This is a genomic window from Roseibium litorale, from assembly GCF_014842915.1.
Taxonomy (GTDB): domain Bacteria; phylum Pseudomonadota; class Alphaproteobacteria; order Rhizobiales; family Stappiaceae; genus Roseibium; species Roseibium litorale.
In genome coordinates this window covers 1-56,317 of sequence record NZ_JACYXI010000007.1, presented here as the reverse complement: position 1 = coordinate 56,317, position 56,317 = coordinate 1, and the positions used below count along the sequence as shown (strand labels likewise).

Here is a 56,317-nt window from a genome sequence, read left to right as displayed (position 1 = left end):
ACGACGACAGGGTTCTTGCCGCCAAGCTCGAAGTGGACGCGCTTCAACGTGTCCGCACCCTGCTTCATGATCATGGAGCCGGTCTTGCTTTCGCCGACAAAGGCGATGGCCTTGATGTCGGGATGCTCGGTCAAGGCCTTGCCGGCTTCTTCGCCAAAGCCGTTGACGAGGTTCCAGACGCCTGCGGGCAATCCGGCGTCATGGGCGATCTCTGCTAGGATCCGAGCCGTCAGCGGACTGAACTCTGCCGGCTTGTGGACGATGGTGCAGCCCGCGGCAAGCGCTGGCGCGATCTTCCAGGTCGACAGCATGAAAGGCGTGTTCCAGGGCGTGATGATTCCGACCGGGCCAATTGGCACGCGGGTGGTCACGTTCATGTGCTGCGGCGACGGCAGGGACTGGCCATCCCGAGCGGAGGGAGCCTTGTCTGCGAAGAAACGGAAGTTCTCCGCTCCCCGCAGTGCCGCCTTGGACATGAAGCGGTAGGCCTGCCCGGTGTCCCAGCATTCGCACAGGGCGATCTCTTCCGCCCGCTCCTCGATCAGGTCGGCGATCTTGTGCAGGATCGCCTTGCGCTTGGCGCCGCTCATGGCGGCCCATTCCGGGAAGGCTGCCTTGGCAGCCTTTGTAGCGGCATCGATATCGTCTGCTCCGCTGCGGCTGACCGTGGCAATCAGGCTTTCATCGACCGGCGAGCGGGTCTCAAAATGAGCGCCGGACCGGGCTGCACAGGTTTCGCCGTTGATCAGGTTCTGAAGTCCTTCCGACCGGTAACGGCCGAGATGGGCTTCAAGCTTGGCAAGTTGGGTCGTGAGGTCCGTCACTGGGCGTCTCCCGGCAGGTAACTGCGGATGGAGCTGGCCTTGGGGCTGAACTCCAGTTTGATGTCGCGCATTTCCATGGAGAGCATGAAGGAGGAGGTTTCCATCACCTCTGCGCAATAGGCTTCCATGGCTGCGAAAATGGTCTGGGTGGCCGCTTTTTTTGCCTCCTCCGTCCGGCCTGCCCGCAGGCGGACCGAGAGATCCAGAAAGGCATGATCCGGGTTGCCGTCGGCCATCACCACATGGGTGCAGGCCGTTGCCCGGATGCGGATGCCTGCCAGCGGGAACAGGCCTGTCTCCACGGCGGCATCGCGGATGGTGCGGCACAGTCCTGCGATATCCAGCCGACTTTCCAGGTTCGGCGAATAGTTGATATGAAAGTGGGGCATGGCGTCTCCTCCTGACGCTTATATTAGTTGCTTTATCAAGTAATTTAGTTGTTGTGTCAACAGTCCTCTCCAGCGCGGCTCTTGAGTTTCCGGCGCTTTCGCCTCATAGGGAAAGGATGACAAACCAATGCAAACCTGCGGCTGACAGGGCTTCTGAACCCGTTCTGCGCAAGACATCCAGATCCTTGCCCATTGCCTTGCTGCGGGCGCGCGAGACGGTCATGGGCCCAATCCGTGTGATGCTGGCGGCCAGCAAGCTCAACGAGCAAAAGTGGCGCGTGCTGCGGGTGCTGGAAGAGCACGGCCCTATGGAGCAGACCGGTATTGCCGATGCTGCCTGTCTGCTGCTGTCCAGCCTGACGCGCATTCTCTACGCCATGGAAGCAGAAGGCATGATTTCGCGGGTGACGGATCAGGCAGACCGGCGCAAGTCCATTGTTTCCATCACCGAGGCAGGCCGGGAGCTGATCCGCGCCCATGCGGGCGAAAGCAATGCGATCATGACCCGTCTGGAGACGGAGTTCGGCCGCGAGAAGCTGGACACGCTTCTCGATCTTCTGGAAGACCTGCGTCAGATCAAGCTCTGACATGTGGATCTGCAGTGGACGCAATTTGATGGGTGAAAATCCGCCGGAGCCGATTTAGTCTGGTCAGAGCGCCTGCGTCGTGGAAGCCGTTTTGAACGCTCCCGGCAGGTCAGTCCAGTCCTAGAGGTTTTCCATGTCTCATCTGCCCAATTCTCTCGAAGCGCGGGATATTGCCTATCAGCTCCATGCCTATACGGATGCCCGCCGCCATGAGGAAAACGGTCCGCTCGTGATCGAAAAAGGCGAAGGCATTTACGTCGAGGACAACACCGGCAAACGCTATATTGAGGCGATGGCTGGCCTGTGGAGCGTTGCGGTCGGTTTTGGGGAAAAGCGGCTGGTTGAAGCCGCGGCCCGGCAGATGGAGAAGCTTCCCTTCTATCACACATTCAGCCACAAGACCCATGGACCGTCCGTGGAGCTGGCGGAAAAGCTGGTGTCCATCGCACCTGTTCCCATGTCGAAGGTCTATTTCACCAACTCCGGGTCCGAGGCGAACGACACCGCGCTGAAACTGATCTGGTACCGGTCCAACGCGCTGGGCCAGCCGGAGCGCAAGAAGGTGATTTCGCGGGTGCGTGGATATCATGGCGTAACCGTTGCCACCGCCAGCTTGACCGGCCTGCCGAACAATCACCGGTCTTTTGATCTGCCGATTGCGCGCATTCTTCATACCACCAGCCCGCACTACCGGACCATGAAAAAGGATGGCGAGGACGAGGCTACATTTGCCAAGCGATGCGCGCAGGATCTGGAAGACCTCATTTTGGCTGAAGGCCCCGAAACGATTGCGGCTTTCTTCGCTGAGCCGGTCATGGGCGCGGGTGGTGTTATCGTTCCACCGGAAGGCTACTGGAAAGCAGTGCAGCCGGTGCTGAAGAAATACGGCATCCTGTTTGTTGCGGATGAAGTGATCTGCGGCTTCGGACGCACTGGCGAAATGTTCGGCACGACCACCTTCAACCTGCAGCCGGACATGATCACCCTGTCCAAGGCGATTTCCTCGTCTTATCTGCCGATCTCCGCATTGATGGTGAACGAGACCGTTTATGGGCCGGTCGCTGATGAAAGCCATAAGATCGGTGTCTGGGGGCACGGCTATACGGCTAGCGGCCACCCTGTCGCAGCGGCTGTTGCGCTTGAGAACATCAAGATCATTGAGGAGCGGAATCTGGTTGGTCATGTGAAGGCCATCAGTCCGCTGTTCCAGAAGCGCCTCAAGGATCTGGCGGCCAGTCCACTTGTGATCGAGACTCGCGGTATCGGATTGATTGGCGCCGCCGAACTGGCCCATGGCGCCTATCTGGACAAGCCGGGCGCGCTGGGTGCCCTTGCCAATGCGGAATTCCATGCCCGTGGCCTGATCTCCCGCAATATGGGGGACTCCATGGCTTTCTGTCCGCCGCTGATCATCACTGAAGCGCAGATCAACGACCTGTTCGACATGGCTGAAGCGGGTATTGAAGCGGTGTCAAAGACACTCTGAGGAGGAAGCGTCATGTGGTCTGTGGTCGGGACGATCAGCGGAACTTCGGCAGATGGGATTGATCTGGCGGAAATCCTGACAGACGGTATCTCTGTCGAGCGGTTCGGCCCTGGCACCACAGCGCCTTACCGGGCGGAGACCCGCAAGGCGGTTTTGAGCGCAATCGCCAAGGGCCCTAAAGATCGCAGTGCGTGGCCGGCTCTGGCGCGGGCGGTGACGGATGATCATGCTGCCGCGCTGGAGGCTTACCTTGCCGAACATGGTCTTTTGCCAGATGCGGTGGTGTTTCACGGCCAGACCGTCTGGCACGACCCGTCCGTTGGCGAGACGGTTCAGCTGGGCGAGCCTCAAGCCTTAGCCGACCGCCTTGGGCTACCAGTGATCGGTGACGTCCGGCTTGCGGACATGGCGGAGGGCGGGCAGGGCGCCCCGTTGGTTCCTGTCTATCATCAGGCCCTTGCGCGGGAGCTGGACCAGCCCTTGTGCTTCCTCAACATCGGCGGCGTTTCCAATCTGACCTATCTGAATGGCGACGATATCCTGGCGTTTGACATTGGACCTGGCAATGCCTTGCTGGATGACTGGATCCGCAAGCATGGCGCGGGGGAGTTTGATGAAAATGGCGCGGTTTCAGCCAAAGGAACGGTTCACCAGGATCGGATAGCTACCGCGCTTGAACATCCCTTCTTCACCGCGCCCGGCCCGAAATCCCTCGACCGGAATGCTTTTTCGATGACAGTTGCCGAAGGGCTGTCCTTGCAGGATGGGGCCGCTACAATGGTCGCGCTGACTGCGGGTACGATTGGCCTTTCGGAAAAGCTGCTGCCCAAGGTGCCGGCGCTCTGGATCGTGTGCGGGGGCGGACGGCTCAATCCTACGCTGATGGCGGCGCTGCGTTCGGTTCTGCAAGGCGATGTCCGCTCAAGCGAGGAGTTCGGTATCGACGGCAACGCCCTGGAGGCTCAGGCCATGGCTTTCCTCGGGGCAAGATTTCAGGCAGGTCTGCCGACGTCCTTTCCAAGCACGACAGGGGCATCGCGCCCAGTCTGCGGGGGCAAGCTTTATCTACCGCAGGCGCAGCGCCGGATCGCGTGACGAAGAGGCTGTTTTGTCACCGGAAATGGGATATGACCTTTGGCCATGAATGGCTCTGAAATTTACCACCGCCTGATCGGCCTTATCGAGGACCGTGTCCTGAAACCCGGCGACCGCCTGCGTGAAGCGGATCTTGCCGAGGAATTCGGGGTGTCGCGGACACCGATCCGGGAAGGCCTGAAGCGTCTGGAAGCGCAGGGGCTTGCCATTCATGAGCCGAACCGGGGGATGGTTATCCCGACGCTCGATCACGGCCAGATCAACGAAGTCTATTTCATGCGTGAGGTGCTTGAGGGGACGGCTGCCGGTCTCGCTGCCAAGCATGCGTCAAAGCCGGAGATTGAAATCCTCCAGGATCTGGTGGACGCCGACCGCAAGCGCATCACGGATGAAGACAGTCTGGTCAAATCGAACCGCGACTTTCACCGGCGCCTTTGCCTTGCGTCGCACAACCGCTACCTGGTCGATCAGATCGATCATCTGCGCTTGTCCTTGATCCTGATGGCCGGAACAACACTGGATACGCCTGAGCGTCGCGAAACGGCAGTTGAGGAACATGCAGCGATCGTGTCAGCGATTGCCGCAGGAGACAGCATCGCGGCAGATGCAGCCGCGCGCCGGCATATCTCTCATGCCCACAAGACTCGTCTGCAACAAATCTGACCTAAAAGAGGGTCAGCCTGCGAAGTTCATCATCAGAAAATAATAGACGATGTTGAGCAGGCCGCCGACGATGAGGACGGCAAAGGTTAGAAGCATGCCATAGGTGCGCATGGTCAAGGATTCTGGCTCCCGGCCCACGCCCAGAGCATGCAGAATACGGCCCGCAACCAGAGCGGCGCCAAGCGCATGGGTCGCCCAGACCAGCACGATCTGCAACTCCGTAAAGAGCATGAGCAAGAGACACAGCGGCACATATTCGGCGAAGTTACCGTGCACCCGTTGCTGGCGGAGTAACTGTTCGTTGCCCTTGTCCCCGATGCTGATCCAGAACTTGCGCCTCAGGGCGACGACCCGGATTGCAAGGTAGACGTAGATTAAGGCCAGGATACCCGCATAAAGTGGGGTTACGATAAACGGCATGCGCCCGTCAGCTCCTCAGCATTCAACGATATTGACGGCAAGACCGCCTGTTGAGGTCTCTTTGTATTGGTCGCGCATGTCAAGACCGGTCTGGCGCATGGTCTCAATGCAGCCATCCAGAGGGACGAAGTGGCTGCCATCACCGCGCAGCGCCAGAGAGGCTGCTGTGACCGCCTTGACCGCTCCGACCGCGTTGCGCTCGATACAGGGCACCTGTACCAGTCCGCCGATCGGGTCGCATGTCATGCCGAGATGATGCTCCAGCGCGATTTCTGCGGCGTTCTCGATCTGCTCATTGGTGCCGCCAAGCGCCGCGCAAAGGCCCGCTGCAGCCATGGCCGAGGCGGACCCCACTTCGCCCTGACAGCCGACCTCTGCTCCGGAAATGGAGGCGTTGGCCTTGATGATCCCGCCGATTGCGGAAGCGGTCAGGAGAAAGGTGCGGATGCCTTCGGCATTGGCGTCAGGGCAATGATCGAGATAATAACGGGCGACCGCCGGGATCACGCCAGCAGCTCCATTGGTCGGTGCTGTCACCACGCGTCCTCCAGCCGCATTTTCCTCATTCACTGCCATGGCATAGACTCCGAGCCAGTCCATGACGGTGTGCTCGAAAGGCGGCGAGGTGCGTCCTTCACGGATGAGTTTCTGATAAATCTCGCCAGCCCGCCGCTTGACTTTCAGCCCGCCGGGCAGAATGCCGGTGGAGGAAATGCCCCGGTTGATGCAACTGTCCATGGCCGCCCAGACGCGGTCAATGCGGCCTTCGACCTCCTTGGCAGATGAGGACGCTGCCTCGTTCTCCAGTTTCATGCGGGCAATGCTCTTACCTGACTCCCGGCCCATAGCCAGCATCTGCTTCGCACTGGCGAAGGGATAGGGCACGTCCTGGTTCTTCAAATCCTCTTTGAGATTGCGGGTGTTGGAGTATTCCGCTTCGCTCACCACGAACCCGCCTCCGATCGAATAATAGACGAACTGGTCGAGTTCCTCTCCGTCCTGGCCGAGAAGGCGGCAGGTCATACCGTTGGAATGGAGCGCCAGAGCGGGGCCATAATCGAAGATCAGATCCTTGTCAGGATCAAAGGCGATTTGCGGCAGGCCGTCCGGCTGGATCGAGCGCTTTTCCCGCAACTCCTCCATCATGCCAGTCACCGCATCCGGATCGAGCGTGTCGGGCCGCGCTCCCATAGCGCCCAGAAAGATGGCCTGATCCGTAGCGTGTCCCTTGCCTGTAAACGCAAGAGAACCGTGAAGGGTCACGCTCAGCCGAAGACCTTTTTGATCTGTCAAACCGGGGAAACCTGCGAGCCGTTCCAGGTAGCGCCGGATGGCAATCATGGGGCCGACCGTGTGGGAGCTGGAGGGGCCGATACCGATCTTGAAGATGTCGAAGACACTGATGAACATGAAGATCCCGGAGCGCTGTCTGTCACATGACAGGCATGATCATGCCCCGGATTTATCCTGGCGTCATCCTCCGCCTTCAGGCTACGCATCCGGCCACAGGACCTCGTAGACGGCGAGGGAAAAGCCGATGTGCTCGCGCATCAGCTCCTGCGCCCTTGCGGCATCGCGCGAGAGAGCCGCAGTCATAAGGGCGGTGTGGTGATCAATGCCCAGTGTTTGCTCAAACACCTTTGCCACGTCGCCACCTTCGGGGCCCTGCAGCCGTTCGATGATGCTTGGACTGTGCAGCATGAAAAAGTGATGGCGCCGTTGCTGATCAGCGGTCTGCTGGGCCAAATGGCTGAGCCAGGGAGCATCTGCTCCCGCCGTCAGCGCTCTGTGAAAGGCGTCGTGCCGTTCTTCCCAAATCAGGCTTTCCGGTGTCAGGGCTCCAGGCGTGTTGGGTGAGACTTGCTCCAGCAGGTGGTGGGCTGCAATCAGGGCGGCCTCCCATTCGTCTCCGCCACGGCTCATGGCCCGGGCGAGCAGAGTTGTCTCTATTGCCTCCCGTGCGACCTGAAGATCCTTGAGACCTGCCAGGGAGACCGGCGCGACACGGTATCCCTTGTTGGCCTCGAACCGCACGAGATGTTCGCTTTCCAGCCTTGGCAAAGCCTCCCGCAGCGGGGTCCAGCCAAACCCGTACTTGGCCTTCAAACCGGAGATGGCGAGAGCGGAACCGGGCGCAAGCTCGCAATCCAGGATGGCTTTGCGCAAGGTGGTGTATGCGGAGCTGGTTTGGGACATTCGGCAGGCAGGCTTTCAATAATATCTAATAGCGTAGATTATATATAATCCTTGTGAATACGAAGATCCATTGTTAGTCTCGGTTCGAAAGTTGAGGCCTCAAACAAATTTGAAAACCTCGCTCTGGTTAGCCTGCCAGTTTCTGGCAGAAAGGGAACCGATAAATCAGGAGTTCCAAACGTGGTGCACCAACTCGATTCCGGCGACGTCCTCGCGTCAAAGCGCGAGGCTTTTGATCTGCCGGAAGGTGTTATTTATCTGGACGGCAATTCGCTCGGCGTATTGCCGGCTCATGTTCCAGCGCGGATGGCTGAGGTCATCAAGGGCCAGTGGGGCAAGAGCCTCGTTCGCGGCTGGAATGATCACGACTGGATTGATCTGCCGCAGCGTGTCGGCGCACGGATTGGCCGCCTGATCGGCGCCGCGCCCGGAACGGTCGTTGCGGGGGACAGCACGTCCATCAATGTCTTCAAGGTGCTTTCGGCCGCTCTGGCCCTGCGTCCGGATCGCAAGGTCATCCTCTCGGACAACGGCAACTTCCCGACGGACCTTTACGTGGCCAGCGGTCTCGCACACATTCTGGATGCTGGCCATGAGCTTCGCATTGTCGCTCCGGAAGACGTGGAGGCTGCGATTGGCGAAGATGTTGCGGTGATGATGATCACCGAGGTCGACTACAAGACTGGCCGCCGCCATGACATGAAGGCCTTGACCGCGAAGGCACACGAGCAAGGTGTGATCGCAATCTGGGACCTAGCCCACTCCGCGGGAGCTGTTCCGGTTGATCTGGATGGCTCGGAAGCAGATTTCGCAGTTGGCTGCGGTTACAAATACCTGAACGGCGGGCCGGGTGCGCCCGCGTTTCTCTATGTGGCCGAGCGCCATCACGGTGCGTTGCGTCCGGCCCTGACCGGCTGGATGGGGCATGACGCACCCTTCGCCTTCGATCTCGACTACCGCCCGGCAACGGGCATCGACCGTATGCGCGTCGGCACACCACCGATCCTGTCGATGAGCGCATTGGATGCGGCGCTCGACGTTTTTGATGACGTCGACATGGAGACGGTTCATCGCAAGTCAGTGTCCCTGTGTGACCTTTTCATCCGTGAAGTCGAGAGCCGGTGTCCCGAGCTGGAGCTCGCAACGCCGCGCAACCCGGCTGAGCGTGGAAGCCATGTATCCTTCCGCTTTCAAGATGGTTATGCCCTGATGCAGGCGCTCATCGCAGAAGGGGTGATCGGGGATTTCCGGGCGCCGGACATCGTCCGCTTCGGTTTCACGCCGCTTTATCTCTCCCATGGAGATGTCGTGCGAGCGGCGGAAATTCTGGAGGGAATTCTTCGGAACAAGACCTGGATGCGGGATGAGTTCAAGAAAAAGCTGAAGGTGACCTGAAATGTCCGACATGGTGAAGCCATACGATCCGGCTGATGAAGGCGCGCAGATGACCTTCGATCAGCGCATGTCCTATGGCGACTATCTGTCCCTGGACAAGGTGCTGGAGGCTCAAGCGCCCCTGTCGGATGCGCATGACGAGCTGCTGTTCATTGTGCAGCACCAGACATCCGAACTCTGGATGAAGCTGGCCTTGCATGAAATGACGGCTGCCAAGGCGGCCATCGCTGCGGGAAACCTGCCTCCAGCTTTCAAGATGCTGAGCCGCACGGCGCGGATCTTCGAACAACTCAATTCCGCCTGGGATGTTCTGCGCACCATGACGCCGAGCGACTACACAACGTTCCGCGAAGCGCTGGGCCAGTCTTCCGGTTTCCAGTCCTACCAGTACCGGGCGATTGAATTCCTGGCGGGCAACAAGAATGCGGCCATGCTGCGCCCGCACGCCCACGTGCCGAAAATTCACGACTGGCTGGTCGGCCTGAAGAACCAGACCAGCATCTACGATGAGGCTATTGCGCTCTTGGCCCGGTCAGGTCTTGAGATTGATGCTGCGGTTCTTTCGCGCGATCACTCCGAGGCCTATCAGGCAAATGAAAGCGTGCGGAACGCCTGGCTGACAGTCTACCGCGATCCGCATACGCACTGGCCGCTTTATGAACTGGCCGAGAAGCTTGTAGACTTCGAGGACTATTTCCGCCGATGGCGGTTCAACCATGTCACCACGGTGGAGCGCGTCATCGGCTTCAAGCGGGGCACAGGCGGCACAAGCGGCGTAACATATCTCCGCCGCATGCTGGAGGTGGTTCTCTTCCCCGAACTCTGGGACCTGAGGGCGGATCTATGAGCAAGCTGATTGATATCACACCGCCGGTTCGAGCGGGCATGGCTGTCTTTCCCGGCGATGCGCCTTGCGAGGTGATGCAGACCTTTGCAATCGGCCCGGAATGTCCGGTGAATGTGACTGAGATTTCCTTTTCCACCCATTGCGGGGCCCATGCGGATGCGCCGCTACACTATGATGAAAAGGGTGTTTCGATCGATCAACTGGACCTCAACGACTTCATTGGTCCCGCGCGTGTGATCGACGCCAGGGGGCAGGGGGCGCTGTGCCTGCCGGAGGAGATTGCCGGACAGTTGCAGGGTGCGCCGCAGCGTGTTCTGCTGCGGCTGGAGGAAGAGCTTGATCCGATGGTCTGGCCGGAGGGCTTCCGCTCGCTGGCGCCTGAAACGGTCGAGTTGCTGGTTGCGTCGGGCGTGCGCCTGGTTGGCGTGGATGTGCCGTCAGTTGATCCGGAAACCTCGAAGGATCTGCCCTCGCATATGGCCGCAAGACGCGCGGACTTGCGGATTCTTGAGAATCTGGTACTCGCGGGCGTCGAACCCGGGGACTATGAACTCATAGCACTGCCGCTGAAGCTTGAAGGGCTCGATGCTGCTCCTGTGCGAGCTGTATTAAGACCATTTGATTCTGCTGGGGGCGGCCGGCCGGGGCAATAAAAAGAAAGGCCGGGGGACGGCCGCAAGGAGCATAAATGCTGGAACTCGACCAGCTCGTGATGGACTTCAGCGGCTTCAGGGCCGTGAATGGATGTTCCTTCAATGTCGGGCAGGGCAGTATCACGGCCTTGATAGGCCCGAACGGTGCCGGAAAGACCACGCTTTTCAATCTGATCGCTGGGGCTCTCAAGCCGACCGGCGGTACGATCCGCTTCCTCGGCGAAGATGTGACAGGTGCGTCCAGTGACGTGCTGTTCCACAAGGGGCTGGTGCGCACGTTCCAGATTCCGCACGAATTTCACCGTCTCACGGTTCTGGAAAACCTGATGATGGTGCCGCCGGGGCAGCCTGGCGAGAATCTCTTTTCCAACTGGCTGTCCTGGGGCAGCGTCAAGCGCCATGAGGCGGACGTGGAGCGCAAGGCGTGGGAAACGCTGGAGTTCCTGGAGCTGGCCCATGTTGCGGGCCAGCGGGCAGGCGAACTCTCCGGCGGGCAGAAGAAGCTGCTGGAACTCGGCCGCACCATGATGACCGATGCGAAGCTGGTGCTGCTCGATGAACCGGCTGCCGGCGTCAACCGCACCCTGTTGCGCAAGCTGGAAGAAAAGATCCTGATCCTGAACCGGGAGCGCGGATACACGTTCATCCTGATTGAGCACGACATGGAAATGATCGAGAAGCTCTGTCATCCGGTGGTCTGCATGGCCGAGGGACGTGTGCTGATCCAGGGTGATTTCCAGACCGTGCGCTCCGACGCCCGCGTGCTCGAAGCCTATCTCGGCGAAACGGCGGGAGATGCGGCATGACCCCGTTGCTTTCCATGAAGAACGTTCGCGGCGGCTATGGGGATGCGGATATCCTCCATGGCGTCTCGATTGACGTTGCCAGTGACGAGATTGTCGTGATCGTCGGCCCCAATGGGGCGGGTAAGTCCACGGCCATGAAGTCGGTCTTCGGCCTTTTGACCCTGCGTGGCGGCTCGATCCTTTTTGACGGTGACGAGATCCTCAACTGGGCGCCGAACCGGATCGTCCAGCGGGGCATCTGCTATGTGCCGCAGGTCGACAACATCTTCCGGGAGATGTCGATCCACGAGAACCTGGAGATGGGCGCCTTCCTCAAAAAGGGCGATCTGTCTGCTGCCTATGACCGGGTCTATGAGCTGTTTCCCGATCTGAAGGAGCGCCGCAAGACGATGGCAGGCAGCCTGTCCGGCGGTCAGCGCCAGATGGTGGCCATGGGCCGGGCCCTGATGCTTGATCCGAAGCTGCTGCTGCTGGACGAGCCGACCGCTGGCCTGTCGCCGAAGTACATGGAGCAGATCTTCCAGATCTGCCGTGATGTGCGGGCAACGGGCGTTGCGATCCTGCTCGTCGAGCAGCATGCGAAACAGGCACTGGCATTTGCCGACCGCGGCTATGTTCTGGCGTCGGGCCAGAACCGGCACGAAGGCACGGGCGCCGAACTTCTGGCAGACCGTGAAGTCGCCGAAATGTTCCTCGGCGGATGAGGACCAGATATGACCTTCCTTGAACTTGTGAATTTCTATCTCATTCCGGGTCTGGTGCTCGGGTCGATTTATGCTCTGGGCGCTGTGGGGATCACGCTGGTCTTTGCGATCCTGCGCTATGCGCATCTGGCACAGGGCGATCTCGCGACCCTCGGGGCCTTTGTCGCGCTGGCCGTGGTGACCGGTCTGGGTATCCCGCCACTCGCGGCTCTTCCCGTCGCGATGATTTTCACGGCGGCGGTCGCCGTCGGCATCGACAAGGTGTTCTACGAGCATCTGCGCGAGCGGCCAAAGATCGTAACGGTGATGGCCTCTCTCGGCATCGCGCTGATGGTCCGCTCGGTCGTGCAGGTCATCTGGGGCGTGGATGCGGAAAGCTATGTGCGCGGTATCGTCCGTCCGCAGACCTATTTCGGCCTGCGGGTGAAGGACCGTGAAATCTACACGGTGCTCTTCATGCTGTTCCTCGTGGGCGGCCTGATGCTGTTCCTGGCCCGGTCCAAGTGGGGCAAGGCCATGCGCGCCATGTCCGACAATCCAAATCTGGCCCTGCTCTCCGGCATCGACAACCGCAAGGTCGTGATGCTCACCTGGATCATCGCAGGCGGTCTTTGTGCGGCCTCTGGCGTGTTCCTCGGCATCAACACCGAGATCAAGTCCATGATGGGCTGGAACATGCTGCTGCCGATGTTCGCCGCCGCTATTCTGGGCGGGGTTGGCCGGGTCGAGGGCGCGGTTCTGGGTGGTCTTGTGGTCGGTGTTGCGGAAGAACTGTCGGTTCTGGTGCTGCCGAGCGAATACAAGGCGGCCATGGCCTTCGTCATCCTGTTGTTCATGCTGCTGGTGCGCCCGACGGGCCTGCTGCGCGGCAAGGTTCTTTAAGGAGGCACGGCGATGGAACTGATCGGTCTTGCCAACTACGCCCTGTTCATGGGCATCTTCATCGGCATTTATGCGCTTCTGGCGCTGGGGCTGAATATTCAATGGGGCTTTGCAGGCCTCTTCAACGCTGGGATCGCGGGTTTTTTCGCTGTTGGCGCCTATACCTCTGCCATCCTCACGTCGCCTCATGCGGACGGGCGGCTTGGAGGGTTTGAGATGCCGTTCTTCGTCGGCTGGGCTGGGGCCATGGTTGCCGCCGGGCTGATTGCCTGGCCGATTGGCAAGATCTGCCTGCGCTTCCGCTCGGATTATCTCGCGATCGCCACCATCGGCGTTGCGGAGATCATCCGGCTGGTGATCAAGTCCGAAGAGACGCTTACCAACAGCGCCCGCGGCATCACCAGCATCCCGCGTCCCTTCGGTGATCTGCCTTATGTGCAGTCCCAGGCAGCCTATCTGTCAATTGTCATCCTGTGTCTGGGTGTTTGCTATTTCCTGGTTCAGCGGCAGTTCAACGCGCCCTGGGGGCGGATGATGCGGGCGATTCGGGACAATGAACTGGCCGCCCGGGCCATGGGCAAGAACATCGAAGGGCGTCGTCTCGAAGCCTTCATGTTCGGGGCTGCATTGATGGGTCTTGGCGGAGCGCTATTTGCCCATTTCAACCGGTCGATCACGCCGGAGGCCATTGACCCGATGGTTGCGACCTTCCTCGTCTGGATCATGCTGATCCTGGGCGGGCAGGGGAACAACAAGGGCGCCATTCTCGGGGCTGCGGTTGTATGGATCATCTGGTCAATGTCCGAGATTGCAACCGACCAGCTTCCGGCCGAATATGCAATCAAGGCGAAATACATCCGCCTGTTCCTGATCGGCCTGATGCTGCAGCTGGTTCTGCGGTTCCGCCCGGAAGGCATTCTGCCGGAGCCGACGCGGGGCGAGAGCCGGCCTGCCCAGGAACCGGCACAGGAAAAAGACTGATGTTTCTTCCGGCGCAGCCAAATGCGCCGGACGGTCAACGACAAAGAGTTTCCCGGGCATCCGCCCGGCGATGAGTGGAGGTAGTTTTATGAAGTCCAAGTTCTTTGCGCTGGCAGGTGGCCTGCTTGCAGCAACGGCTCTGGCCGGTGCCCCGGCCCATGCCGACGTCAAGATCGGCCTGCTTGGCGGTGTCTCCGGCCCGATCGCGGCCATGGCTCCGGCCATGATCGATTCTGCTCAGCTTGCTTTCCAGCAGGTCAATGAGCAGGGCGGCGTTCTGGATGGTCAGAAGATCATCGGCGTCGTGGGCGACAGCGCCTGCAGCCCGCAGGGCGGCACCGATGCGGCCACCAAGGCTGTGAACATCGAAGGCGTAACCGCGATTGTCGGCCCGCATTGCTCGGGCGCCGTGCTGGCTGCTGCCGGTTCCGTGACCATTCCGGCTGGCGTCACCATCGTGACCCCGTCCGGCACCTCGCCGGAAATCACCGGCCTTGCCGACAATGACACCGTGTTCCGCACGGTTCCGTCCGACGACTTCCAGGGCCGTGCTCTGGCCCGTACCCTGAAGGCCGAAGGCTATTCGAAGGTTGCGGTTGCCTATATCAACAACGATTACGGCACGGGCCTTGCCAATGCCTTCAAGTCCGAGTTCGAAGCGCAGGGCGGCGAGATCGCAGGCTTTGCAGCCCATGAAGACGGCAAGGCTTCTTACCGGTCGAACCTCGCCGAACTGGCCGCTGGCGGCGCGGACACGCTGGTGATCTTCGACTACGGCGATGGCACCGGTCTTACCCTGCTGCGTCAGGCGCTGGAAAACGGCTTCTTCGAGAAGTTCATCGGCGGCGATGGCATGAAGTCCGATGCTCCGATCAAGGAACTCGGCGCTGAGAACCTCACCACCTTCTACGCCTCCTCTCCGGTTGGCGAGAAGTCTGATGCCCTGAACGTCTTCAACGACGCCTTCAAGGCTGCCGGCGGCGACCCGGATGCGATCTTCGTCACCACCTCCTACGACGCTGCCTTCCTGCTGGCTTTGGCCGTGGAAAAGGCCGGCGGCGACAAGGCAGGCATTCCGGCGGCTCTGCGCGCTGTCTCCAGCGGCGAAGGCGAAGCCATCCTGCCGGGCGAGTGGAAGAAGGCCAAGGAGCTGATCGCAGCTGGCAAGGCGATCGATTACAAGGGCGCCGCTGGCGATCTGAACTTCGATCAGGCAGGCGACGTTCCGGGCGCTTACTCCCTGTTCAAGGTTGGTGCGAACGGCTTTGAAGTCGTGACCGAAATGAAGTGATCAGGACCAGCGTTGTTCTGAAACGCGAAACCGGCGGCCAGAGACCGCCGGTTTTTTATTGAAATGAAGCTTATTTGCAGATCGCCCCGCGCTGTCCTGGCCTTAGGGTGTGGACCCATAAATTTGCAGGTAATGGCGCGTCAACTGGCACCGAAAGGCAAGGCGAGTGGCGAAAAGCGGGCTTTTTGCCCGGTTGAGACGCTCAACGCCGCCTTTCACAGCCAGTTGCGCGTCCGGCAAGGATTTGGCGAATTCGTCCGGCTACAGCGTTGCAAGCCTTTGAAAGCCATAAGGCTTCCTGCAGCCTTGCGCCTTGTATCCAAACAAATTCGCTCAAACCATTGCCTCCAAATTTATGAGTCCACACCCTAAGCCGGGACCTGTTTTAGGGAGCATCGCAATTTGCCGGAGAAAATGAAATCCCGGATCTTCGCTGCGCTTCGTCCGGGAAGGCGCGGCGGGTGGTTTTTTTGAACACCCAATGGTGTTCATGGTCCCCCATTTGGACGAGACCAAGCTCCACGGTTTTACTCACTTCGTCAAAATCAGCTTGCCCAGCTTGGTGATCGTCAGGCGGTAGGTCTCTTCATTGTGCTGGATCTTCAGCTCGCGTTTGCCCCTGAACAGCGATTTGGTATCAAGAACCAGGTCCTTTGACCCTTCTTCCTGAGAGGACCCCGGCCGGTTCAGGGACAGGGTCAGCTTGTCACGCCGTATGTTGGACATCTGCATTTCTCGAGCCTTCAGTCGCTAGTTTGGAATGATTTTGAACTTGAGTATGAAACTCAACATTTATTGTTGACACTGATACTCAAGTTTAAGTATGAAGGCAATGCCTGATCTGCAGCGGTTCGGAAATCGCGTCCTCCGGATCCCTGCAGCGGGCTAGCCCAGTGCTAGAATGTCCGGCAAGCCAACCGCCCTCTCCTCTCCCTCAGCGGTCAGCCAGCCAGGCCATTTCACAGGGCACGCGACGTGGTCGCGGCAAACACCACGACAGTAACAAAAAGCCCCGGTGCCGATGGCGCCGGGGCTTTTTTTGATAATCAGATCGGAAAGTCAGAACGCACTGAAGCACCGGCTGGCCTGACCCGGGCCGGTGTTTCAGTCCAATGCGTCAGCTGGCGGCAGCGACCGGAAACTTCTCGTCGATCTTCAGCAGATGGCGAAGGGACGGGCGGTCCTCGGACAGGTCGCCAATGGTCTTGGTGTCGAGCACGTCCATAAAGGCTTCCAGAGCCTCATGAAGGATGCCGTTGAAGCCGCAAGAGGTGATCAGTGGGCAGTCGGTCCGGCCCGAATCGAAACATTCGGCCAGAAGGAAGCTTTCCTCCGCAGCCCGGACAACTTCACCGACGGTGATCGTCTCAGGCGGCCGGGCAAGCATTACCCCGCCGTTCCGGCCACGAATAGTCTTGATCAGATTTGCATCGACCAGAACCTTCATGATCTTGAACAGGTGGGTTTCAGACATGTCGAAGCTGGCCGCGATATCCGCGACTTTGCTGGGACGCTCCGGGTTCGCGGCGCAGTACATCAGCGCACGAACCGCGTAATTGGTTTGTTGTGTCAGGCGCATGATCTAGATATGCGGTGTCCCGTCCCCCGCGTCAACGGGAATATGTGAGTTTTATAATCTGGTTTTCACGGAGGACGAAGCGTCAAACGGCAATTAGGTCATGATTCCGCTAGGGTAGATCCTGATAGGCGAAGTAATCAAAGTCCGCGACCCAGGCCTGTCCTGTCAGGTCCATGGCATGCATGCCGACAAAAGCGCCGGTAAAATTACCGTGTTCACCCCGCCCGGCTTCGTCCGAAAGGACCGTTGCGTCAAAAACGGGGCCGATGCGGGTCCAGCCGCCGCCATCCTCGGCATAGCTGAAACGCAGCGCCAGGCCTTCCGTTTCCACTCGCATGCGAACCGGTCCGCTTGAGGAAAGGGGAACAGGTGTATCGAGGGGGAAGGTGAGGTCGCCCGAGGGAAAGCTTCCGGGACAGGCCATCATGGTCAGGCATTTGCCGATTTTCTCGCCCCAGCTGACGGCCAGATAGAAGAACTGGAACCGGCCGTAATAGGCGATCAGCCCGGCTGTTTGCTGGAAGGTCTCCGGATCGCAATCGACGCTGGTTTCTGCCTGATAGTGATAATGGGTCTGTCGCCGGGCCACGAGCGCTTGCTCGAAATAGCTTCCAAGCGATTCCCGCCCGAAAAGCCGCAAGTGCCCCTTACGGGCGGTGTTGGAAAAGAGCCGCTTCGGTTCGGGAGAGCGCAGCCACTGAAACGCGGAAGGCAGTTTCCCGTCATCAAAGTCCTGCCGGACCGGCTCCGCCGGAAAGGGGTGGAGCGGCAAACCGGGGGCCTTGACGGTCTGCTGTGGTTCCAGCGGTGTGCCTTCAAGCCTCAGCCAGCCGTCTTCGCCCCAGACACATTTCTGGATCGCGGTTTCCCGTCCCATCTGGCAACGGTTCAGACCCGGCACCGGACGGCCCATGAGATGCACCAGATAGGTCTCCCCGGTCTGGGTCTCGACAATATCGCCATGGCCGGCCCGCTGGATAGGATTGTCCGGGAAGGTCAGGGAGGAAACCACGTGTTTGTCCGGATGCACCTCATAAGGGCCGGTCAGCCGTTTGGAGCGGGCAAGTGTGACCGCATGACGGTAGCCGGTGCCGCCTTCCGCGGTCAGCAGGTAATAGTAGCCGTTCCGTTTGTAGAGATGCGGTCCTTCCACCAGACCACGCTCCGTGCCCTTGAAGATGTTGCGCACCGGGCCCGTCAGGCGCTTTTCAACGGGGTCGTACTCCTGCAGCAAAATACCGGCAAAGGCGGTCGGCATCTTGCGCTGATCCCAGACCATGTTGACGAACCACTTGCGGCCATCATCGTCATGAAAAAGCGAAGGATCGAAGCCGGAGGAGTTCACCCGTACCGGATCGGACCAGGGGCCTTCGATGCGCGGGGCGGTCACAATATAGTTGTGCGTGTCCTTGAAGTTGCCCTCGTTGCGTTTCACATCCGTGTAGACCAGCCAGAACAAACCGTCCGCAAAGGTCAGGCAGGGGGCCCATATGCCGCAATTGTCCGGGTTGCCGCGCATGTCGAGCTGACTTGCCCGGGTGAGCGGCCGCGCGGCCAGCTGCCAGTTCACGAGATCCCGCGAATGGTGGATCTGCACTCCCGGAAACCATTCGAAGGTTGAGGTCGCGATGTAATAATCCTCACCAACCCTGCAGATCGATGGATCCGGATTGAAGCCGGGCAGGATCGGATTGCGAAGCATCTGAGGTGCGTTACTCATTTTTAGTCAGTTCCTCCCATCAGGGCGTTTGCCCTGCCGTTCTCCACAGCTTTTGCTGGATTGCCTTCCGGGAGCGCAGCTTAAGCGAGATCTGGAAGGTTGTCCTTCAGAAATATGTCGATGCCGATCCGCTCTTGGCCTTCGACGATCGGTGCGCCATCGCAAAGCGCCTTCAGAACCCGGATGGCACTGCGCACTTCATGGCCGGGATCCTGGGCAATCAGGGCATCCATCGTGCCGTTCTGAAGGGCGGTGCGGGTGTAGGGGGTCAGCTCATGACCAATGAAGGTCAGGCCAGCGCCCCTGCGGGTTTCTTCAATAGCCGCGATGAGGCCGCGGTTGCCTGCTCCGATGTTATAGAGCCCGGCCAGATCGGGGTGTTCCTTCAGCAGCTTTAGGGCAATATCGTGGTTCTTGCCGTTGTCGTCGCGGCCTTCCCGCACCTTCAATAGTTCCAGATGCGGGAACTCGTTATCGAGGACCTGAGTACAACCGGCATACCGGTCCGCGTGATCCCGCAGGCCGAGGGACCCGGCAATGAAGGCGATCTTGGCAGGCTCTTTGGGCAGAAACCGGCCGAGCAGGCGCCCGGCAACGCGGCCCGCAGCCACGTTGTCGATGCCGACGAAGTGTCGGCGGGTGGAGGCTGGGTGATCGGACACCAGCGTGACCACATGCACGCCGCGGTCTTGCAGCCGGTCGATGGCGGCCCTGACTTCCGGAAAAGACGGCGCGACCACGGCCACTCCATCGCACACCGACTTGTCCAGAACAGCAAGTGTTCCCGTGACGCGGTGGGCATCGAAGGCGTCGATGGGTTCAATGTGAACACTCACCCGTTCCCGCATCAACGTGGAGGCGAAATCGCGGGCTTCACGGCTCAGGTCTTCCATGAAGGCGTTGGGACCGTTCGGGATCAGAAAGTGCAAACGGTAGTTGCGTTTCTTCGCAAGCCCCGCAGCGAAGGCATCAGGCTCGTAGTTGAGGTCACGGACCGCGGCTTGCACCCGCTCTATAGTGACCTTGCGCACACCCGGACGGCCATTCAGGACCCGGTCCACGGTGGCAAGACTGACGCCTGCCTTATCGGCTACATCATGAATTGTAACCCGCCGCATGTTTCCTCCAGTTTTGGCGCAGTATAGCGCCAAAAGATGGGCGGTCATCATTTTGTGTGCAGGGCAGCAAATTAATGCTTACGGTCGGGTATCCAGATCAGATGGCCTGTCCCGCTGCCCAACCGGACGACCACGCCCATTGGAAGTTGAAGCCGCCGAGATGCCCCGTTACATCAACAACTTCCCCAATGAAGAAAAGGCCCGGCACCGACTTGGCTTCCATGGTCTTGGAGGAGAGTTCATCCGTGTCGACGCCGCCAAGCGCGACTTCCGCAGTGCGGTATCCTTCCGTGCCCGCAGGCAGCACCTGCCACCGGTTCACGTGGTCGGCTGCATGGCGAAGTTTCTTGTCGGACTGATCGGCAAGCCGTCCTGAGAAGTTGAACTCCTTCGAGAATTCTTCTGCGACCCGGGAAGGCAGAACCTGGGCGAGGGCGGTCTTGAGGTCCTGGCGCGGTGACTGGGTCCGGGCGTGTCTCAGGACCTCGAAGGCATCCACAGTGGGGTTGAGGTCAATGGTCAGCGGCTTGCCTTCCTGCCAATAGGACGAAATCTGCAGGATCGACGGGCCGGAAAGGCCTCTGTGGGTGAAGAGCAGGCCTTCCCGGAATTGTGTCTTGCCGAAAGTCACGAGTGCGTCGACCGACACGCCTGCGAGCCGCTGGCAAAGCGCCTTATTGGCATCCGAGAAGGTGAGAGGCACGAGACCGGCCCTTGGCGGAACGATCTTCAGGTCAAACTTGCGGGCAACCTCATAGCCGAACCCGGTTGCACCCATCTTCGGAATGGAAGGGCCACCGGTTGCGATCACGAGAGATTGGGCCGAGATGCCGCCGCTGCTGGTGGCGAGGTGAAACCGGCCGCCGGTTTTCTCTATGCTTGCAACGCTCGTCTCCAGTTGCAACTTGCCGCCTGCTGCTTCCAGCTCCCTGAGCAGCATGGAGATGATGTCCTGCGCGCTGTCGTCGCAAAAGAGCTGGCCAAGGGTCTTTTCGTGCCAGGGGATCCGGTGCCGGTCCACCATCGCAAGAAAATCATGCTGGGTGTAGCGCTTGAGCGCGGACACGCAGAACCGCGGGTTCTGGGAGAGGTAATTGGCCGGTGTCGCGTGCAGATTGGTGAAGTTGCACCGCCCGCCGCCGGAGATGCGGATCTTCCCGGCAGCCTTGCGGGCATGGTCGATGACCAGCACGCTCCGGCCGCGTTTGGCAGCTTCAATGGCGCACATGAGGCCGGCGGCCCCGGCGCCGATGATCAGGACATCAAGATTTCGCATGCTGCTGCTTATAGGGCCTGATGAAAAAGGCCGCGACAGCTTTTCTCAGCTGCGCGGCCCTGATTGGCAGGCAGATATGAGGGATCAAAAGGCAGCTTCGACGCCGCCCATTTCGACGTAGACACTCTTGATCTGGCTGTAGTGCTCGATCGCCGCGTGGCCGTTTTCGCGGCCAATGCCGGACTTCTTGGTGCCGCCGAACGGCATCTCCACCGGGGTGAGGTTGTAGGTGTTGATCCAGCAGGTGCCTGCCTGAAGCTTGGCGATGACCCGGTGGGCACGCTGAATGTCCTTGGTGAAGACACCGGCTGCGAGACCGAAAGGGGTGTCGTTCGCTCTCGGGATGACTTCCTCCTCGCTTTCGAAGGACAGGACGCACATCACCGGTCCGAAGATCTCCTCACGGGCAATGCGCATGTTGTCGGTGACATCGGCGAAGACGGTCGGTTCGATGAAAAGCCCGTCCTGGAAGTCCGGTACCGTGGCGGCTTTCCCGCCGCAGACAAGCCGCGCGCCTTCACCTTTGCCGAGGGAAATGTAGTGCAGCACCTTGTCGAACTGTTGCAGGGAAACGAGAGGTCCGATGTTGGTTTCCTCATTAAGCGGATCGCCCAGCTTCGCGTTGGCAATGCGCTCAGCCAGACGCTGCAAAAATCTCTCCCGGATGCCGCTTTGAACAAAGACGCGGGTGCCGTTGGAGCAGATCTGACCACTGGAATAGAAATTGGCGTTGATCGCGGCGGAAACCGCATTCTCCAGATCTGCGTCATCAAAGATGATCAGAGGAGACTTGCCGCCCAGTTCCATCGTGGTCTTTTTCAGGTGCTCACCGGCAAGAGCGGCAACCTTCGCACCGGTCGGCACTGACCCTGTGAGAGATACTTTTGCGATCTCAGGATGGGCAACAAGCTTTGCGCCCACGTCTCCAAAGCCCTGAATGACGTTGAAGACGCCATCCGGCAGGCCTGCTTCCGTGAAGATTTCAGCCAGCTTCAGGGCCGAAAGAGGGGTGACCTCGGACGGCTTGAAGATCATGGAGTTGCCGCAGGCAAGGGCCGGGGCAGCCTTCCAGGCCGCAATCTGGATCGGATAGTTCCAAGCTCCGATACCTGCGCAAACGCCCAGAGGTTCGCGGCGGGTGTAGGCGAAGGAGCCGCCAAGGTCGATGTGCTCGCCCGTCAGAGAAGACGCGAGAGCGCCGAAATAATCGAGGCATTCCGCACCGGAGGCGGCATCGGCCACAAGCGTTTCTTGCAGCGGCTTGCCGGTGTCTAGCGTTTCCAGAACGGACAGCTCGTGATTGCGCTCGCGCATTAGTCTCGCAGCGCGGCGCAGGACGCTTGCCCGTTCTGAGGGGGCTTTTGCGGCCCAGACTTTCTGGCCTTCCACCGCGGCAGTCACGGCTGCCTCGATGATGGCGTCGTCGGCGCTTTTCAGCGAGGCGATGGCTTCGCCGGTCGCTGGATAGATCGACGGGAAGGTTTCACCGGCTTCGCTTTCCACATAGCGGCCGCCGATGTAGTGAGAGGCGGTTGGTTGTGCACGCATGTCTGTCTCTCTTTTGTGTTCCGTTTGCGGGCTTCCGGGATTGCTCAGCGCTGGCTGGTTTCCCAGTCCGGGTTGATCCATGGCTGCGCATTGGAGCGCGGCAGCATGCCCTTGCCCAGAATGTGGTCGGCGGCCTTTTCACCGACCATAATCGAAGGGGCGTTCAGGTTGCCATTCGTGATTTGCGGGAAGATCGAACTGTCCGCAACTCTGAGGCCCTCAACCCCGATAACCCGGCATTCAGGATCTACCACCGCGGAAAGATCGTCTGCCGCTCCCATCTTGCAGGTCCCGCAAGGGTGATAGGCGCTTTCCACGTGCTCCTTGATGAAGCTGTTCAGGTCTTCGTCCGACTGAACAGCGGATCCAGGCTGGATCTCCTTGCCGCGGTAGGGCGTGAAGGCATCTTGACCAAAGATCTCGCGGGTCAGGCGGATGGCCGTGCGGAAGTCCGCCCAATCTTCTTCATGGGACATATAGTTGAAAAGGATCGACGGCTTGGATCGTGGATCCGCCGACGTCAGTTCCACCCGCCCGCGTGACTTCGACCGCATGGGGCCGACATGAGCCTGGAAGCCGTGCCCTTCCGCCGCTGCCTTGCCATCGTAACGCACTGCAAATGGCAGGAAGTGGTATTGGATGTCCGGGTACTGAACCCCGGCCTTTGACCGGATGAAGGCGCAGGATTCAAAGTGGTTGGACGCACCAAGCCCGCGTCCCTGAAGCAGCCACTGCAATCCGATCAGGCCCTTGGAAATCAGGTTCCAGTGCTTGTAGAGCGTAATGGGCTGGAGGCATGCCTGCTGAATATAAAGCTCCAAGTGATCCTGCAGGTTCTGTCCGACACCTGGCCGGTCTGCCAGCACCTCTATTCCATGGGACCTAAGATGTTCGGCAGGACCGATTCCTGACTGAAGCAGCAGCTTTGGCGAGTTAATGGATGAGGCGGCGAGAATGATTTCCCGGGCGGCCTTCACCGTCAGAACCTGACCGCCTGCCTCGTACTCAAGATCGCTTGCTCTCCGGCCTTCAAAAAGCACACGGCGGGCAAGGGCGCCCTTGATCAGCTGAAGGTTCTTACGCTTCAGGGCGGGCTTCAGATAGGCATTGGCGGCGGACCAGCGGCGGCCTTTGTAGACCGTCATCTCCATGTCGCCGAAGCCTTCCTGACGGGAGCCGTTGTAGTCGCCGGTCAGTCCATATCCGGCTTCCCGTCCGGCTGACTTGAAGGCCTCGTAAAGCGGGTTCCACTTGGTGCCGCGGGTGACATGCAAGGGGCCATTGGTGCCGCGCAAGCCAGCTTCGCCGCTGTGGCTTGTTTCCATGCGCTGGAAATAGGGCAGGACGTCCTGATAGGACCAGCCGGAAGCGCCCATGTCCTGCCAGGTGTCATAGTCAAGTGCATGACCGCGCACATAGACCATGCCGTTGATCGACGAGGAGCCGCCAATCACCTTGCCGCGTGGCGTCGCAAGCCGCCGTCCGCCCAGATAGGGTTCCGGCTCACTCTCAAAGCCCCAGTCATAGCGGGACATGTTCATCGGATAGGATAGGGCGGCGGGCATCTGAATGAAGGGGCCTGCGTCCGTGCCGCCATATTCCAGAAGAAGCACCCGGACAGCCGGGTCTTCCGACAGACGGTAGGCCAGGGTGCAACCTGCGGATCCGGCGCCCACGATGATGTAGTCGTAAATATCGGTCATTGGATCTTCCGGCTACCGGCGGTGCCATTTTCGGGGTTCTCGCCGGCATGCTGTCTGATTTGAGTTTCAACGTAGTCCTCGACCATGGCGATCGCGGTGTCGCGGTCGCTCGGGCCGTCGGACAGCGCCTGGCGGATCCAGGCGCCATCAATGATGGAGGCAGTGCCCTCTGCCACGCTCAAGGCCTGCTCGCGGCTCATAAAACTGCGCAGGTTGAACGTCAGATTGCTGCGCAGGCGTGAGGAATAAATCCTCAAGATGCGCTGGCTGCTGCGGGTGGTGCGGGCTTGAGCGTAAAAGGCCAGCCACGCGGCAATCACTGAAGGGCGGAACTGCGCCGGAGCAAAATTGCCATCGATGATGGCCGAAATCCGCTCACGTGGTGTTTCAGCCTTTGCAAGGCGCTGCCGGACTCCGTCGCTCAGATCCTTCAGCAAATGCCCCATTGTGGCGGCGAGAAGCTGATCCTTTGAGCCGAAATAGTGGTGGGCAAGCGCAGGGGAAACGCCAGCCCGCTTGGCGATCTGCGCCACGGTCACGTCACAGAAGCCCCGTTCGTGGATCGCATCCACCGTGGCTTCGATAAGGCTCTTCCGCCTGATGACTTCTATTCCAACTTTAGGCATTCCGCACTCCAACAACTTCGGGCAAGTTATTTTTGATTGACTGATCAATCAATAAAAAACTTGCAATCGTGGCTGCAAAATGTTTGCTTTGTCGGGAATTCAACGGTTGAGGCCGCCGCGAGGCGGTATGAAGCAGTCCCCGTTGCATGTTTCGGAGCGCTGGACTGTGCGGCTGTTGGTGTTGCTCTATATAAGCGCCATGCCTTGCTGGGCGTTCTGTGAAATTAGTTGAAAAGGAGGATCTTCCATGAACCTTGTTGCCAAAATGGCCACCGGTGTTGCGATGACATTCGCTCTGACTGCAGGGGCCTATGCGGCGGAACCTGAAAGCTGCCAGACCGTGCGGTTCTCTGATGTCGGCTGGACCGACATCACCGCCACCACTGCTGCAACTTCCGTTGTTCTCGAAGCTCTTGGCTACAAGACTGAAACGAAGATCCTGTCCGTGCCGGTTACTTACGCGTCGTTGAAAAATGGCGACATTGACGTCTTCCTGGGCAACTGGATGCCGACCATGGAAGGTGACATCAAAGCCTATCGTGAAGATGGCAGCGTGGAGACCGTCCGCGCCAACCTGCAGGGCGCGAAGTACACGCTGGCAGTTCCGAAATACACTTATGACAAGGGCCTCAAGACCTTTGCCGATATAGCGAAGTTCAAGGACGATCTGGACGGCAAAATCTACGGCATCGAGCCGGGCAATGACGGCAACCGTCTGATCCTCGATATGATTGAACAGGATGCCTTTGGCCTCAAGGGTTTCGACGTTGTTGAGTCCTCCGAGCAGGGCATGCTGGCTCAGGTTGCCCGCAACGAAAAGCGCCAGAAGGACATTGTCTTCCTTGGCTGGGAGCCGCATCCGATGAACGCCAATTTCGAGATGGCGTATCTGGATGGCGGTGACGACTTCTTCGGTCCGGATTATGGCGGTGCAACGGTCTACACCAATGTCCGCAAGGGCTATGCCGCCGAATGCCCGAATGTCGGCAAGCTGCTGGAAAATCTTGAGTTCACGCTGCCGATGGAAAACGAGATCATGGGCGCGATCCTCAATGACGGCGCAGATGGCAAGGCAGCTGCCCGTGAGTGGCTGAAGAAGCATCCGGACATTTACAGCGTCTGGCTCGATGGTGTCACCGCAACGGATGGCACCCCTGCTCTGGATGCCGTCAAGAAGGCACTCTGAGCCAAGTAACCCGCGCATCATTGCCGCGCCGGTTGCTTACCTCCGGCGCGGTTCTCCCGGCATCTGTTTAAGGTGCCGGACCAATACCTCTCTGGAGACCGAATTTTGGATTGGCTGATTGACCACAAGATCCCGATCGGCGCCTGGGCAAAGGCCCTGGTCGACTGGCTGACTGACAATGCCTACTGGGTGTTTGACGGCATATCTGTTGCCCTCGAAACCATGATCGATGGCATTCTGTTCCTGCTGCAGGCGCCGCATCCGCTCGTGATCGTCGCCATTGCCACCATCCTTGCTTATATCGTCCGGCGCAGCATTTCGTTTCCACTGTTCGTTGCTTTCTCCATGCTGCTGATCATCAATCAGGGCTATTGGAAGGAAACCACGGAAACGCTGGCGCTGGTGGTTGCCGCAAGTCTCGTCTGCATGATCATCGGCATTCCGGTTGGAGTTGCCGCTGCGCACCGGCCAAAGCTTTTCGCCGTGCTCCGGCCGATCCTTGATCTGATGCAGACCATTCCGACCTTTGTGTATCTCATTCCGGCTCTGATCCTGTTTGGTCTCGGTATGGTTCCAGGTCTCATCGCGACGGTCATTTTCGCCATTCCGGCCCCTATCCGTCTTACCCAGCTGGGCGTGTCCTCCACGCCGACGCATCTGCTGGAAGCCGGGCAGGCCTTTGGGGCGACCAAGTCGCAACTGCTCTGGAAGATCGAGTTGCCCTATGCGCTGCCGCAGATCATGGCGGGCCTGACCCAGACCATCATGCTGTCGCTCTCCATGGTCGTGATCGCCGCCCTTGTCGGCGCGGACGGTCTTGGCGTTCCAACCCTGCGCGCGCTGAACACGGTGAACATTGCCAAGGGTTTTGAAGTGGGCGTTGCCATCGTCCTGATTGCCATCGTTCTCGACCGGTTCTTCCGGGCCGAACCGGCAGGAGGGAACAAGTGATGACCAGACCAATCGTCAGTTTTAAGGACGTTGATATCGTTTTCGGTGAAAAGCCGGAAACAGCGCTCCCGATGATCGATAAGGGTGCGACACGCGAGGAAATTCAGGCTGAAACCGGCCAAACCCTCGGCGTCGCAGGTGCCAACTTTGACATTAACGAGGGCGAGGTGATCGTGCTCATGGGCCTGTCCGGATCGGGCAAGTCCACGCTGCTCAGAGCGGTGAACGGCCTTAACCCAGTCATCCGCGGCGCTGTTGAAGTGCGCGACGGAGACAGTGTGATCAATCCGGCGGCGTGTTCCACCGATGATCTCAGGGCCCTGCGCCGTCACCGTATTGCGATGGTTTTTCAGCAATTCGCTTTGCTTCCCTGGCGGACGGTTGCCGAGAATGTCGGTTTTGGTCTTGAGCTTGCCGGTGTCCGCGAGCGGGAGCGCCGGGCACGCGTCGAAGATCAGCTGAAACTGGTCGGGCTGGATGGCTGGGGCGAAAAGTATGTTCATGAGCTGTCAGGCGGCATGCAGCAGCGCGTTGGCCTTGCCCGCGCCTTTGCGACCGATGCGCCGATCCTGCTGATGGATGAGCCTTTCTCGGCCCTTGATCCTTTGATCCGCGACCGGCTGCAGGATGAGCTTCTGGACCTGCAGAAGAGCCTCAACCGCACCATCATCTTCGTCAGCCATGATCTGGACGAGGCCGCGAAGATCGGTTCCCGCATCGCCATCATGGAAGGTGGGCGTGTGATCCAGCTTGGAACGCCCCAGGAAATCGTCCGGCGCCCGGCCAATCCTTATGTGGCTGATTTTGTCGGACACATGAACCCGCTGAACGTGCTGCGCGCGAAAGACATTATGGCGGAGCTGAACAGTGACACCATTCCGTCGGATGCTGCGACCTGCGCTCCCGAAGCGCCGCTGCGCCAGGTGATCCGGCAAAAGCAGGAAATCGGCAACAGCATCTTCGTTGTCGGACCTTCCGGTCCTGTCGGGGTGATTACCGAAGCAGAGGTTCTTGCCTGTCTGTCTTGAGTGGACAGTGAAGGGTGACTTTGAACGCGCGGTCTGTTGTCGGCCGCGCGTTTTTTATTTTCCAGGCTTCCCGCTTGAGTTCGATTGCGCAGGTCCTAAGATTAGACAGCACAGCCACACTTGGCATTCGGACGCTGATTTCATTCAAGGACATTGCCGCAGGTGTTTGAAGATCCCTTCCGCCATCACCCCGCATTGCGCGGAAAAATCGTTCCTGCAGACCAGTCCACCTACAGAAACCGTGATTTCAGCGATTTGGACGAGCGCCTGAAAGAGAACGGGCTGCCTGTCAGCATGCGGCGGAGTGATGAGAACCGGGAGGCGTCCCGCCGCGAAACTCTTGCGGGCCGGGAAGGTCAGGACATGTGGGTTTTCGCCTACGGGTCGCTGATGTGGGAACCGGCGTTTCACTTTTCCGAAGTGCGGCGGGCGCATCTTGAGGGCTATCACCGGCGTTTCTGTCTGCGTTCCGAATTTGGGCGCGGAACGCCGGAGTGCCCAGGTCTTATGGCAGGTCTCGACAAAGGCGGAACCTGTGATGGTCTCGCCTTCCGCATACCGGCCGAGATCGCGGAGGAAGAGAGCCATTTCGTCTGGCGCAGGGAAATGCTCTTCTTCTCCTATGTTCCCGAGTTTCTGCCGGTCGGGACCGAGCAGGGAAGGGTGGAAGCCCTCTCCTTCGTGGTCAATCCCGGCAATCCGCTTCTGCTGCCGCCGATGAGCCTGGACGAGACCGCCCGCATCATTGCGCGGGCGGAGGGGCATTTGGGGCCGAACATCGACTATGTGGAGAAGCTGGCCAGCGCCTTTGAGCTCCTGAGCATAGAAGATGCCGAGCTGTTCGAGCTCCGGGACAAGGCGCGGGCTTATAAGTCCGCGCCGTCAGGACAGCCTTAAGGCTTCAGGCCGGCAAGGAAGACAGCCATGTCCCGGTCCGATTTGCCGTTGCTTGACGCGATGTCTGCCAAGCTCTGATCCGGTCCAGCTGGCGGCATTCCCGCGGCATTCAGCTTTGCCGTCAGCTCAGCGGTATCCAGTCCATAAAGGGGGGCGATCAGCGACACTGGAGCCGCCTGAACGGTGCGCAGGACCCCGACCAGAGGGTTGCCGCCACCTTCGTTCTCCGAGGGGATGAAGAACACAGCGGATGCAGCGACGGAAGCCGCCAGAGCAATCAGCATGGGCAGGCGTTTGAAGTAGCAAACGAAAGGCCGCCAGTTTTTCCAGATGTGCAGCACGAACGGGAGGATCAGCACCATGCTGAGCCATTCGTGCATGCCGTGGAAGGCAGCTGGGCCGAAGTGAAAGAAGAGGGCTATCCCGGAAATCAGGGAGACGAGAAACAGCCCTGTGGTGAAGGGAGTTGCATATTTTGAGAAGAATTTGGACATGGCTTGCGTCTCTGTTGCGTTCGATCTTCCGGGTATGCCCCGGGACACGTGCCCTGTCTTACGTAAAAGCCCATAAATTACAAAATATTACACTTTGTCTTTGCTTGGTTACGATTGCGCTGCCTCTGAGTTTGAGTTCAAGTGAAACAGGCTCCGCCTTGCCGGGCGAAGCCTGAATACATGTCATTTACTTTCAGGTTTTCCGGAGGTGCCTCAGACTTCGCCGCTCATCGCCTTGTCGAAGATGGCGAGCGCGCCGTCCTTGGTCAGCTCAACCGGATTGCCGCCTGCCGTCGGATCGACAATGGCCATTTCCGCAATCAGCTCGCGCTTGGCATCATCCACATTCAGGCCGGAGAGCGTGTGCGGCACGCCCAGATCTTCGCGCAGCTTGAGCACGGCGTCGAGCACACCCTGATAGCCGCCCTTGAAACCTAGGAACCCGGCAAGGCGCTCGAACTTCTGCTCAATGGCTGGCTTATTGAACTGCAGCACATAGGGCATGAACACGGCGTTGGTCATGCCATGGTGCGTGTCATAGAGCGCGCCGACCGGGTGGGACAGGGAGTGGATGGCGCCAAGGCCCTTCTGGAAGGCGACGGCGCCCATGGCCGCCGCGCTCATCAGATGGCCGCGGGCTTCCAGATCGGAACCGTCCGCAACGACCTTCGGCAGGTTTTCAAACACCAGCCGCATGCCTTCCAGCGCGATGCCTTCCGACATCGGGTGATAGAAGGGCGAGGAATAGGCTTCCAGGCAATGGGCCAGTGCGTCCATGCCGGTGCCAACGGTGATCATCCGGGGCATCTTGGCGGTGAGTTCCGGATCGCAGATCACCACGGCGGGCAGCATCTTCGGATGGAAGATCACCTTCTTGGTGTGGGTCGCCGAATTGGTGACCACACCGGCGCGGCCCACTTCCGAGCCGGTGCCTGCAGTGGTGGGAACGGCGACGATGGGGGCAATGCCTGCCGGATCGGCACGGGTCCACCAGTCACCGATGTCCTCGAAGTCCCAGATCGGGCGGGTCTGGCCGGACATGAAGGCAATCAGCTTGCCCGCATCAAGCCCCGAGCCACCTCCAAAGGCGATCACGCCGTCATGACCGCCGGCTTTATAGGCGGCAACACCGGCCTCGACGTTTTTGTCGATCGGGTTCGGCTTGACGTCTGAGAAAACAGCAGCGTCGAGACCCGCGGCCTTCAGACTTGCGATCGCGTCGGCCACCATCGGCAGGCCCGCCAGGCCGGGGTCCGTGACCAGGAGGGGCTTCTTCATGCCCGCAGCCTTCACGGCATCGGGCAGTTCCTTGATCCGGCCAACGCCGAAACGGACAGATGTGGGGTAGGACCAGTTGACGGAGGGAAGGGTGGTCATGGCGGTTCTCTTAATCAGCCAAGAGGGAAACGGTAAGGACTGAAACTTGTCCTGTGTCAGTTTGGGTGCTGCGGTTTGGGGTTGGCTCCCCTCTCCCCAATGGGGAGAGGGGCTGGGGGTGAGGGGAGTGGCATTCTGTTAGGGTTGCCGATTTCCCTCACCCGGACCTTTGGTCCGACCTCTCCCAGAGGGAGAGGTGGAGCGTGCCGAGAGCTTTGCTCCAAACCGCAGCGCTTTTCGTCAGTGTTCCACGCGGAAGTGGAAGGACTTCGGACGGGTCAGGTTGTGGAAGCCGATTTCGGAAAGGGCGGCGCCCTTGCCCGTGTCCTTCACGCCTGTCCAGACGAGAGCCGGATCAAGATAGTCACAGCGGTTCATGAAGACCGTGCCGGTTTCGATCTGATCCGCAATCTCAGCTGCCGCGTTGACGTCTTCGGTCCACAGCGAGGCGGTCAGGCCATAGGGGCTGTCGTTCATCAACTGAAGCGCTTCAGCGTCGTCCTTCACCTTCATGATGCCGACGACCGGACCGAAGCTTTCTTCCCGCATCACCGACATCTGATGGTCCACGTTGGTCAGAACCTGCGGCGCAAGGTAGGGCGTGCCTTCCTTGTTGGCTTCGAAGCTGGACACGTCGATATGCGCCTTCGCACCCTTGCGCAAAGCCTCATCGGTCTGCTCGCGTACCCAGGCGGCAAAGCGGGCCTGGGCCATCGGCCCAAGTGTGGTCGCTTCATCCAGCGGATTGCCCAGCTTATATTGGCGGGTCAGGTCCACGAAACCATCAACGAACCGGTCATAGAGGCTTTCGTGGACATAGACGCGCTCAATGCCGCAGCAGCACTGGCCGGAGTTGTAGAAGGCGCCATCGACCAGATTGCCAACGGCGTAATCGAGATCCGCATCCGCGCGCACATAGGCCGGATCCTTGCCGCCAAGCTCCAGGCCAACAGTCGCGAACGTGCCTGCCAGAGCCTTTTCGATGGCCCGCCCGCCCGCGACAGAACCCGTGAAATTGACGTGGTCGATCAGACCGGAGCCGAGCAGCTTCTCGGTGCCGCCGTGAGTGAGGACGACATTCTGGAACACGCCCTTCGGCAGACCAGCGGCTTCAAAAGCCTTGGCGAGGCGTTCGCCGACAAGAAGTGTCTGTGCGGCGTGCTTCAGGATGATCACATTGCCTGCCATCAGCGCCGGCATGATGGTGTTGATCGCCGTCATGAACGGATAGTTCCAGGGTGCGATCACCATGACGATGCCAAGCGGAACCCGCTTCAGATAGCGCTTGAAACCGGGCTTGTCGGTGCGCTCGATATCCGCAAGCGCTTCCGCTGCAATATTGGCGCAATAGGTCGTGCGCTCGATGGTGCCGCCCAGCTCACCGCCGTAACGGACCGGACGGCCCATCTGCCACGCCAGCTCGGTAACCACTTCATCGTTCATGCCTTTCAGCGCATCGAGCGCCTTCAGGCAATAGGCGACGCGCTCATCCAGCGGAACAGCGGCCCAGGACGCCTGGGCAGTGCGGGCCGTGGTGACCACCCGGCTTACGGCGGCCTCATCCAGAGCGGGACGTTCGGTATAGATGCTGCCGTCCACCGGGGATATGAGCTTGATCGTTTCAGACATGTTTCACCTCAAGAGGCCCTGCCTTCCGGCAAGGCCAGGCTGCTAAAAAGGGTCTGCGGCAGCGAGTGCCGTTCCGCACACCGGCAAGGGCTCCGGCTGGCTTAGGCCCGCTCGAAGCCACGTGCAATCTCATAATCGGTCACCGCGCGGTCGAACTCGTCGATTTCCCATTCGGCGGCGCGGGCATAGTGGTCAACCACCGCATCGGAGAAGGCTTCGCGCAGCATCTTTGACCCAAGCAATGTCTCACGGGCATCACGAAGGGTGCCGGGAACCTCCGGTGCCTTTCCGGCTGTATACACATCACCGGAGGCAGGGGTTTCAAGCTCCAGCTTTTCTTCAATGCCTTTGAGCCCGGCTGCGATCTGGACAGCCAAAGCCAGATAGGGGTTCAGGTCCGAGCCGCCGATGCGGCATTCCATCCGCACGCCCTTGGTGCCTTCGCCGCACAGTCGGAAGCCTGCGGTGCGGTTGTCGATGGACCAGACAGTTTTGGTCGGAGCGAATGTGCCCTTCTGGAAGCGCTTGTAGCTGTTGATATAGGGCGCCAGAAAATAGGTGTAGTCCGGCGCATATTTGATCAGGCCCGCCGTGTACTGGCGCATCAACTCCGACATGCCGTATTTGGCGGAAGGATCGAAGAAGGCATTCTCGCCCTTGGCGGTCCAGAGAGACTGATGCACATGGGCCGAGCTGCCGACCTTGTCCGAGCGCCATTTGGCCAGGAAGGTCGCGGACCGGCCCTTCTGCCAGGCGATTTCCTTCACCGCATGCTTGGCGATGGTGTGGTAGTCGGCTGTATCAAGGGCTGCCGCATAGCGGATGTTCAGCTCTTCCTGACCGGTTTCCGCTTCGCCCTTGCTGTTCTCGACAGGAATACCGGCATTGTAGAGATGATTGCGGACAGGCCGCATCACGTCTTCTTCCCGGCCGGTCTGCAGGATGTTGTAGTCCTGATTATAGGCCGAATAGGGATCCAGATCGCGGAAGCCGCTCTTGCGGATCTCGTCATAGGTGCCGCCGAAGATGAAGAACTCCAGCTCCGTCGCCATCATGGCGGTAAGGCCAAGCGCATCCAGCCGGGCAATCTGCTTCTTCAGCATGGCGCGGGGCGAATGGGGAACCGGCTCGTGGGTGTGGTGGTCCAGCACGTCGCACATCACCATGGCGGTGGCTTCCAGCCAGGGCACATAGCGCAGGGTGCTGAGGTCCGGCTTCATGACATAGTCGCCATAGCCGGCGGTCCAGCTCGTCGAGGCATAGCCCTCAACTGTGTACATCTCGAGGTCGGTTGCCAGCAGATAGTTGCAGCAATGGGTCTCTTCCCAGGCGCTGTTCAGAAAATGCTGGGCGTGAAAGCGTTTGCCCATCAGACGGCCCTGCATGTCGGTGATGCAGGCGATCACGGTATCGATCTCGCCGCCGGAGACAGCGGACTTGAGGGCGTCGAGGGTCAGGTTGCCGGCCATTTTGGTCGTGGTCCATTCAAACAGGGTTCATAGCGGTCTGTGCCGGTCCGGAGGCAGGCCCCGGACCGGCGTTTCGCTCACGCAGCTCAGCCGTAGCGGTACGGGCGGCCTGCCTTGGCCATGTCGGCGTTGTACTTCTTGAAGATCTCGACGACCTTCGCCTTGGTCGGGGATTCAGCTGCAATCTCGTCCCAGAACTTGACGGCTGCCTCTTCCACTTTGGCCCATTCCGCGTCCGGAATGCTGGTCAGTTCCAGCTTGCCGCCGCCAACGCGCAAGGAAGCTTCACCGCCCCAGTACCACCACTGGCGATGCAGGTGAGACGAGTTCATGGCGAGCTGCAGCAGGGACTTCAGGTGATCCGGCACTTCATTCCAACGCTCCATGTTGGCGAAGAAGTGGCCGATCCACGCGCCGGAGATGTTGTTGGTGAGGAAGTACTTGGTCACGTTGGCCCAGCCTACCGTGTAGTCTTCGGTGATGCCGGACCAGGCCATGCCGTCCAGTTCGCCGGTCTGAACAGCCACTTCCGCATCTTCATAGGGAATGGTGACCGGAATGACGCCGAACTGGGTCAGGAAGCGACCGGCCGTCGGGAAGGTGTAAAGGCGCAGGCCCTTGAGGTCTTCCAGCGAGCGGATCGGCTTGGTGGTGTTGAAGTGGCACGGGTCCCAGGAGCCTGCGGAAATGTGCTTCACACCGACCTTTTCGTATTCTTCCGCCCAGATCTCGTTCAGGCCGTACTGGTTGAACAGAACCGGCACGTCGAGAGAGTAGCGGGAAGCGAAGGGGAAGTAGCCGCCGAACACGGTCACTTCGGTCGGAGAAGCCATTGAGTCGTCGTCGGACTGCACGGCATCAATGGTGCCGTTCTGCATGGCGCGGAACAGTTCAGCAGTCGGGACGAGCTGGTCAGCAGTGTAGAGTTCAATGACCATTTCGCCATTGGCGGCCTTGTTGAAGGCGTCGATGGCGGGCTTGACGACATGCTCGGCCAGAGCCGGACCTGCATAGGTCTGGAGGCGCCACTTGATCGGGGCCTGTGCCTTGACCGCGGGGGCTGCAAGAGTTGCAGCGCCTGCGGCGGCGATTGTGCCGGCACCAGCCTTCTTCAGAAAATCGCGTCTATTCGTCATTTCAGTGTACTCCCCTTTGAGTGATCCACTTTCAGGCCCGCCGTGCCTTTTGATGTTTGTTTTCGGCGGCCCCTTTCAATTCACGAACTCCCAAATCTCCCGCGGACAGGCACTTTACCGGTTGTAGACATAGTCTGGCAGCCAGAGTGCAATCTGCGGGAACACCATGACAATTGCCAAGGCGAGTATCATCACCAGAACGAACGGCGTGATAGAGCCGTAAATGTCGCGCATGGTGATTTCCTTCGGGGCCATGGCCCGCATCAGGAACAGGTTGTAGCCGAACGGAGGCGTCATGTAGGCGATCTGGGTCGTGATCGTGTAGAGCACGCCGTACCAGATCAGCACTTCGCCGCGCGGCAGGCCGAGGTCAAGGGTTCCGACCAGCGGCACGTAGAGCGGTGCAACGATGACCAGCATCGCCGTATCGTCCAGGAACGTGCCCATGATCAGGAACGAGACCTGCATCAGAATGAGAATGGTCCAGGGGCCGAGGCCGAGCTTTTCAGTGAAGACGCTCTCGATGGCCTTCACCGCACCCAGCCCGTCGAACACCGCGCCAAAGCACAGGGCAGCCAGGATGATCCACATGAACATGCAGGAGATGCCGAGGGTCTGCTTCAGGCAGATGATCAGGATGGGCATCGTCAGGCGCCGCTTTGCCACCGCCGCCAGAAGCGCTGCCAGCGCACCGATGGCAGAGCTTTCGACAAGGCTGGTCCAGCCGTTGACGAAGGGCACCATCATCGTAGCGAAGATGATGACCGGCAGCAGACCGGACAGAAGCAGCCGGTATTTCACGTCCTTATAGGTTTCCCGCTCTTCCCTGGAGAGGGCGGGGCCGAGTTCCGGCTGGAACTTGCAGCGGATTGCGATGTAGATCACGAACAGCGCTGCCATCATCAGGCCCGGCAAGACGCCAGCAAGCCAGAGCTGACCGACCGGCGCTCGGGCGATCATCGCATAGAGAACGAGAACGACCGAGGGCGGCACCAGAATGCCAAGTGAGGAACCTGCCTGAATGACACCGGAGACCATCCGCTTGTCATAGCCGCGCTTGAGAAGTTCCGGCAGGGCGATGGTCGCGCCGATTGCCATCCCGGCGACGGACAGCCCGTTCATGGCGGAGATCAGCACCATCAGGAAGATCGTGCCGATGGCAAGCCCGCCGCTGAGCGGTCCCATCCAGACGTGGAACATCTTGTAGAGATCGTCGGCGATCTTGGTTTCCGACAGCAGGTAGCCCATGAAGATGAACATGGGCAGGGTCAGTAGCGGATACCATTTCATCAGTTTGATGGCGGCGGAGAACGGCAGTTCGGATCCGCCCGTGCCCCATAGCAGCAGAGCCGCGAGCGCGGCGACACCGCCGATGGCACCGAAGACACGCTGCCCGGTGAGCAGCATCAGCATCATCGACGAGAACATGAGAAGAGCGATCATCTCATACGACATCAGATCTCTTCTCCCTGAATGCGGGCGATATCCTTGAGGAGTTCCGCAACGGCCTGCATCAGCATCAGCACAAAACCGAAGATCATCACCAGCTTGATCGGCCACAAATAGGGGCGCCAGGCGGTGGGGCTGCGTTCGATATGGCCCATGACTTCCTTTGCGCCGTCAACACCGCCCGTCACGAAGCCGACGAAAAGATCCTTGTAGAAGACAAAGGGTTCCTTGCCGAAATAGCCGAGCGAATAGGCGGTGGAGCTGAACGCGCCGTAGATCAGCATGCAGAGATAGAAAATGAGCACGAAGACCGTGAAGGCATCAAACCAGGCTTTCTTCTTGTGCGACCACTCCGCATAAAAGAGATCCATGCGCACATTCGACCCCATCTGGATCGAGTAAGGTCCCCCCAGCACGTAATAGGCGACCATCGCGAACTGGGCAGCTTCCAGTGTCCAGAGCGACGGATGAAAGAAGGTCTTGGAGATGGATGACCATAGCAGGATCCCGGCCATCACGAAGACGCCCCAGATCATGACCAGTCCGAGACCCTTGTTGAACCGGTCGACGCAGCGGACATAGGCGCAGGCGAGCTTACGCATCTTGGCCTCCTGCCGCTTCAAGGGCATTCATCAGGACAGGTGCAAGGCGTTCAGCCCACTCAAGCTCTGCTTCGGGTGTTGCCACTTCGTTGTTGCGGATTTCGATCATCAGGGATTTCAGACCCCGGTCCTGACCGTGATGCTTGAGTGTGTAATAGACGCCATCGGCGGGGGAATAGGGCTCGTTGTCTCCAACGGTCAGCCCGGCATCTGCCTTAAGGGCGGCCAGTGCGGGTTCTGCCAGAGAGGCATCAGTGTCATAGATGAGGCCGATTTCCCACGGACGGGCGATGCCCTTGTAAATCGGTGTGTAGGTGTGGATTGAGATGATAGCAGTCTGCCGTCCATCAGCCAGGCGCTTTTCGATCAAGGCATCAATCGCGGCGTGAAACGGTGTGTGCGAGAGGGCAATCCGGCGTTCACGTTCGGCTTCATCCAGGCCCTGATTTCCAGGAACCACCGTCAGTTCACTGACCGGAGGAATGAGGTCGGGAGCGGAGGTGTCCCGGTTGCAGTCGATGATCAGGCGGGAAATGTTGGAATGGACCAGGGGAGAGTTCGTAAGTCTGGAAAGGGCTTGGGCGACCCCAAGAGCGCCGGGGTCCCAGGCTATATGGGCCTTCAGATCGGCTTCGCTCAGCCCGAGCGTGCCGTATCCGGGCGGCACCCGGTTGCTTGCGTGGTCGCAGACCAGAACAAACGGACCGGTGCCCGCCTCGTTCAAAGTCTTGACGGGCGGCGGCACCGCCACGTCCGGCGCGGTGTCCGACGCCTGGAGTGTCATTTGCAATTCCCCTCGTCCGGTTACCTGATCGTTAACTGTTGTATTTTTTGTTACAGAATTGTCAGAACGATCAAACCTTGTATGATTTGATACACAGTTTGCGGCGAAGTCAAACACAAATCCTGTGCAGCGGTCCTGGAACCTGAAGCAGGCAGTGCAGACGCGGTCCGCGGGGCAGCAGCCAGGAGACCTGTTCATGGAACGGCCCTTGATCGAGGAAATTCACGACCGGATCGATGAATTCACATCGACGGAACGCAAGGCTGCCTATGCGTTGTTAGCCAACTATCCGGTGCAAGGATTGGACACTGTTGCGAATTTCGCGAAGGCGGCAGGGGTAAGCTCGCCGACGATCCTCAGGTTTGTCGCCAGACTTGGCTTTCCCGGTTTCGCGGATTTCCAGGGCCGCTTGCGCAAGGAACTGGCGAGCCAGCTGAACACGCCTCTGGCCCGCAGCTCCGAACTGCAACAGGTTCCGCCGGACAATATGGATCCGCTGGTTGCACAGATGGTGGACAATGTGCGCGAAACCTTTGCACATTTGCCCAAGGGGGAGCTGGAAGGTGTCATCCGGCTGCTTGCGGACGAAAAGCGGACCATTCACCTGATCGGGGGGCGTTTCACCGATGCGCTGGCCCGCTATACAGCGGCTCACCTGCGCATCGTCCGGCCCAATGTGATCCACGTTGCCGGCCAGCAGGGGAACTGGTTCGATCAGCTTCTGGGTGTCGGATCAAAAGATGTGATCGTGGTGTTCGATATCCGCCGCTATCAGACCGAGATCATCCGGTTCGCCGAAACCGCCGCCGCACAGGGGGCAAGTGTGGTGCTGGTGACAGACAGCTGGATGTCACCCGTTGGGCGCATCGCCAGTTTCGTTCTCCCGGCCCGCGTGGCGGTTCCTTCGCCATGGGACTCTTCTACGGCGCTGATGGCCATAGCCGAGGTCTTGATCGCCGGCGTCTCCGCGGCCAATCCGGAGCGCAGCCAGAAGCGGATGCAGGCTCTCGAAGACTTGCGGAATGGTCATGACCCTTCAAAGGGCGGTGAGACCATGCCGGACGGGGAATGAGGCCAGGAAGCCAAAATAAAACGCCGCCGGAAACCGGCGGCGTCGGATCTCTCTATCTGCTGCAATCGCAGCAGGAAATCAGGCGAGTTCCAGCTGAGCTGCCTGCTTGCCACGGCCGCGGCGGTCGTCTTCCGCAACAAAGGTTACCTTGGCACCTTCTTCCGGAGCACCAAGGCCAGCCTGTTCAAAAGCGGTGATGTGGACAAACACATCCTTGCCACCGTTTTCAGGGGTGATGAAACCGAAGCCGCGGTCATAGTTGAAGAACTTGATGGTGCCGTTCTCACGCATGAGAGAAACCTTTCCGTTGTTTAAGTGCTTGGCCGAACAGTGCCCGCCCTCTGCACAGTTGCGAACAGTCAGCTAGAAACGGAAAAGCGTCGAAATTCAGAGCAGGCGGTTTTCCAGCCTGCCGAAACCAATCTTCACCGGGTCTATTTCATGTCCCGTACGGCGATCCCGCCGATAGAAATCAAGGTAGGACCTCATCCTCTTCATTACAAGGGATAGTTTTGTGAACCTGACGGGGCTGCTCTTGGATTTAATGGCGGATTCTGGGCGGGATAGAACTGCCTTCAGCGAGTGGGAAACCGCTAGAATTTGCGGCCGGAGACTCCTTGCGTCCTCAAACAGGTCATTTGTGACGGGAGTCACATCCCCTTGCGGCAGTTGCGGGTAGGTTTGTTTCATCAGATACGCGATGCCGCTGTTTCAGGGCATCCCTGATCAGAGAGGACCAAGGCAATGTTCAATAAGATCACATTGACTGCCGCTTCCGCCCTTTGCGCAGCGGTTCTTACCGTCTCGGCCGGCACAGGCACCGCAGAAGCGGGCCATCGCGGCTGGCAAACCGGCGCCGCAGCTGCCGGAGGCTTTGTTGCCGGAGCAATCATTGGCTCTGCGGCAAGCCAGCCGCGCTATTATGCTCCGCCGCCGCCCCCGGTTTATTACGCTCCGCGCGGACCGGCTCCGGTCTATTACGGCTACCGCCCGGCGCCGTGGACCCCGGCTTGGTATGAGTACTGCTCTGCGCGGTATCGTTCCTTCAACCCGCGCACCGGGTATTTCGTGACCTATTCAGGCCGTTCACGCTTCTGCCAGTAATCCGGCTTGCGTTCACGAGAATGACTTTCAAAAAGCCTCCGGGTGGCTTGCCGCCCGGGGCTTTTTTGTCTTAGCCACCCGATTGACGCTTGGCCGCCCGCATCAGCGTTTCAAGCTGGTTCAGAAACCGTGACCGGTCCGCCTTCGAAAAGGATGGGCCACTCTCGCGGATCTCACCGGTCTCCCGAAGGTGTGTGTTCAGGTTGCGCATGGCGAGCCGCATGCCCATGGCGTCCTCGCGGAAGGGCTTGCCATTTGGAGAGATGACCAGCGCGCCCGCGTTTACGCAGCGCGAGGCTAACGGCACATCGGCTGTCACGACCACGTCGCCTGTCTTCGCCCGCTCCGCAATCCAGTCATCGGCCAGATCGGGTCCTTCGGGGACGATGACCCGTTCGATCAGATCGCTTTCCGGCAACCGCATCCAGCTGTTGGAGACGATCTTGATCTCAACGTTGTGCCGCTCCGCGACGCGCAACGCTTCGTCTTTCACCGGGCAGGCATCTGCATCGACATAAAGAACGGTCATCGGTTATCCTTTCTTGCCGGTCAGATAAGCGTCGATCCCCTTGGCTGCGGCCAGCCCCGTTGCAAAGCAGGCTTGCAGCAGATAGCCGCCCGTTGGCGCCTCCCAGTCCAGCATCTCCCCTGCCGCGAAGACCCCTGGCAAGGCCTTGAGCATCAGTCCGTCGTCAAGCTGGTCCAGCCGGATGCCGCCTGCAGAGGAAATCGCCCGGTCGATGTCATAGGTGGCCTGAGTTGTAAGCTGCAGATCCTTGATCCTCTGTGCCAGTTCTTCTGGAGTATCCGGCAGGGGGCCTGCCTCCCGCAGGAGAGCCGCCTCCGCAGGGGAAAGGTTTGCAGCTTTGCGCAGAAACGTGCTGATCGACTGTTTGCGCCGGGGTGCCGACAATTTGCGGGTAAGCTGCTCGATGCTGAGGTCCGGTCTGAGATCCAGGGAAAGGACAGATTGACCTTCCGTTTCGATCCCTGTGCGAAGATCCGCGCTGAGGGCATAAACCAGTCCGCCTTCAAGACCCGCCGACGAAATGACAGCCTCGCCCAGGGCGCTGTGCCTGCCGACGGTCATCCGAAGCCGCTTGAGCGGTGTGCCGGCGAAACGCTCGGTCATCAGATCGCTCCAGCCGATACGGAAACCGCAATTGGCCGGATGCAGCGGAGATATCGCAATCCCCTTGTCCCCGAGCAATGTGGTCCAGCTGCCGCTGGATCCCAGGCGCGGCCAGCTTGCGCCGCCCAGGGCAAGCAGAACCGCATCGGCCTCCAGCTTCTGTTCCTTGGTGTCCGGAGTCTCGAAGAGAGCGCTTCCGTCCTCCGAAAAGCCGGTCCAGTTGGCTCGTTGAAGAAAAGTGACGCCACGCTGGCTGAGCCGCTGGAGCAAGGCCCGCAGAAGAGGCGATGCCTTCATGGCAACGGGAAAGACCCTGCCGCTTGAGCCGACAAACGTGTCTTGCCCAAGGTCCTTGCACCATGATCTCAGGTCGCCGGGAGTAAATACCTCCAGAAGGGGCGTCAAAACACCTGAAGCTTCACGGTATCTCGTCAGAAACGTCTGGAATGGCTCACTATGCGTAAGGTTAAGGCCGCCGCGGCCTGCCATGAGAAATTTCCGGGCAGGCGACGGCATCCTGTCGGCAACGGTCACTTGATAAGAAAGTGAAGAAAGATAGTCTGCGGCCATTAACCCTGCGGGTCCTGCGCCTATTATTAGTATTTTTAACATGGTTTCTTTCTGGACGTATTGATTCCGTTGTTTTTCTGAGGCGGTAGTTGCTAAAAATAAACATTTTCCTATGCGTTGGTTGTATGAATTGTTAGGGAACTCGTGAAATATAAAAAAGGGTAGGTGCTTCGACGAGTGAAATAAGGGGAGACATGGTGCCAGTTTCAGAAGCCTCCTAGGCGCTGATCTGGTCAGGGGAGCTGACAGGGTATGTGGAGGAGATCATGGTGAAAAGCCTGAACCAGATTCTTGTCGTTGACGCCGATGCCAAGGTGTTGAGCGCGTTTGAGAGGGTTTTTGCTGAACAATACCGTGTTGTGACCTTTGATGCACCTGAGGCCGCCCTTGCCTGGCTGAAGGAAAATCCCGGCGTTGCGGTCGTCGTTTCTGCCATCAATTTACCTGGCATGGGAGGAATATCATTCCTCTGCAGTTGTGAAATGATGGCCCCGCTTGCTGCCCGGATCTTGTTGACGGCAGAGAAGTCTCTGGATGTGGTAAAGCAGGCTGTCAACAGCGGCCATGTTTTCATGATGCTCACCAAACCTTGTTCACAGGCCGAACTCACCGCGGCGGTCCAGTCGGGCATGGCCCAGCATCGCCGCTCCCTGCTGGAACGCTCAGTACTCGAGAGAACGCTGTCGGGTTCGGTTAAGCTTCTCATCGAAATGCTGTCCCTGTTCCATTCTGAAGCCTTCCGCCGCACGGCTGTCATGCGTCCGCAGGCCATGCGGATTGCGCAACGGATGGGTCTGAAGAAAACTTGGGAACTGGATATGGCTGTCATGTTTTCGCCCTTGGGCGAGGCGTTGCTGCCGAAGGAAATCCTGGCCCGGTACAGATCTGCGAAACCACTCACAGATCAACAGCGTGAGATCCTGGCGCGTGCACCTGCCCAGACCCGGGATCTTCTCAAAAACATCCCCCAGCTGGACCGCGTTGCGGAGTGCCTTTATCTCTCCAACCGCGGATTCGACGGTTCCGGTTTCCCGGTTGATGGTCCTGTAGGAACCGATATTCCGGTGACCTCCCGTATCTTGAAAGTGCTGACCGACTTGTGGTTTGCAAGCCCTGAAACCGGTGTGGACGCAGCCGCATTCGAGGCGCTTGCCATCAACCGGCGGCAGTACGATCCGGAGATTCTGAAGATTGCCCGTGAGGAGTTGCTGGATCAGAGTGGAGAGACGCGCGACAGAGCGATCACCCTTTGCTACATCCGGGCTCTGCGGCCGGGGGATGTGCTGGTCGATGATGTCCTGTCTGAGGGAAGTCACGAGCTTGTGCTATCCCGGGGCCATCAGCTGACGGGCACGACCATTCGCCGGCTTGATCATTACAATCATGTTTCCGGTATCCGGCAGCCGATCAGGGTTCACCGGGAGGAGGTGCCTCCCGCTTCCTTAGACGATCAGTTTGCGATGATCGGAGCTTGAGGATTGCGGCCCTGCTTGACCAGCCCACTGCCGCGGATCAGGCCTGATTACGGCTTCGCAGCCTTCCTGAGTTCCGCTTCATAAGCTTTTGCCACCCTTAGAAACCGGGCGTGGCCATAGTTTACCGACAGGATCAATCCCCACCAGCCATAGCGCCAGTACCGGCGTACGAGATAAGCCTTCAGAAAAGCGCCAGGAAACTCGGTCAGCAACCGCCAGCGCGGCAGTTTCCGGCTGCGCATCTGCATGTCGGCAACCTGCATGTCCGAGTATCTATTGTACTTGCCGACCTGAAATTCCAGGGAGCGTATCGACCTGTGCGCGATGATGCCTGAGAGATTGTTCAGTTGCGTGCCCTCATTGGGCCGCACTGTGTCATGAACCGTGGAGTCCGAGAAACGTCCCTGCCGCCGGTCATAAAGGCGGATCTGGTGATACCCATAAGCCCAGGGGGCAGGGGTGCACTCGTGAGCATAAATGTCGCGGATCATGATGCGCCAGCCGCCAGCCGCTTTGTGACGCCCGGTCTCGATCAATTGCCGGATCTCGCCCGCAAGTTCCGGTGTGACCTCTTCGTCGGCATCAATGTTGAGCAGCCAGTCGTTCCGGCATTGGTCTTCGCCGAAACGCTTTTGCGGTCCATAGCCAGGCCAGCTGTTGTGAATGACTTTTGCGCCAAGTGCCTTTGCAGTCTCCGGTGTGCCATCCGTTGAGCCGCTATCGATCACGATGACCTCGTCGGCCCATCCGATCACAGACTGAATGCTTCTCCCGATCCGGTCCGCTTCATTCTTGGCAATGATAAACACCGAAAGAGGCAGGCGATTTGACATGGGGACCCTGTAAAACGAAAAACGGTCCGGACAGGTGGCCCGGACCGTCTTTTTAGGTTTACTGCACCGGTCCTGCAAGCGGGCTTGCCGGATAGAGCCTAGCCTGCCAGTGCGAAGAAGGCATCGAGGCCATGGAGCTTGATTTTTTTTCCTTCAAGCACGCCGCTGAAGCCGGATCCTGGCAGGGGAGTGAGTGTCGAAACGCCCTGCGGAAGGTCCAGCTCCACCGGCTCTGCAGAGAGGTTGAAGACGCACAGGACGGCTTCGTTGTTGTAAAGACGAAGGAAGGCTAGCGTTTCGCCTTCGCTTTCCAAAAGGCGGATCCCGCCCTTGGCGAGAGGCTGAACTTTCCTGCGCCACTTCAGGAACTGCCGCGTCCGGTTCAAGACAGATCCCTCGTTCCTGTCCTGTGTCTCGACCGCACGTGCTAGGTGCTCATTTGCCAACGGCAGCCATGGGGTGCCAGTCGTAAAGCCGCCGCCAGGATGTGTTCTGCTCCACGGCATGGGCGTACGGCAGCCATCCCGGCCCTTGAACTTCGGCCAGAAGCGGATGCCATAGGGATCCTGCAGCTTGTCGAAGGGAACGTCGGCTTCCTGAAGCCCAAGTTCTTCGCCCTGATAGATACAGGGCGTTCCGCGAAGGCAGGTTACAAAGGCCAGTGCCAAAGGGCTGAACCGGTCAAGTTCTGCGCCTTCACCCCATCTTGTGGCGACGCGGACCACATCATGGTTGGAAAGCGCCCAGCTGGGCCATCCGGAGCCAAGACCCGCTTCCATATTCTCTATTGTCTGCAGGATATAGCTCGCGGACCGCTTCGGAGTAAGCAGGTCGAAACTATAGGCCATATGGATGCGTTTGCCTTCCTCGGTATAGGAAGCGGTCGTCCCGATCACGTCCCGGTCCGCACCGATCTCGCCAACAGCCGTTGAACCGGGATAAAGGTCAAGAAGTGCCCGGAACCGCTCCAAAAACTGCAGGTTTTCCGGTTGGGTCTTGTCATAAAGATGATGCTGGAAGCTGTAGGGATTGGTCGGCTCCACACCGGTCAGGGTCATCCCCGTAGGAAGCGGCGGATTGTCCCGCAATTCCTTGTCGTGAAAGTAGAAGTTTACGGTATCGAGCCGGAAGCCATCGGCACCGCGATCCAGCCAGAACCGTGCAGCATCCAGAACGGCGTCCTGAACCTCAGGGTTATGGAAGTTGAGGTCCGGCTGGCTGGTCAGGAAGTTGTGCAGATAATACTGGCAGCGCACGCCATCCCATTCCCAGGCGGGGCCGCCAAAGATGGAGAGCCAGTTGTTGGGGGGAGACCCTTCCGGTTTGCTATCGGCCCAGACATACCAGTCCGCTTTGGGGTTGTCGCGGGAGCTGCGGCTTTCCTTGAACCACGGATGCTGGTCCGAGGTATGGGAAATAACCAGATCAATCATGACCTTGAGGCCCAGCTCATGGGCCTTTCGGGTCATGGTATCGAAATCGGCCAGCGTGCCGAACATCGGATCGACACCCTTGTAGTCGGAAACGTCATATCCGAAGTCGGCCATTGGCGAGGTGAAGAACGGCGAGAGCCAGATCGCATCGACCCCAAGGGAGGCAATGTAGTCCAGCCGCTCAGTCACACCGTTCAGATCACCAATGCCATCGCCGTTGCTGTCCTGAAACGAACGCGGATAGATCTGATAAATCACCGCGCCGCGCCACCAGTCTTGCGAGCAAGCCTGCGCTTGGTTGTCCGCCGCCAAAGTCCGCTGGGCGTCCATATTCAGCTCCACACCTTCTGAGTCCTGGAAACGCTCTGGACCTCCGTTGCTGGTTCTTGAATTTCTTCACAGCATCCAAAGCGCTTTGAATGGCTATCGGGAAGTCTGTTCCCGGTCAAGGGGGGAGAGCCTCAACAGCAGATTGCAAACAAAAAAAGACCGGCCCTTTAGGACCGGCCGCTAAACAAAGGACTGAAAAAATCAAACGCTGAAAACACCGCCAATATGGCGGCCTTCCGTGACAGTCCGATGAAAAAAGGCGGGCTTTGGGAAAAAAACAGAAACATGACAACTATGATATGGATACTATTTAAGCATTTGAAATTTATTAGCTTAACCTATTTGATTGACGTTTAGGTCAAAATTTCTCTTGCCATTTGCCCTCCAAGCTGGAAATCTCTTGTCAAAGTAACCCGAGCAGGGGAGGAGATCATATGACCGCAGCAATGGTTGGATGGGCGCATTTGCCATTTGGAAAGCACTCTGAAGAAACCGTCGAGAGTCTGATCGTCAAGGCGGCTGTCGCGGCGATCGATGATGCCGGGATCGGCCCGGAAGAGATCGACGAGATCGTTCTTGGGCACTTCAATGCGGGCTTTTCGGCTCAGGACTTCACGGCGTCCCTGGTGCTTCAGGCCAATCCGCTCCTGAGATTCACTCCGGCAACGCGTGTTGAAAATGCCTGTGCGACCGGCTCTGCCGCCGTTCATCAGGGCGTACGCGCGATCCGGTCTGGGGACGCGCGCTTCGTGCTTGTCGTAGGCGTTGAACAGATGACCACGACGCCGGGTGCGGAAATTGGCCGCAACCTTCTGAAAGCGTCCTATCTACCTGAGGACGGCGACACCCCTGCGGGGTTTGCAGGTGTCTTCGGCAAGATCGCCGAGGCTTATTTTCAGAAGCACGGGGATCAGTCAGATGCCCTTGCGCGGATCGCCGCCAAAAACCACCGGAACGGGGTTTCAAACCCCTATGCGCAGATGCGCAAGGACCTTGGATACGAGTTCTGCCGTCAGGAAGGAGAGAAGAATCCTTTCGTTGCCGGTCCGCTGAAGCGTACCGATTGCTCGCTGGTTTCCGACGGCGCCGCGGCCTTGGTTCTGACGGACCCGGCGACTGCTTTGGGGATGAGGAAGGCCGTTGCCTTCCGCTCCCTGGCGCATGTTCAGGATTTTTTGCCCATGTCCAAGCGCGATATCCTGAAGTTTGAAGGCTGTTCGCGTGCCTGGGGGCAGGCGCTTGGGGACGCAGGTCTGGCACTTGAGGATCTCTCCCTGGTCGAGACCCACGACTGTTTCACGATCGCCGAACTCATCGAATACGAGGCCATGGGCCTGACCAGCGAAGGCCGCGGCGCGGATGCCATTCTGGAAGGCTGGACCGAAAAGGACGGCAGGTTGCCTGTCAACCCGTCTGGCGGGCTGAAGGCCAAGGGCCACCCGATCGGGGCGACCGGTGTATCTATGCATGTGCTGACAGCCATGCAGCTGACTGGAGAGGCTGGGGGGATTCAGATCAAGGATGCTGAAATTGGCGGCATCTTCAACATGGGCGGCGCGGCCGTCGCCAACTATGTGTCGATCCTTCAGGCGATGAAGTAAGTGGTCCCTGATACAACGGGCTGTAAAAGACAGATCGAGAAGTTCATCCGCGACATCGCTGCCTGAGCTTACGAGACCAGCAGATCAAATAAAGAGACCGGCGGCCAGGGGCCACCGGTTTTGTTTTGGTGGAACGAAGCTCAGTTCCAGATCGTAGCCGCGTCCGCCTTGGCGCGTTCCAGCACATAGTCAACGTCGCCTTCAAGCATCAGCTTCTGGGCAATCAGTCCTTCAGCTGCGGCCTTCACAGCGTCAAGATAGGCCTGCTGATCCTTGTAGCGGGTATCGATCGCAGCGCGGCTGTCATTTGCATCCGCTGTCTTCGGGAAGGGTTGATAGCTGCCGGTCAGGCTGCACAGTTCGCCTTCCGCAAAACCCTTGCCTCGAAGGTTCCAGCCGGCATAGCTGCCGAGAGGAGCGGCAATCACAGGAAGCCGGATCCCGCCGAGGGGAATGCCGTCCTTATCGACAGAGGGCACATATTCCATGTAAGCGGCGCCTTGTACCGGCGGCTTTTCGGAATGATCCATCACCCGCAGGGTGTTGAAGGGAGGATGCGCTGTGATGCCTGCAATCTGCGGCAGTTTCAGATCCTCAAGCTTGACCAGGGTTTCTTCCGCCAGGGTTGGGTAGCTGCTGGCCGGAGGCGCAGTGTCCTTGGAAACCCAATCCTCCATGGCGGCATAAAGAGCGCGCATGACCGGAGCCGAACTCAGCGGGTTGGTTGGGTTGACGCAGGTCTTGCTCATGTTCGACTGGGTGCCCCAGGAATTAAAGTGGGGCGCCCCCGCAAGGAAATAGAGCCTGACATTTTCCGGCATGGTGAGCGGCTCGCCCTCCGGAGAGGTTGATACCAGATAGGCGCGGCCCTGCCAGAACTCGGTCGAAGTGTCCGTGTGCATGATCTTCGGACAGGTATCGCTTGCCGTGCAAGCGCTCAGAATGCTTTCCCGCTTGTTGGTGAGGGGATCGGTGGTCAGGGCGTAGGTGAAGGGGAACTGATCGCCGGGGTAATCATGATCCTCATGCTGCCGCGAATAGCGGCCAGCCTGGGCGAAACGGTAGTTGGTGTAAGTCTTCCGGGAGCCGGCAATATGCGCCATTGCGCCGTCGAAGACCTTCTTGCCGCCTTCATCCGCATTGAAACCCTGATAGATGAAGTCGCGGACGAAGCGTCCGGACTGGGAAATGCCCATGCCGATGGTGTGCTCGATACCCTTCAGCGGGTTTTCGGCATTGTGGCCGTCGTTTCCGCGAAGGAACGAGATCACATCACGAGTGGCCGCGAAGGCAAGGCCTGCTGGCACGCTGCCCTCAGCCGGATAGACGAACTCATAGATCGCGCCTGCATCCATTCCGGCCGGGCGGGTGATCTCGATTTCCGTGTTGCTGACATATTTGAAGGTCAGGCCTTCAGGTGTCGATGGGGCATCGTCCGGTGTTGCCCGCACCGTCAGTTTGGCCTTTGAGGGATTCATGTCGGCTACCGGATAGGTGAGGGAAATCTTTCCCGTTTCGCCCGGCTTGTCGAAGATCATTTGCTCCCGGGAAGTGCCCTTGACGTCCGGCAGGGTGGGCAGGGTGATGTTGATGGCCGCCTCCGGCAAATCCGACTGCCAGCCGCTCCAGACGACCGTATCGCCCCGGTTCATGAGGAAGCCGTCGCCCGCATCTTCGGCCTTGGCGGGGACACCCGACCCTTCGGTCCGGTTGAGCAGCATGAAGCTCAGGTTCCGGCCGCGGTTAGGTACTTCATAGAACAGAAATGGTGACTGCTTGCCGGCATCCGCAGGTCGCAGAATGAAGACTTCAGTGGTGAATTCCACCTCGCCCTTGGCGTTGCGGGGCGCCTTTCCAAGGTCGACAATTCCTGCATTGGCAGGGGCGTCCGGGTTGACCGCGATCGTGGCGATGGCGTCGATCCGCTCATAAGCGCCGGTGCCGCCGAAAGTCTGTCCCTCGAAAGCGGGGCTGGATGCCTGAATCTGGAAGCCGGTGACCCGCGCTTGGGCGGTTCCGGACAAAACGGTTGCTGCCAGCAGGGCTGCCGTCAGGGCGTATTTTCTGTTCATGAATGTCCTCCCATGTCGCTTGAAAGATCAAGCTTGCATGATGGTGTGCAATTTTTGCGTACATAGTCAATATTTTTGTATACAAAAATAGAGCAAGGCCTGGGGCATATTACCAATCTCCGGGAGCCTGGCCGGAAGCAGCCTTCACGATCAGGATGACCAGCCGCGCCGACGCGTCCTGCCAATATCCGAAGGAAATCGGGTCCCCCGGCTTCTGCGGAGCCTATTGTTTCAAAGGGATGGAGGGTGGGGAATTGGCGCAGTTTGGCGGCATTGTTCGCCGAACCGGACAAGAGAGGATTCCTTTTCTCTCCTTGATGCGCACTTTGAAATGCGATGCCCGCAGTTTTTCCGGCCAAATCGCTAAATTGATGCCATGGATGCGAATGTCCGGGAGAGGCCCTATGGCTGGACCAGAAAAGCAACGTGAGATCGCCCCGGAGCGCCGGCGGCTTGATGTGTTTCCAACCTTCTTCAAGGTTGCGGGACAGCGCGTCTGTGTGGTCGGTCATGGCGGGGAAGCCGCGGCCAAGGTCCGTCTGCTTTCCGAAACGAATGCCCGCATCGAAGTGATTGCTGATCACGTTGAACAAGAGTTGCTCGATGCAATCGAGGCCGCTGGCGCAGTTCATGTCGCCGAGGCTTTCCGCCCGTCGCATCTGAACGGCGCAGCTCTTGTGTTCAGCGCCCGGGAAGACGAGGCGCTGGACCGGGCGGTGGTGGAAGCGGCCCGGATTATGGGCGTTCCGGCAAACGCCGTCGACAAACCCCATCTTTGTGATTTCTACACCGGAGCACTGGTGAACCGGGCTCCGATTGCCGTAGCCATAACCTCCACGGGTGTTGGGCCGGTTCTAGCCCGGCACATCCGCGCGCGAATTGAAGCAATGCTGCCGCGTGGCACGGGCGAACTGGCCCGTCTTGCAGAAAGCCTGCGTGAAACCGCCTCCCGGGTCATAGCCGATGGTGCCGCGCGCCGCCGGTTCTGGGCCAAATTCTTCTCCGGTCCGGTTGCAGACAATGTCTACGCTGGCCGCACCGATGCTGCCCGCGCCGAAGCGCAGCGCCTTCTGAACGGCGCTGCCGATGAAACCGGTTTCGTCTGGCTTGTGGGGGCCGGACCAGGCGCGGAAGATCTCCTAACCCTGCGCGCCCAGCGGCTGCTGCAGGAGGCAGATGTTATTGTTCATGATGCCTTGGTGCCTGCCGGTGTTGTGGCCATGGGCCGCCGGGATGCGGAGAGGATTTCGGTTGGAAAGCGAAAGGGCGCTCACTCGGTTCCGCAGGCGGAGATTTGCAAACTTCTGGTCAAGCTTGGCGGTGATGGCCTTAAGGTTGTCCGGCTCAAGGCGGGCGATCCGATGATCTTCGGCCGTGCGGCAGAGGAAATGGATGCGCTGCGCGAAGCTGGCATCAGCTTTGAGGTCGTGCCGGGCGTGACGGCTGCCTTTGCGGCCGCTGCCTCGGCCCAGCTTCCGCTGACCTTGCGCGGTGTTGCCTCCACGCTGGTCTTTGCCACCGGCCACAATGCAAAGTCTGAAGTTCTGCCGGACTGGGCCGGTCTGGCGCTGAAGGGCGCGACGGTCGCGGTCTATATGGGGCGGACTGTGGCGGCGGATGTTGCCGCCAAGCTTGTGTCCGCGGGCCTTCGTCCCGGCACGCCTGTCGCGATCATCGAAAACGCTGCGCATCCGTCCGAACGCCAGTTCAGCGGCACGCTTGCGGATCTGAGTAACCTGTCGGACCGCTCTGACATTGATGGCGCCGTGCTGATCGTCATTGGTGAGGCGGTTGGCCATGCAGCTCTTGAAAAAGCCGAACCCATCGCGGCCTGGCCGCTGAAACGTGAAGTCGCCGCCTGAGGAGATAAGGGCAATGAAGATTGTTACCGCCAACCGTTTGATCGATGGCGAAGTGGTCTGGCTCGGTGCCGGAAACGCCTGGGTTGGCCAGGTCTCCGAAGCACTGGTGCTGGATGGCAAGGATGATGTAGCCGCAGCTCTTGCCGCTGGTCTGGCTTCCGCCGAACGCCGGGAAGTGGTCGACGTTTATGAAGTCGATGTGACCGAAGAGGATGGCAAGCTGGTTCCGGTGCGCCTGCGCGAAAAGATCCGCGCAAAGGGACCGACCACCCATCCGGACCTCGGCAAGCAGGCGCAGGCGGTCAACGGCTGAGCCAATAGGAAATATTGAGCATCCCCGCCTGTTCTCGTGAACGAAGGATGCTCCAGGAAGATGACCGGTCAGCGCCTCGGACAAGGCCCAGCCGGAGTGGAGACGCGAAATGTACCGTTACGACGAATTCGACCAGGGCTTCGTGACCCAGCGTACCGAGCAGTTCAAGGACCAGGTGCGCCGCCGCCTATCCGGTGAGTTGTCAGAGGAAGAGTTCAAGCCGCTCCGCCTCATGAACGGTCTCTATCTGCAGCTTCATGCCTACATGCTGCGTGTTGCCATTCCTTATGGCACGCTGAACAGCCGTCAGATGCAGAAGCTGGCGCATATCGCCCGCACCTATGACCGCGGTTACGGCCACTTCACGACCCGCCAGAACATCCAGTTCAACTGGCCGAGCCTGGCGGATACGCCGAGGATCCTGGAAGAGCTGGCCGAAGTCGAGATGCATGCCATCCAGACCTCGGGCAACTGCATCCGCAATGTGACCGCCGATCATTTCGCTGGCGCCGCTGCCGACGAAATCGCCGATCCGCGCCCCTATGCGGAAATCCTGCGCCAGTGGTCGTCCTTGCATCCGGAATTCTCGTTCCTGCCGCGCAAGTTCAAGATCGCCATCACCGGCGCGCCGCATGACCGCGCCGCCGTTCAGGTGCATGACATCGGTTTGCAGCTGACCCGCAACGACGCTGGTGAAACCGGCTTCGTGGTCTTTGTCGGCGGTGGCCTTGGCCGGACGCCGATGATCGGCCGTAAGGTGCGCGACTTCCTGCCGGAAGAGGACCTCTTGGCCTATTCCGAAGCGATCCTGCGCGTCTACAACCTCTATGGCCGCCGCGACAACAAATACAAGGCCCGCATCAAGATCCTGGTTCACGAGACAGGTCTTGAAGAGCTGAAAGCAGATATCGAGGCAGAATTCGCCAAGATTCGTTACGGCGTGCTGCGTTTGCCGGATGAAGAAGTGCGCCGTATCGAGGCCTATTTCGCACCGCCTCCGCTGGAAGTCCTGCCGGAAACCGATGGAGCTTTCGAGGCCCGCAGGGCGTCCGACGCGGCTTTCGCACAGTTCGCGGCCCATAACCTCAACCCGCACCGGGTCCCGGGTCATGTCAGCGTCACCATTTCCATGAAGCCGATTGGCGGCATTCCTGGCGATGCGACCGATGTGCAGATGGACGAGATCGCAGCAATCGCCAAGGTCTATGGCCATGACGAGATCCGCATCAGCCATGAGCAGAACGTCATCCTGCCGCATGTGAAGCTGGCGGATGTGCCTGCAATCTTCGACCGTCTGGTGGCTGCCGGCATGGCCGAGGGCAATTCCGGCCTGATCACCGACATCATTGCCTGCCCCGGCATGGACTATTGCGCCCTTGCGACGGCCCGTTCCATTCCGGTTGCCCAAAGGATCTCCGAACGTTTCGGCGGTGCGGACCGTCAGGCGGAAATCGGTGAGCTGAAGATCAAGATCTCCGGCTGCATCAATGCCTGCGGCCACCACCATGTGGGCCACATCGGCATCCTTGGCCTGGAGAAGAAGGGCGAGGAGTTCTACCAGATCACGCTCGGCGGCTCTGCCAACGAGAATTCCTCGATTGGTGAAATCATCGGCCGCGGCTTCTCCTCCGAAGAAGTTGTCGATGCGATCGAAACCCTGGTGGACACCTATCTGGGGCTGAGGACAAGCAAGGAAGAAACCTTCCTTGATGCTTACCGGCGTGTTGGGGATGACCCCTTCAAGGAGGCCCTCTATGGGACTGGCTGAACCTGCTAGCATATATGAAACATCGGAACCTGTCGGTATCCGGGATGAAATCGATGCCCTGAACATCCGGTTCGCCGGGGCAACCGCGCAGGAGATCCTCAGCTTTGCCCTCAGCGAGCGGTTTGCGGGCGACATTGCCATGGTCTCCAGCTTCGGCGCGGATTCCGCAGTTCTGCTGCATATGGTATCCGGGATCGATCCGTCTGCGCCCGTGATCATGGTCGACACCGGTAAGCTCTTTCCCGATACGCTTCGCTACCGGGATCAGCTTGTGGAGCAGCTGGGGCTGACCGATGTCCGTTCCCAGAAGCCTGCGAAACCGGTCTTGTCCGAGGCCGATCCTGCAGGCATGCTCTGGATGAGCGACACAGACGCCTGTTGCCATGTGCGCAAGGTCGTTCCGCTGGAGGAGGCTTTGTCTGGCTTCGGGAGCTGGATTTCTGGCCGCAAGCGGTTCCAGAGCGCGACCAGATCGAGCCTGCCGCCGTTCGAGTATGAAGGCGGAAGAGTGAAGGTCAATCCGCTGGCGGACTGGACGGCTGCCGACATTCTCGCCTATGCCAGGGACAAGGACCTGCCACCCCATCCGCTGGTGGCTCAGGGCTATCCGTCCATTGGCTGTATGCCTTGCACCTCCAAGGTCAAGCCGGGGGAAGATGCCCGGGCTGGCCGGTGGCGGGGGCAGGACAAGACGGAGTGTGGCATTCACTTGCCGACACTCGGCAAGGAATTGGACGGCAGCGGGATTTGAGGAAATCCGGCTGCGGCCGGCAAGAGACAGTGCGGGTCCCGGATGGTCAGTCCGGCCCGCGAAGGGACGCGAAGACGAAATGAGCAAGATCTACAAGAACGGCGCTTTCCATGACGAAGACTGGATCCGCGTCGCCAGTGAAGAGCCGGTCCCGGCATCCGGAAACGTGCTTGTTCCGCTTGCCCGCTATCTGGCGGACGCCGAAAGCCTGAGCGGCAGCGCTGCTTCTATCGCTGTGCTGGTGGCTCCGGGCGACAATGTGGAAGACATCGTCGCTCATCTGGACAAGCTGGCGCTTGTGGCCGTTGATTTCCCGAAGTTCAGCGATGGCCGCGGGTTTTCCTCTGCCCGGATTCTGCGCGAAGAATTCGGCTACAAGGGTGATATCCGGGCTGTCGGGTTCTACATTCTCGACCAGATCCCCCTCCTGCGCCGTTGTGGTGTCAGCAGCTTCGAGATTGTGAAGCCGGAAGTTCTGGCCGCGCTCGAAAAGGGCGAATGGCCGGAAGTGACCCGCTATCTGCAGCCGGTCGGATCGGTTGAGGAAGCTCCTGCTGGCACCCGCCCCTGGGCCCGGCTGTCTCTGCGCTCTTCGACTGCCGAGGCTGCTGAATAAGCCTTGCGCGTTTCAAACTGTGGTTTTTGAAGAAGGTCCCAGCCGGTCAGGTGCGGGGCCTTTTCTCATGGAAGATGATGGTTCAGCTGTGATGCCCCGGGCTCGATGGGGTGCACTCACGGGAACGTGACCGGGGTCTGTGGATCGGGAGGACTGCCTCTGGAGAAGGTGCAGCTTCCGGAAAATCCGCAAGGTGATGGAAATGAAGAGAAAACTTGAGTTAAAGATACCGATTAGATTGGAATAATTCTAAACTATTGAAAACTTGAGATTTATTGACTTGAAAGAGGCCTCAGACCATAGTCCGCAGCGAAAAATGAACAATCCTCGCAAACGCTGCTGCAGCGGGAAGAGATTTTCGGGAGATCAATGATGCACGTTGCAAAGAAGGCTTTGGCCTCCGCGATCATGCTGGCGACGACGGCCCTTGCAGGTGGAAACGCCCAGGCGGCTGAGGAGGTAAACGTCTATTCCTACCGTCAGCCGTCACTCATTCAGCCTCTCCTTGATGCTTTCACCGCGAAGACGGGTATCAAGACCAACGTTGTCTTCTCCGACAAGGGTCTGGGCGAGCGCATTGCGGCTGAGGGAGAGAACTCTCCAGCAGACGTCATGCTGACCGTTGATATCGGCCGTCTCGACAGCGCAAAGCAGCTCGGCATTGCTGAGCCCATTAAATCTGATGTTGTTGCTAAGGACATCCCGCCACAGTTCCGCGACGTGGATGGTGACTGGGTCGGCCTGACTGCCCGTGCCCGTGTGATCTATGCTTCCCGTGAGCGCGTGGATCAGGATACGATCACCTATGAAGAGCTGGCCGATCCCAAGTGGAAGGGCCGTATCTGCACCCGTTCCGGCCAGCATGTTTACACCCTCGGCCTCATCGCTTCCATGATCGTGCATCACGGTGAAGCTGAAACTGAAAAGTGGCTTGTCGGCCTGCGCGACAATCTCGCCCGCAAACCGACCGGGAATGACCGCGCTCAGGTGAAATCCATCTATGCTGGCGAGTGCGATATTGCGCTGGGCAACACCTATTACATGGGCCAGATGGAAACGAACGAGAAAGAGCCGGAGCAGAAAGACTGGGCTGCCTCTGTGCGTCTGATTTTCCCGAATGCGGAAGACCGCGGAACTCACGTGAACATTTCCGGTGTGATCCTCAATAAGCATGCACCGCACAGAGACAACGCGATGAAGTTGATCGAGTTTCTGACAACGCCGGATGCACAGAAGATCTATGCAGAGACAAATTTCGAATACCCGCTGACCCCGGGTGTGGAAATCTCAGAGCGGGTGAAAGGCTGGGGCGAACTCAAGCCGGATGATATTTCCCTGTCTGAGATCGCGAAGTACCGGAAAGCCGCCAGCGAAATGGTGGACCGGGTTGCCTTCGACGATGGCCCTGCGTCCTGATGGATCAAAATTCCGGTTTTCCGGGACAAGGCGCCGCACATGTGCGGCGCCTCAGACTGCTGACAAACCCGTCGTTTTCGGCGGGTTTGTTTTTTTGCAGTTCAGGTTTTCAGGTGTCCAAGTTTTGGGATCTTTGAGAGATAGCCCGTTTCGTCTCATGCTGGGGCTTGTTTCGGTG

Annotated in this window: 53 protein-coding genes (1 of these 53 cut by a window edge); 26 read left to right on the top strand and 27 right to left on the bottom strand. The window is 59.3% G+C overall.

Annotation, left to right across the window (positions count from 1 at the left end; translation table 11 throughout):
- Together hpaE and IG616_RS23085 are read right to left on the bottom strand one after the other, a co-directional pair.
- Nucleotides 1–824, bottom strand: the 5' portion of a protein-coding gene (gene hpaE / locus IG616_RS11975; protein WP_192148408.1) for a 5-carboxymethyl-2-hydroxymuconate semialdehyde dehydrogenase. It extends 688 nt beyond the left edge of the window; the window shows 824 of its 1,512 coding nt (coding positions 1–824); its start codon is at nucleotides 822–824; its stop codon lies beyond the left edge, outside the window.
- Nucleotides 821–1,213 carry a 5-carboxymethyl-2-hydroxymuconate isomerase gene (locus IG616_RS23085; RefSeq protein WP_192148407.1) on the bottom strand — a complete coding sequence of 131 codons (393 nt, stop codon included), beginning with the start codon at nucleotides 1,211–1,213 and terminating at the stop codon, nucleotides 821–823. Before IG616_RS23085 ends, hpaE begins: the two co-directional genes overlap by 4 nt.
- A gap of 116 nt (nucleotides 1,214–1,329) precedes the next feature.
- Between IG616_RS23085 and hpaR the strand changes: the two genes are divergently transcribed.
- From hpaR to IG616_RS11950, 4 genes are all read left to right on the top strand, one after another.
- Nucleotides 1,330–1,800 (top strand): homoprotocatechuate degradation operon regulator HpaR, encoded by a 471-nt coding sequence (hpaR, locus tag IG616_RS11965; protein ID WP_192148406.1) that lies wholly within the window; start codon nucleotides 1,330–1,332, stop codon nucleotides 1,798–1,800.
- Between the two features lie 133 nt (nucleotides 1,801–1,933).
- On the top strand, nucleotides 1,934–3,286 hold the full coding sequence (locus tag IG616_RS11960) for an aspartate aminotransferase family protein (RefSeq protein WP_192148405.1): 1,353 nt from the start codon (nucleotides 1,934–1,936) through the stop codon (nucleotides 3,284–3,286).
- 12 nt (nucleotides 3,287–3,298) lie between these two features.
- Entirely contained in the window at nucleotides 3,299–4,381 is a 1,083-nt protein-coding gene (locus tag IG616_RS11955) for an anhydro-N-acetylmuramic acid kinase (protein WP_192148404.1), read from the top strand.
- Nucleotides 4,382–4,426: 45 nt separating this feature from the next.
- Nucleotides 4,427–5,044, top strand: coding sequence for a GntR family transcriptional regulator (locus tag IG616_RS11950; protein ID WP_192148403.1), 618 nt, complete (start codon nucleotides 4,427–4,429; stop codon nucleotides 5,042–5,044).
- A 12-nt stretch (nucleotides 5,045–5,056) separates the two neighbouring features.
- Here the strand turns inward: IG616_RS11950 and IG616_RS11945 are convergent, their stop codons facing one another.
- The 3 genes from IG616_RS11945 to IG616_RS11935 form a co-directional block, all read right to left on the bottom strand.
- On the bottom strand, nucleotides 5,057–5,464 hold the full coding sequence (locus IG616_RS11945) for an MAPEG family protein (RefSeq protein WP_192148402.1): 408 nt from the start codon (nucleotides 5,462–5,464) through the stop codon (nucleotides 5,057–5,059).
- Nucleotides 5,465–5,479: 15 nt separating this feature from the next.
- On the bottom strand, nucleotides 5,480–6,874 hold the full coding sequence (locus IG616_RS11940) for an L-serine ammonia-lyase (RefSeq protein WP_192148401.1): 1,395 nt from the start codon (nucleotides 6,872–6,874) through the stop codon (nucleotides 5,480–5,482).
- Nucleotides 6,875–6,955: 81 nt separating this feature from the next.
- Nucleotides 6,956–7,660 carry a GntR family transcriptional regulator gene (locus tag IG616_RS11935; protein ID WP_192148400.1) on the bottom strand — a complete coding sequence of 235 codons (705 nt, stop codon included), beginning with the start codon at nucleotides 7,658–7,660 and terminating at the stop codon, nucleotides 6,956–6,958.
- A 183-nt stretch (nucleotides 7,661–7,843) separates the two neighbouring features.
- Between IG616_RS11935 and kynU the strand changes: the two genes are divergently transcribed.
- From kynU to IG616_RS11895, 8 genes are all read left to right on the top strand, one after another.
- Complete coding sequence (gene kynU, locus IG616_RS11930) at nucleotides 7,844–9,055, top strand: kynureninase (protein WP_192148399.1); 1,212 nt, start codon at nucleotides 7,844–7,846, stop codon at nucleotides 9,053–9,055.
- 10 nt (nucleotides 9,056–9,065) lie between these two features.
- The gene (gene kynA / locus IG616_RS11925) at nucleotides 9,066–9,902 is read left to right on the top strand and encodes a tryptophan 2,3-dioxygenase (RefSeq protein ID WP_192148588.1); all 837 of its coding nucleotides are present in this window, start codon (nucleotides 9,066–9,068) and stop codon (nucleotides 9,900–9,902) included.
- Nucleotides 9,899–10,555 (top strand): arylformamidase, encoded by a 657-nt coding sequence (kynB, locus tag IG616_RS11920; RefSeq protein WP_192148398.1) that lies wholly within the window; start codon nucleotides 9,899–9,901, stop codon nucleotides 10,553–10,555. The genes kynA and kynB overlap by 4 nt, the downstream gene beginning before the upstream one ends.
- A gap of 35 nt (nucleotides 10,556–10,590) precedes the next feature.
- The gene (locus IG616_RS11915) at nucleotides 10,591–11,361 is read left to right on the top strand and encodes an ABC transporter ATP-binding protein (protein WP_192148397.1); all 771 of its coding nucleotides are present in this window, start codon (nucleotides 10,591–10,593) and stop codon (nucleotides 11,359–11,361) included.
- Nucleotides 11,358–12,065, top strand: a complete 708-nt coding sequence (locus IG616_RS11910; protein ID WP_192148396.1) for an ABC transporter ATP-binding protein — start codon at nucleotides 11,358–11,360, stop codon at nucleotides 12,063–12,065. Before IG616_RS11915 ends, IG616_RS11910 begins: the two co-directional genes overlap by 4 nt.
- A gap of 9 nt (nucleotides 12,066–12,074) precedes the next feature.
- Nucleotides 12,075–12,947: a branched-chain amino acid ABC transporter permease gene (locus tag IG616_RS11905; protein WP_192148395.1), complete on the top strand. Its 873-nt coding sequence runs from the start codon at nucleotides 12,075–12,077 to the stop codon at nucleotides 12,945–12,947.
- 12 nt (nucleotides 12,948–12,959) lie between these two features.
- The gene (locus tag IG616_RS11900; protein ID WP_192148394.1) at nucleotides 12,960–13,928 is read left to right on the top strand and encodes a branched-chain amino acid ABC transporter permease; all 969 of its coding nucleotides are present in this window, start codon (nucleotides 12,960–12,962) and stop codon (nucleotides 13,926–13,928) included.
- Between the two features lie 88 nt (nucleotides 13,929–14,016).
- Complete coding sequence (locus IG616_RS11895) at nucleotides 14,017–15,219, top strand: ABC transporter substrate-binding protein (protein WP_192148393.1); 1,203 nt, start codon at nucleotides 14,017–14,019, stop codon at nucleotides 15,217–15,219.
- Between the two features lie 531 nt (nucleotides 15,220–15,750).
- On the opposite strand, the gene hemP is transcribed toward IG616_RS11895, so the two are convergent.
- The 8 genes from hemP to betI form a co-directional block, all read right to left on the bottom strand.
- A complete protein-coding gene (hemP, locus tag IG616_RS11890; RefSeq protein WP_192148392.1) occupies nucleotides 15,751–15,945 on the bottom strand; it encodes a hemin uptake protein HemP in 195 nt (64 codons plus the stop codon).
- Between the two features lie 391 nt (nucleotides 15,946–16,336).
- Nucleotides 16,337–16,798: an iron-responsive transcriptional regulator RirA gene (gene rirA / locus IG616_RS11885; RefSeq protein WP_192148391.1), complete on the bottom strand. Its 462-nt coding sequence runs from the start codon at nucleotides 16,796–16,798 to the stop codon at nucleotides 16,337–16,339.
- A gap of 109 nt (nucleotides 16,799–16,907) precedes the next feature.
- Complete coding sequence (locus IG616_RS11880; RefSeq protein WP_192148587.1) at nucleotides 16,908–18,500, bottom strand: glycoside hydrolase family 43 protein; 1,593 nt, start codon at nucleotides 18,498–18,500, stop codon at nucleotides 16,908–16,910.
- 98 nt (nucleotides 18,501–18,598) lie between these two features.
- Nucleotides 18,599–19,636: a LacI family DNA-binding transcriptional regulator gene (locus IG616_RS11875; RefSeq protein ID WP_192148390.1), complete on the bottom strand. Its 1,038-nt coding sequence runs from the start codon at nucleotides 19,634–19,636 to the stop codon at nucleotides 18,599–18,601.
- A 97-nt stretch (nucleotides 19,637–19,733) separates the two neighbouring features.
- Nucleotides 19,734–20,912: a BaiN/RdsA family NAD(P)/FAD-dependent oxidoreductase gene (locus IG616_RS11870; RefSeq protein ID WP_192148389.1), complete on the bottom strand. Its 1,179-nt coding sequence runs from the start codon at nucleotides 20,910–20,912 to the stop codon at nucleotides 19,734–19,736.
- Between the two features lie 84 nt (nucleotides 20,913–20,996).
- Entirely contained in the window at nucleotides 20,997–22,460 is a 1,464-nt protein-coding gene (betB, locus tag IG616_RS11865) for a betaine-aldehyde dehydrogenase (protein ID WP_192148388.1), read from the bottom strand.
- A 44-nt stretch (nucleotides 22,461–22,504) separates the two neighbouring features.
- On the bottom strand, nucleotides 22,505–24,163 hold the full coding sequence (gene betA / locus IG616_RS11860; RefSeq protein WP_192148387.1) for a choline dehydrogenase: 1,659 nt from the start codon (nucleotides 24,161–24,163) through the stop codon (nucleotides 22,505–22,507).
- A complete protein-coding gene (gene betI / locus IG616_RS11855; RefSeq protein WP_192148386.1) occupies nucleotides 24,160–24,789 on the bottom strand; it encodes a transcriptional regulator BetI in 630 nt (209 codons plus the stop codon). Before betI ends, betA begins: the two co-directional genes overlap by 4 nt.
- Before the next feature lie 247 nt (nucleotides 24,790–25,036).
- On the opposite strand from betI, the gene IG616_RS11850 reads away from it, so the two are divergent.
- From IG616_RS11850 to IG616_RS11835, 4 genes are all read left to right on the top strand, one after another.
- Nucleotides 25,037–25,975, top strand: a complete 939-nt coding sequence (locus IG616_RS11850) for a choline ABC transporter substrate-binding protein (RefSeq protein ID WP_192148385.1) — start codon at nucleotides 25,037–25,039, stop codon at nucleotides 25,973–25,975.
- Nucleotides 25,976–26,080: 105 nt separating this feature from the next.
- Nucleotides 26,081–26,926 carry a choline ABC transporter permease subunit gene (gene choW, locus IG616_RS11845; RefSeq protein ID WP_192148384.1) on the top strand — a complete coding sequence of 282 codons (846 nt, stop codon included), beginning with the start codon at nucleotides 26,081–26,083 and terminating at the stop codon, nucleotides 26,924–26,926.
- Complete coding sequence (gene choV, locus IG616_RS11840; protein WP_192148383.1) at nucleotides 26,926–27,954, top strand: choline ABC transporter ATP-binding protein; 1,029 nt, start codon at nucleotides 26,926–26,928, stop codon at nucleotides 27,952–27,954. The genes choW and choV overlap by 1 nt, the downstream gene beginning before the upstream one ends.
- A gap of 162 nt (nucleotides 27,955–28,116) precedes the next feature.
- Nucleotides 28,117–28,851, top strand: coding sequence for a gamma-glutamylcyclotransferase (locus tag IG616_RS11835; RefSeq protein WP_192148382.1), 735 nt, complete (start codon nucleotides 28,117–28,119; stop codon nucleotides 28,849–28,851).
- Here the strand turns inward: IG616_RS11835 and IG616_RS11830 are convergent.
- From IG616_RS11830 to IG616_RS11795, 8 genes are all read right to left on the bottom strand, one after another.
- Complete coding sequence (locus tag IG616_RS11830; protein ID WP_192148381.1) at nucleotides 28,848–29,345, bottom strand: DUF4405 domain-containing protein; 498 nt, start codon at nucleotides 29,343–29,345, stop codon at nucleotides 28,848–28,850. The genes IG616_RS11835 and IG616_RS11830 overlap by 4 nt on opposite strands.
- Nucleotides 29,346–29,558: 213 nt before the next feature.
- Entirely contained in the window at nucleotides 29,559–30,722 is a 1,164-nt protein-coding gene (locus IG616_RS11825) for an iron-containing alcohol dehydrogenase (RefSeq protein WP_192148380.1), read from the bottom strand.
- Between the two features lie 240 nt (nucleotides 30,723–30,962).
- Nucleotides 30,963–32,351, bottom strand: coding sequence for an aldehyde dehydrogenase family protein (locus IG616_RS11820; protein ID WP_192148379.1), 1,389 nt, complete (start codon nucleotides 32,349–32,351; stop codon nucleotides 30,963–30,965).
- A 101-nt stretch (nucleotides 32,352–32,452) separates the two neighbouring features.
- Nucleotides 32,453–33,820 carry a glutamine synthetase family protein gene (locus IG616_RS11815; RefSeq protein ID WP_192148378.1) on the bottom strand — a complete coding sequence of 456 codons (1,368 nt, stop codon included), beginning with the start codon at nucleotides 33,818–33,820 and terminating at the stop codon, nucleotides 32,453–32,455.
- Between the two features lie 86 nt (nucleotides 33,821–33,906).
- A complete protein-coding gene (locus IG616_RS11810; protein WP_192148377.1) occupies nucleotides 33,907–34,956 on the bottom strand; it encodes a TRAP transporter substrate-binding protein in 1,050 nt (349 codons plus the stop codon).
- 114 nt (nucleotides 34,957–35,070) lie between these two features.
- On the bottom strand, nucleotides 35,071–36,411 hold the full coding sequence (locus tag IG616_RS11805; protein ID WP_192148376.1) for a TRAP transporter large permease: 1,341 nt from the start codon (nucleotides 36,409–36,411) through the stop codon (nucleotides 35,071–35,073).
- Nucleotides 36,411–37,007: a TRAP transporter small permease subunit gene (locus tag IG616_RS11800; protein ID WP_192148375.1), complete on the bottom strand. Its 597-nt coding sequence runs from the start codon at nucleotides 37,005–37,007 to the stop codon at nucleotides 36,411–36,413. Before IG616_RS11800 ends, IG616_RS11805 begins: the two co-directional genes overlap by 1 nt.
- The gene (locus IG616_RS11795; RefSeq protein ID WP_192148374.1) at nucleotides 37,000–37,791 is read right to left on the bottom strand and encodes an N-formylglutamate amidohydrolase; all 792 of its coding nucleotides are present in this window, start codon (nucleotides 37,789–37,791) and stop codon (nucleotides 37,000–37,002) included. The genes IG616_RS11800 and IG616_RS11795 overlap by 8 nt, the downstream gene beginning before the upstream one ends.
- Before the next feature lie 196 nt (nucleotides 37,792–37,987).
- Between IG616_RS11795 and IG616_RS11790 the strand changes: the two genes are divergently transcribed.
- Nucleotides 37,988–38,863, top strand: a complete 876-nt coding sequence (locus IG616_RS11790; RefSeq protein WP_192148373.1) for a MurR/RpiR family transcriptional regulator — start codon at nucleotides 37,988–37,990, stop codon at nucleotides 38,861–38,863.
- 78 nt (nucleotides 38,864–38,941) lie between these two features.
- On the opposite strand, the gene IG616_RS11785 is transcribed toward IG616_RS11790, so the two are convergent.
- Entirely contained in the window at nucleotides 38,942–39,154 is a 213-nt protein-coding gene (locus IG616_RS11785; RefSeq protein ID WP_073008378.1) for a cold-shock protein, read from the bottom strand.
- 453 nt (nucleotides 39,155–39,607) lie between these two features.
- Between IG616_RS11785 and IG616_RS11780 the strand changes: the two genes are divergently transcribed.
- Nucleotides 39,608–39,967, top strand: coding sequence for a BA14K family protein (locus IG616_RS11780; RefSeq protein ID WP_192148372.1), 360 nt, complete (start codon nucleotides 39,608–39,610; stop codon nucleotides 39,965–39,967).
- 70 nt (nucleotides 39,968–40,037) lie between these two features.
- On the opposite strand, the gene IG616_RS11775 is transcribed toward IG616_RS11780, so the two are convergent.
- Both IG616_RS11775 and IG616_RS11770 read right to left on the bottom strand, forming a co-directional pair.
- The gene (locus IG616_RS11775; RefSeq protein WP_192148371.1) at nucleotides 40,038–40,496 is read right to left on the bottom strand and encodes a YaiI/YqxD family protein; all 459 of its coding nucleotides are present in this window, start codon (nucleotides 40,494–40,496) and stop codon (nucleotides 40,038–40,040) included.
- 3 nt (nucleotides 40,497–40,499) lie between these two features.
- Nucleotides 40,500–41,711 carry a TIGR03862 family flavoprotein gene (locus IG616_RS11770; RefSeq protein ID WP_192148370.1) on the bottom strand — a complete coding sequence of 404 codons (1,212 nt, stop codon included), beginning with the start codon at nucleotides 41,709–41,711 and terminating at the stop codon, nucleotides 40,500–40,502.
- Between the two features lie 224 nt (nucleotides 41,712–41,935).
- On the opposite strand from IG616_RS11770, the gene IG616_RS11765 reads away from it, so the two are divergent.
- Nucleotides 41,936–43,144 carry an HD domain-containing phosphohydrolase gene (locus IG616_RS11765; protein WP_192148369.1) on the top strand — a complete coding sequence of 403 codons (1,209 nt, stop codon included), beginning with the start codon at nucleotides 41,936–41,938 and terminating at the stop codon, nucleotides 43,142–43,144.
- A 47-nt stretch (nucleotides 43,145–43,191) separates the two neighbouring features.
- On the opposite strand, the gene IG616_RS11760 is transcribed toward IG616_RS11765, so the two are convergent.
- Entirely contained in the window at nucleotides 43,192–43,977 is a 786-nt protein-coding gene (locus IG616_RS11760) for a glycosyltransferase family 2 protein (protein ID WP_192148368.1), read from the bottom strand.
- Nucleotides 43,978–44,075: 98 nt separating this feature from the next.
- On the bottom strand, nucleotides 44,076–45,740 hold the full coding sequence (locus tag IG616_RS11755; protein ID WP_192148367.1) for an alpha-glucosidase family protein: 1,665 nt from the start codon (nucleotides 45,738–45,740) through the stop codon (nucleotides 44,076–44,078).
- A 434-nt stretch (nucleotides 45,741–46,174) separates the two neighbouring features.
- Here IG616_RS11755 and IG616_RS11750 point away from each other — a divergent pair, with 434 nt between their 5' ends.
- Nucleotides 46,175–47,341: an acetyl-CoA acetyltransferase gene (locus IG616_RS11750; protein WP_192148366.1), complete on the top strand. Its 1,167-nt coding sequence runs from the start codon at nucleotides 46,175–46,177 to the stop codon at nucleotides 47,339–47,341.
- 140 nt (nucleotides 47,342–47,481) lie between these two features.
- On the opposite strand, the gene IG616_RS11745 is transcribed toward IG616_RS11750, so the two are convergent.
- A complete protein-coding gene (locus IG616_RS11745; protein WP_192148365.1) occupies nucleotides 47,482–49,413 on the bottom strand; it encodes an alpha/beta hydrolase domain-containing protein in 1,932 nt (643 codons plus the stop codon).
- Between the two features lie 404 nt (nucleotides 49,414–49,817).
- Here IG616_RS11745 and cysG point away from each other — a divergent pair, with 404 nt between their 5' ends.
- The 6 genes from cysG (at nucleotide 49,818) to IG616_RS11715 (ending at nucleotide 56,139) form a co-directional block, all read left to right on the top strand.
- A complete protein-coding gene (cysG, locus tag IG616_RS11740) occupies nucleotides 49,818–51,275 on the top strand; it encodes a siroheme synthase CysG (RefSeq protein WP_192148364.1) in 1,458 nt (485 codons plus the stop codon).
- A 13-nt stretch (nucleotides 51,276–51,288) separates the two neighbouring features.
- Nucleotides 51,289–51,588, top strand: a complete 300-nt coding sequence (locus IG616_RS11735) for a DUF2849 domain-containing protein (RefSeq protein ID WP_192148363.1) — start codon at nucleotides 51,289–51,291, stop codon at nucleotides 51,586–51,588.
- A 109-nt stretch (nucleotides 51,589–51,697) separates the two neighbouring features.
- Nucleotides 51,698–53,356, top strand: coding sequence for a nitrite/sulfite reductase (locus tag IG616_RS11730; RefSeq protein WP_192148362.1), 1,659 nt, complete (start codon nucleotides 51,698–51,700; stop codon nucleotides 53,354–53,356).
- Nucleotides 53,343–54,107, top strand: a complete 765-nt coding sequence (locus tag IG616_RS11725; RefSeq protein WP_192148361.1) for a phosphoadenylyl-sulfate reductase — start codon at nucleotides 53,343–53,345, stop codon at nucleotides 54,105–54,107. The genes IG616_RS11730 and IG616_RS11725 overlap by 14 nt, the downstream gene beginning before the upstream one ends.
- 79 nt (nucleotides 54,108–54,186) lie before the next feature.
- Nucleotides 54,187–54,723, top strand: coding sequence for a DUF934 domain-containing protein (locus IG616_RS11720; RefSeq protein ID WP_192148360.1), 537 nt, complete (start codon nucleotides 54,187–54,189; stop codon nucleotides 54,721–54,723).
- Between the two features lie 372 nt (nucleotides 54,724–55,095).
- Complete coding sequence (locus tag IG616_RS11715; protein ID WP_192148359.1) at nucleotides 55,096–56,139, top strand: Fe(3+) ABC transporter substrate-binding protein; 1,044 nt, start codon at nucleotides 55,096–55,098, stop codon at nucleotides 56,137–56,139.
- Nucleotides 56,140–56,317: the final 178 nt, after the last annotated feature.

Bases quoted from the DNA above. Each gene is read 5' to 3' on its own strand.
- IG616_RS11830 (WP_192148381.1), bottom strand. From the start codon at position 29,345: ATGTCCAAATTCTTCTCAAAATATGCAACTCCCTTCACCACAGGGCTG.
- IG616_RS11815 (WP_192148378.1), bottom strand. From the start codon at position 33,820: ATGGCCGGCAACCTGACCCTCGACGCCCTCAAGTCCGCTGTCTCCGGC.
- IG616_RS11915 (WP_192148397.1), top strand. From the start codon at position 10,591: ATGCTGGAACTCGACCAGCTCGTGATGGACTTCAGCGGCTTCAGGGCC.
- IG616_RS11720 (WP_192148360.1), top strand. From the start codon at position 54,187: ATGAGCAAGATCTACAAGAACGGCGCTTTCCATGACGAAGACTGGATC.
- IG616_RS11765 (WP_192148369.1), top strand. From the start codon at position 41,936: ATGGTGAAAAGCCTGAACCAGATTCTTGTCGTTGACGCCGATGCCAAG.
- IG616_RS11780 (WP_192148372.1), top strand. From the start codon at position 39,608: ATGTTCAATAAGATCACATTGACTGCCGCTTCCGCCCTTTGCGCAGCG.
- IG616_RS23085 (WP_192148407.1), bottom strand. From the start codon at position 1,213: ATGCCCCACTTTCATATCAACTATTCGCCGAACCTGGAAAGTCGGCTG.
- IG616_RS11905 (WP_192148395.1), top strand. From the start codon at position 12,075: ATGACCTTCCTTGAACTTGTGAATTTCTATCTCATTCCGGGTCTGGTG.
- IG616_RS11945 (WP_192148402.1), bottom strand. From the start codon at position 5,464: ATGCCGTTTATCGTAACCCCACTTTATGCGGGTATCCTGGCCTTAATC.
- IG616_RS11820 (WP_192148379.1), bottom strand. From the start codon at position 32,351: ATGTCTGAAACGATCAAGCTCATATCCCCGGTGGACGGCAGCATCTAT.
- IG616_RS11795 (WP_192148374.1), bottom strand. From the start codon at position 37,791: ATGACACTCCAGGCGTCGGACACCGCGCCGGACGTGGCGGTGCCGCCG.
- IG616_RS11850 (WP_192148385.1), top strand. From the start codon at position 25,037: ATGAACCTTGTTGCCAAAATGGCCACCGGTGTTGCGATGACATTCGCT.
- IG616_RS11910 (WP_192148396.1), top strand. From the start codon at position 11,358: ATGACCCCGTTGCTTTCCATGAAGAACGTTCGCGGCGGCTATGGGGAT.
- hpaR (WP_192148406.1), top strand. From the start codon at position 1,330: ATGACAAACCAATGCAAACCTGCGGCTGACAGGGCTTCTGAACCCGTT.
- kynA (WP_192148588.1), top strand. From the start codon at position 9,066: ATGGTGAAGCCATACGATCCGGCTGATGAAGGCGCGCAGATGACCTTC.
- IG616_RS11825 (WP_192148380.1), bottom strand. From the start codon at position 30,722: ATGACCACCCTTCCCTCCGTCAACTGGTCCTACCCCACATCTGTCCGT.
- IG616_RS11810 (WP_192148377.1), bottom strand. From the start codon at position 34,956: ATGACGAATAGACGCGATTTTCTGAAGAAGGCTGGTGCCGGCACAATC.
- IG616_RS11770 (WP_192148370.1), bottom strand. From the start codon at position 41,711: ATGTTAAAAATACTAATAATAGGCGCAGGACCCGCAGGGTTAATGGCC.
- IG616_RS11715 (WP_192148359.1), top strand. From the start codon at position 55,096: ATGCACGTTGCAAAGAAGGCTTTGGCCTCCGCGATCATGCTGGCGACG.
- IG616_RS11750 (WP_192148366.1), top strand. From the start codon at position 46,175: ATGACCGCAGCAATGGTTGGATGGGCGCATTTGCCATTTGGAAAGCAC.
- IG616_RS11785 (WP_073008378.1), bottom strand. From the start codon at position 39,154: ATGCGTGAGAACGGCACCATCAAGTTCTTCAACTATGACCGCGGCTTC.
- IG616_RS11935 (WP_192148400.1), bottom strand. From the start codon at position 7,660: ATGTCCCAAACCAGCTCCGCATACACCACCTTGCGCAAAGCCATCCTG.
- IG616_RS11870 (WP_192148389.1), bottom strand. From the start codon at position 20,912: ATGCGAAATCTTGATGTCCTGATCATCGGCGCCGGGGCCGCCGGCCTC.
- IG616_RS11755 (WP_192148367.1), bottom strand. From the start codon at position 45,740: ATGGACGCCCAGCGGACTTTGGCGGCGGACAACCAAGCGCAGGCTTGC.
- kynB (WP_192148398.1), top strand. From the start codon at position 9,899: ATGAGCAAGCTGATTGATATCACACCGCCGGTTCGAGCGGGCATGGCT.
- IG616_RS11725 (WP_192148361.1), top strand. From the start codon at position 53,343: ATGGGACTGGCTGAACCTGCTAGCATATATGAAACATCGGAACCTGTC.
- IG616_RS11880 (WP_192148587.1), bottom strand. From the start codon at position 18,500: ATGCTTCGCAATCCGATCCTGCCCGGCTTCAATCCGGATCCATCGATC.
- betB (WP_192148388.1), bottom strand. From the start codon at position 22,460: ATGCGTGCACAACCAACCGCCTCTCACTACATCGGCGGCCGCTATGTG.
- IG616_RS11955 (WP_192148404.1), top strand. From the start codon at position 3,299: ATGTGGTCTGTGGTCGGGACGATCAGCGGAACTTCGGCAGATGGGATT.
- IG616_RS11895 (WP_192148393.1), top strand. From the start codon at position 14,017: ATGAAGTCCAAGTTCTTTGCGCTGGCAGGTGGCCTGCTTGCAGCAACG.
- IG616_RS11730 (WP_192148362.1), top strand. From the start codon at position 51,698: ATGTACCGTTACGACGAATTCGACCAGGGCTTCGTGACCCAGCGTACC.
- IG616_RS11775 (WP_192148371.1), bottom strand. From the start codon at position 40,496: ATGACCGTTCTTTATGTCGATGCAGATGCCTGCCCGGTGAAAGACGAA.
- betI (WP_192148386.1), bottom strand. From the start codon at position 24,789: ATGCCTAAAGTTGGAATAGAAGTCATCAGGCGGAAGAGCCTTATCGAA.
- betA (WP_192148387.1), bottom strand. From the start codon at position 24,163: ATGACCGATATTTACGACTACATCATCGTGGGCGCCGGATCCGCAGGT.
- IG616_RS11940 (WP_192148401.1), bottom strand. From the start codon at position 6,874: ATGTTCATCAGTGTCTTCGACATCTTCAAGATCGGTATCGGCCCCTCC.
- IG616_RS11745 (WP_192148365.1), bottom strand. From the start codon at position 49,413: ATGAACAGAAAATACGCCCTGACGGCAGCCCTGCTGGCAGCAACCGTT.
- rirA (WP_192148391.1), bottom strand. From the start codon at position 16,798: ATGCGCCTGACACAACAAACCAATTACGCGGTTCGTGCGCTGATGTAC.
- choV (WP_192148383.1), top strand. From the start codon at position 26,926: ATGACCAGACCAATCGTCAGTTTTAAGGACGTTGATATCGTTTTCGGT.
- IG616_RS11805 (WP_192148376.1), bottom strand. From the start codon at position 36,411: ATGTCGTATGAGATGATCGCTCTTCTCATGTTCTCGTCGATGATGCTG.
- IG616_RS11960 (WP_192148405.1), top strand. From the start codon at position 1,934: ATGTCTCATCTGCCCAATTCTCTCGAAGCGCGGGATATTGCCTATCAG.
- cysG (WP_192148364.1), top strand. From the start codon at position 49,818: ATGGCTGGACCAGAAAAGCAACGTGAGATCGCCCCGGAGCGCCGGCGG.
- IG616_RS11900 (WP_192148394.1), top strand. From the start codon at position 12,960: ATGGAACTGATCGGTCTTGCCAACTACGCCCTGTTCATGGGCATCTTC.
- IG616_RS11760 (WP_192148368.1), bottom strand. From the start codon at position 43,977: ATGTCAAATCGCCTGCCTCTTTCGGTGTTTATCATTGCCAAGAATGAA.
- IG616_RS11735 (WP_192148363.1), top strand. From the start codon at position 51,289: ATGAAGATTGTTACCGCCAACCGTTTGATCGATGGCGAAGTGGTCTGG.
- hemP (WP_192148392.1), bottom strand. From the start codon at position 15,945: ATGTCCAACATACGGCGTGACAAGCTGACCCTGTCCCTGAACCGGCCG.
- IG616_RS11790 (WP_192148373.1), top strand. From the start codon at position 37,988: ATGGAACGGCCCTTGATCGAGGAAATTCACGACCGGATCGATGAATTC.
- IG616_RS11950 (WP_192148403.1), top strand. From the start codon at position 4,427: ATGAATGGCTCTGAAATTTACCACCGCCTGATCGGCCTTATCGAGGAC.
- IG616_RS11875 (WP_192148390.1), bottom strand. From the start codon at position 19,636: ATGCGGCGGGTTACAATTCATGATGTAGCCGATAAGGCAGGCGTCAGT.
- IG616_RS11800 (WP_192148375.1), bottom strand. From the start codon at position 37,007: ATGCGTAAGCTCGCCTGCGCCTATGTCCGCTGCGTCGACCGGTTCAAC.